The following is a 57671-nucleotide window of genomic DNA, read 5'->3' as shown; positions in this document are numbered from 1 at the left end:
GTAATCAATTCCGGGTGCTGCGCCTCTAGTTCGCGCAGCTCGCGCATCAGACGGTCATACTCCGCATCCGGCACTTCCGGCGCGTCCATAACATGATAGAGGTATTCATGATGGCGAAGCGTGGTTCGCAGTTCAGTGAGTTGTTGTTCGATTGAGTCCATATCACACCATCAATGAGAAAAAACCCCCGACATGCGGGGGTTGAGGAGGAGTCGATGTAAACGCGATGATTACGCGTTGGCTTCCTTAACTTCGCGGATGCGGTCCTGATACTCGCGCAGTTTCTGCGGCGTCATCATACGACGCTGATCGTCGAGCACCACACCACCGACTTCGTCAGCAATGTGCTGTGCGGACTGCAGCATCAGCTTAAAGTTTTGCAGTTCATCACCGTAGGACGGCACCTGCATGAAGATCGTGACACCCGGCGTCACGAAATCACCGGTCATTTCCGGGTCAAAGGTGCCAGGGTTGACCATATTGGCCAGGCTAAACAGCGCCGGACCGCTACCGTCAGGACTCAGGTGACGATGGAAAATATTCATGTCGCCAAACTTGAAACCTGCCTGTTGAATGCTGTTAAGCAGGACATCGCCATTCAGGTGGGTGCCATGATGCGCAGCCACGTTCATGATGATGACCGCTTCTTTACGCTGCGGTTTTTCAACAACCGGTTCTGGCTCAACCACGGGCTCTGGTTCAACGAGCGGGGCCGACGCAGGCTGAGGTGCAGGCTGCACGTGAACAGGCTGCTGCGGTTGGTGTACCGGCTGTGCAGGCTGTTGTGGCGCGGGTTGCTGCACAGGCTGTTGCTGAACCGGCTGTGGCGCAGCAGGCTGCTGAAGGACAGGCTGTTGCGGCGGCTGACGCACCGGCTCTTCTCCAGGCTGCGGCGCCTGCTGGCGCGGCTGTGCAGAAGCATACGGCGGTTGATACTGGTGCTGCGGAGGCTGACGAGGGGCTTCATGCTCCCCATGAGCCGCGCCGGGCGCAGTATTGACCCGATGAACACGAACTTCACCCACGCCGTCGTCGTCGCTTCCGTCGATGTCATTTTCACTGTCATCGTCATCACGACTGGACTTCATGCGCTTCAGTGGGCGATCGCGAAACATAGAGGAACGCTCTTTACGGCTGGTCCAGAAACCATGTACCAGTAAAGCGATTATGGCGATCGCGCCAACAATGATTAATATCAGACGCAAATCCTGCATCATTATATTCTCTGTTGTTCTAACACCTTGCCACCACGGCAAACATTTACTCACTAAGAGTATTTGCCGTTTACGTCAAGTGCAAGTGTGTGCAGAGCATTCACAGCATAAAGATGAACTAAATCGTGCTTTTTGCTGTTTTTTCGAACATTTCCGAACTGGTCATTGGTCCGTAAGTGGATAATATAGGCGGGCAATTCCACTGGTTGTGAAAAAAGGAGTACAGCCTGGTTATGGTTTCAACATCATCTTCTCCCCCGCGCAGCGGCGTCTGGTATTTTTCTCAGGGCTGGAAACTGGTCTCACTGCCGGGGATTCGTCGCTACGTCATTCTGCCGTTGCTGATTAACATTATCCTGATGGGCGGCGCGTTCTGGTGGCTGTTCACCAGACTGGAGAGCTGGATCCCTTCGCTGATGAGCCATGTGCCGGACTGGCTGCAGTGGCTGAACTACCTGCTCTGGCCGGTAGCGGTTATCTCCGTGCTCCTGGTGTTCGGCTACTTCTTCTCGACGATTGCAAACTGGATAGCTGCGCCGTTTAACGGCCTGCTGGCAGAACAGCTGGAAGCACGTCTTACCGGCGCAACGCCGCCGGATACGGGTATGCTGGGGATCATGAAAGATATCCCACGCATCATGAAGCGCGAATGGCAGAAGTTTGCCTGGTATCTTCCCCGCGCCATTGTGCTGCTTATCCTTTATTTTGTCCCTGGCGTCGGTCAGACGGTGGCCCCGGTGCTGTGGTTCCTGTTCAGCGCCTGGATGCTGGCAATCCAGTACTGCGATTATCCGTTCGATAACCACAAGGTGCCGTTCAAAACGATGCGCAGCGCCCTGCGCACGCAAAAAGTCGCGAATATGCAGTTCGGGGCGCTGACCAGTCTGTTCACCATGATCCCGGTGCTCAACCTGTTCATCATGCCGGTCGCCGTTTGCGGCGCAACGGCGATGTGGGTTGACTGCTACCGTGCTAAGCACGCGTTATGGAAGTAATGCAAAAATGTGTAAAAAGGGGGTGGCTTATGCCGCCCCTTATTCCATACTGATCCCCATTATTTCCTTGCAGTATATAGATATGCGAATTCCTTACTTCCCCCTACCTGTTCAACAGGTATGCTGGGACGGTATCCCAATTTCATACAGTTAAGGACAGGCCATGAGTAAGATTTATGAAGACAACTCGCTGACTATCGGTCATACGCCCCTGGTTCGACTGAACCGTATCGGTAATGGACGCATTCTGGCGAAGGTCGAATCACGTAACCCGAGCTTCAGCGTGAAGTGCCGTATCGGTGCAAATATGATTTGGGATGCTGAAAAACGTGGCGTGCTGAAGCCAGGCGTTGAGCTGGTTGAACCGACCAGCGGTAACACCGGTATCGCACTGGCCTATGTTGCGGCGGCACGCGGTTATAAACTGACGCTGACCATGCCTGAAACCATGAGCATCGAACGTCGCAAACTGCTGAAAGCGCTGGGCGCGAACCTGGTGCTGACCGAAGGTGCCAAAGGCATGAAGGGTGCGATTCAGAAAGCAGAAGAGATTGTTGCCAGCGATCCGGCGAAATATCTGCTGCTGCAGCAGTTCAGCAACCCGGCGAACCCGGAAATTCACGAAAAGACCACCGGCCCGGAAATTTGGGAAGATACCGACGGTCAGGTTGATGTATTTATCTCCGGTGTAGGCACCGGCGGAACCCTGACTGGCGTGTCGCGCTATATAAAAGGCACAAAAGGTAAAAAAGACCTGATTACCGTTGCCGTGGAACCAACCGACTCGCCGGTGATCACCCAGGCGCTGGCGGGCGAAGAGATTAAACCCGGCCCACATAAAATTCAGGGTATCGGTGCCGGCTTCATTCCGGGCAACCTGGATCTGAAGCTTATTGATAAAGTGGTGACCATCACCAACGAAGAAGCTATCTCTACCGCACGTCGTCTGATGGACGAGGAAGGTATTCTGGCGGGCATCTCTTCCGGTGCTGCTGTTGCGGCAGCGCTCAAACTTCAGGAAGATGAGGCCTTTACCAATAAGAATATTGTGGTTATCCTGCCTTCATCGGGTGAGCGTTACTTGAGCACCGCACTGTTTGCCGATCTGTTCACTGAAAAAGAACTGCAACAGTAATGCCAGCATGTTAATAACGCGTAAAAAAGCACCTTTTTGGGTGCTTTTTTGTGGCCTGCTTCAAAGTTTTACCCCTCCTGGCATTGATTCACCCCGTTGGGTCTGGTATTTAAACCAGCAATTATTTTGATGCGTGAAATTAATCAGTGAACGAAATAGCCTTGCTGAATCGATTTTATGATTTGGTTCAAGTCTTGCTTTCGCTGCATAATGTTTAATGACGATCGAAACGTCAGCGCTAACAATACAGGCTAAAGTTAAGTCGCCAGGCTAGACTTTAGTTCCACAACACTAAACCTATAAGTTGGGGAAATACAATGTTCCAGCAAGAAGTTACCATTACCGCTCCGAACGGTCTGCACACCCGCCCTGCTGCTCAGTTTGTTAAAGAAGCGAAAGGCTTCACTTCTGAAATCACTGTGACTTCCAACGGCAAAAGCGCCAGCGCAAAAAGCCTGTTCAAACTGCAGACTCTGGGTCTGACTCAGGGTACCGTTGTCACCATCTCTGCTGAAGGTGAAGACGAGCAGAAAGCAGTTGAGCATCTGGTAAAACTGATGGCTGAGCTCGAGTAAGTTTCCGGGTTCTTTTAAATATCAGTCACAAGTAAGGTAGGGTTATGATTTCAGGCATTTTAGCATCCCCGGGTATCGCTTTCGGCAAAGCACTGCTGCTGAAAGAAGACGAGATCGTCATCGACCGGAAAAAAATTTCTGCCGACAAGGTTGATCAGGAAGTTGAACGTTTTCTGAGCGGTCGTGCCAAGGCATCTGCGCAACTGGAAGCAATCAAGACTAAAGCTGGCGAAACTTTCGGTGAAGAAAAAGAAGCCATCTTCGAAGGGCACATCATGCTGCTCGAAGATGAGGAGCTGGAGCAGGAAATCATAGCCCTGATTAAAGATAAAAGCATGACGGCAGACGCTGCTGCGCATGAAGTTATCGAAGGTCAGGCAACTGCCCTGGAAGAACTGGATGATGAATACCTGAAAGAACGTGCGGCTGACGTACGTGACATCGGTAAGCGCCTGCTGCGCAACATCCTGGGTCTGGCCATTATCGACCTGAGCGCTATTCAGGATGAAGTCATCCTGGTTGCCGCCGATCTGACCCCGTCTGAAACCGCACAGTTGAACCTGAAAAAGGTCCTCGGTTTCATCACTGACGCGGGCGGCCGTACCTCCCACACCTCTATCATGGCGCGTTCTCTGGAACTGCCTGCCATTGTGGGTACCGGTAGCGTCACCTCTCAGGTTAAAAACGACGATTATCTGATTCTGGATGCCGTAAACAACGTGGTTTACGTCAACCCAACTAACGAAGAGATCGAAAAACTGCGCGCGGTTCAGGAGCAAGTTGCGACTGAAAAAGCGGAACTCGCTAAGCTGAAAGACCTGCCAGCCATCACTCTGGACGGTCATCAGGTTGAAGTGTGCGCAAACATCGGTACCGTACGTGACGTCGATGGCGCTGAGCGCAACGGCGCGGAAGGTGTGGGTCTCTATCGTACTGAATTCCTGTTCATGGACCGTGACGCGCTGCCAACTGAAGAAGAACAGTTTGCTGCGTACAAAGCTGTGGCTGAAGCGTGTGGCTCTCAGGCGGTTATCGTCCGTACCATGGATATCGGTGGCGACAAAGAGCTGCCGTACATGAACTTCCCGAAAGAAGAGAACCCGTTCCTGGGCTGGCGTGCGATTCGTATCGCGATGGATCGTAAAGAGATCCTGCGCGATCAGGTTCGCGCTATCCTGCGTGCGTCTGCTTTCGGTAAACTGCGCATCATGTTCCCGATGATCATCTCTGTTGAAGAAGTGCGTGCACTGAAGAAAGAGATCGAAATCTACAAACAGGAACTGCGCGACGAAGGTAAAGCATTTGACGAGTCAATTGAGATCGGCGTGATGGTGGAAACACCTGCGGCGGCGACCATTGCGCGTCATTTAGCCAAAGAAGTTGATTTCTTTAGTATCGGTACCAATGATTTAACGCAGTACACCCTGGCAGTTGACCGTGGTAATGATATGATTTCACATCTCTACCAGCCAATGTCACCGTCCGTACTGAACTTGATCAAGCAAGTTATTGATGCTTCTCATGCAGAAGGTAAATGGACTGGCATGTGTGGTGAGCTTGCAGGCGACGAACGTGCTACACTTCTGTTGCTGGGTATGGGTCTGGACGAATTCTCTATGAGCGCCATTTCCATCCCGCGCATTAAGAAGATTATCCGTAACACGAACTTCGAAGATGCGAAGGTGTTAGCAGAGCAGGCTCTTGCTCAACCGACAACGGACGAGTTAATGACGCTGGTTAACAAGTTCATTGAAGAAAAAACAATCTGCTAATCCACGAGATGCGGCCCAAATTACTGCTTAGGAGAAGATCATGGGTTTGTTCGATAAACTGAAATCTCTGGTTTCTGATGATAAGAAAGACTCCGGAACTATTGAGATTGTTGCTCCGCTCTCCGGCGAGATCGTCAACATCGAAGACGTGCCGGATGTAGTGTTTGCTGAGAAAATCGTTGGTGATGGCATTGCTATCAAACCAACTGGCAACAAAATGGTTGCTCCAGTTGACGGCACCATCGGTAAAATTTTTGAAACCAACCATGCGTTCTCTATCGAATCTGATAGCGGTATCGAACTGTTCGTTCACTTCGGTATCGACACCGTTGAACTGAAAGGCGAAGGCTTCAAACGTATCGCGGAAGAAGGCCAGCGTGTTAAAGTTGGCGACCCGGTCATTGAATTCGATCTGCCACTGCTGGAAGAAAAAGCCAAGTCTACCCTGACGCCGGTTGTTATCTCCAACATGGACGAAATCAAAGAACTGATCAAACTGTCTGGCAGCGTCACCGTGGGTGAAACCCCGGTTATCCGCATCAAGAAGTAATTCTTGCCGCACAGAAAAATGGCGCCTTCGGGCGCCATTTTTGTTTATGCGGGCAGGATAAGCTCGTCGTAGCCTTTCGACTGCGTATAAATCATCACATCTGTGACGCGGTCTCCGGCCATGCGAATCGCATCGGCAACGGTTTTGCCCTCAACGATCCCGCTTACCAGCTCCGAACAGAAGAGATCGCCCGTGCCTTTCAGGTCCGTTTCAACACGCGGATGCGCACTGACGGTCACACCGTCTCGGGTAACCAGCACCACGTGAATATTCTCCGGATCGTCCGCCACCGGCGCACTGGTAATGGCCACCCATTTCAGCGTGTCGGAAAGTAACCCCTGCGCTGCCGCTATGGCACTTTCAGGCGTACGACACGGTTTACCGCTTAACACTTCCAGCTCAAAGACGTTAGGCGTGATCCCCTGCGCCAGTGGCAGCAGGTACTCCCGATACGCCTCAGGGATATCAGGTTTCACATACATCCCACTGTCAATATCGCCAATAACGGGGTCAACCAACACCAGCAGGTCAGGATGCTGCGCTTTGATCGTGGTGAGCCACTGCGCCAGGCATTTTATCTGGCTGGCGCTGCCCATGTAGCCCGTGGTAACGGCTTTAAGCTCGCGCAGGATCTCGCGCTCTTCCAGCGCCTTAAGATACCCGCTGAACCACTCATCGGGGATCACGCCACCGTAAAAGGTGTCGTAATGCGGCGTGTTGCTGAACAGCACGGTCGGCACGGCGGTGACGGTCAGCCGGTGGGTACGAATGTTCGGCACCGCAATGCTGTTCCCCACGCTGCCGTAAACCACCTGCGACTGTACCGCGACAATATCGGTTTGCTGCGCCCGGGTGTTATCCCGGAATAAAATCATCTCCATGACGCTTAAATCCCCGCCCCCTGCGTATAACTCTCTTCACCAAAGACGCCGGTAGAAAGATAGCGATCGCCGCGGTCGCAGATAATCGCCACCACGACAGCCCCGGGATGTGCCTGCGCAACACGCAATGCTCCCGCTACCGCGCCACCCGAGCTGACCCCGCAGAAGATACCTTCACGCACGGCCAGTTCACGCATCGTATTCTCCGCCTCGCGTTGATGAATATCCAGCACCTGATCCACCAGTTGGGCGTTATAAATGCCCGGCATGTATTCCGCCGGCCAGCGGCGAATACCCGGTATGCTGCTCCCCTCTTCCGGCTGCAGACCCACAATCGTTACCGCCTTTTCCTGCTCGCGCAGAAAACGGGATACGCCGGTAATGGTCCCTGTCGTGCCCATGCTGGAGACGAAGTGAGTGATGCGCCCGTTGGTCTGCTGCCAGATTTCCGGACCGGTAGTGGTGTAGTGAGCGTACGGGTTATCCGGGTTATTAAACTGATCGAGCAGTTTGCCTTCACCGCGTTCGGCCATGGCTAGCGCCAGGTCGCGCGCCCCTTCCATCCCCTCTTCTTTAGAGACCAGAATCAGTTCAGCACCATAGGCGCGCATCGCCGCACGGCGCTCCTGGCTCATGTTATCGGGCATCAGCAACGTCATGCGATAGCCTTTCAGCGCGGCAATCATTGCCAGCGCAATACCGGTGTTACCGCTGGTGGCTTCAATCAGCACGTCGCCGGGCTGAATTTCACCGCGTTTCTCGGCCTGCACAATCATGGACAATGCAGCCCGGTCCTTCACCGAACCGGCAGGGTTATTGCCTTCGAGTTTGACCCAGATTTCGCTGCCGTTGTCCGGCCCCATGCGCTGAAGTTTGACCAGAGGGGTGTTGCCGATGGTGTGTTCTAATGTGTTCAAGATCGCTGTCCAATAAAAAGCCCGGTGGCGCGCAGCGCTCCGGGCATACGGAGATCATATTCCAGACCGGCTAAGCGCAGCGCCTCCGGCCAAACTACGTGTCATTAACCTATCAGGCTGACTCCGCCAGAGCAATATCCTCGCGCGTCTCTATGCGCTCATTGCCATGATAAATACGGGCATGCTGCAGCCCAACAAACAGGCGTTCGCCCCGGTACGGCGGCTCGTCATCACGCATCACCACCGTCAGCGGCTCGGTATACCAGCCCAGCGGTTGTACCACCAATTGGGTGTAGTGCCCTTTAGGGCTAGCTTCCAGCACCTGCACCGGCAACGGTGAATCCAGACTCGTCCGGCGGCTGACGTCCACTTCCCAGGGACGCAGGAACAGATCGACCGGCCCCTGATGTGCGGAGGTGTATCCCAGCGGCCAGCGGTGTGCACCCACGTGGAATTGCCCACCGCGGATGGTGCCCTGCAGCCGGTTAACTTCGCCCATAAACTCGAGGACAAATCGGGTCGCCGGTTCACGCCAGAGCTGCTCTGGCTCATCAACCTGCTCGATGTTCCCCTGGCTCATCACTACCACGCGGTCTGCGACTTCCATCGCCTCTTCCTGATCGTGGGTGACGAAGACGCTGGTGAACTTCAGCTCTTCATGCAGCTGACGCAGCCAGCGGCGTAACTCTTTACGCACCTGCGCATCCAGCGCGCCAAACGGCTCATCCAGCAGCAGAATTTGCGGCTCAACGGCCAGGGCCCGCGCCAGCGCGACGCGCTGCTTCTGGCCGCCGGAAAGCTGCGCCGGGAAGCGGTCAGCCAGATGCGCAAGCTGTACCATCTCCAGCAGTTTGGTCACTTTCGCTTTGATGGTGGCCGCATCCGGACGCTCGCGGCGAGGCAGGACGGTCAGACCGAAAGCGATGTTATCGAACACGGTCATATGGCGGAACAGCGCGTAATGCTGGAACACAAAGCCCACTTTACGGTCGCGGGCGTGCAAACGGCTTACGTCGGTACCGTGAAAACGAATATGTCCGCTGGTCTGATGCTCAAGCCCGGCGATAATGCGCAGCAGCGTGGTTTTACCCGAGCCAGACGGCCCGAGCAGTGCCACCATTTGTCCGGAAGGGATATCCAGCGAGATATCATTCAGCACCTGGGTGCGACCAAAAGACTTCTTAATATTGGCAATCTCAATGCTCATGATTTCCCTCCTGGTGCTGACGTTTTTCCTGGTTCTCTAAACGCCACTGCACCACACTCTTCAAAAACAGGGTCAAAATCGCCATCAGCGTCAGTAACGCTGCGGCAGTAAAGGAACCGACGGTGTTGTAGTCCTGTTCCAGTAATTCAATTTGTAACGGTAACGACAGCGTTTCGCCGCGGATGGAGCCCGAGACGACCGAAACTGCACCGAACTCGCCAATGGCGCGGGCATTGGTCAGCACGACGCCGTAGAGCAGCGCCCAGCGAATATTCGGCAGCGTCACGCGGCGGAACATCTGCCAGCCGGATGCGCCCAGCAGAATTGCCGCTTCGTCTTCATTGCTGCCCTGGCTTAACATCACCGGGACCAGTTCGCGCACCACAAACGGACAGGTTACAAACACCGTGACCAGCACCATGCCCGGCCAGGCAAACATGACCTGCAGGTTATGCTCATCCAGCCAGCCGCCCAGCGGGCCGTTAGAGCCGTAGAAGAGCAGATAAACCAGACCGGCCACTACCGGCGACACGGCAAACGGGATATCCAGCAGGGTCAGCAGCAGCTGACGTCCCGGGAAGTTAAAGCGCGTTACCAGCCAGGCCAGCAGCGTACCGAACACCAGGTTGACCGGCACCGTGATAAGCGCAATCAGGACGGTCAGCCAGATGGCGTGCAGCATATCCGGGTTCGCCAGGTTTTCCAGCGCGGGCATCAACCCCTTGCTGAACGCCTGAACAAAAATATAAATCGTCGGCACGACGAGAATGAAGGCGGACACCAGCACGCCCGTACCAATCAGAAACCATTTTCCCCAGTTGATACGGGGAGCATCGTATCGCTTCAATTGAGTAACTTCCGCCATCAGTGACCTACCACGCGTCGACCAAAGCGACTTTGCAGAGTGTTAATTGAGTAGAGCAGCAGCAGCGATGCGGCAAGAATGACCGAGGCAATCGCGCTCGCCGCCGGATAATCAAACTCCTGCAAGCGGATAAAAATCATCAGCGAGGTGACTTCGGTTTTCCACGCAATGTTCCCGGCAATGAAAATAACCGCGCCGAACTCACCGAGGCTACGGGTAAACGACAGCGCGATACCGGCCAGCAGCGCCGGAGAAAGCTCAGGCAGGACGACCTTGCGGAAGCTCTGCCAGCGCGTGGCACCCAGCGTTTCCGCCGCTTCTTCGTATTCAGGACCTAACTCTTCGAGCACTGGCTGCACGGTGCGTACAACAAAAGGAATGCTGGTAAACGCCATCGCGACCGCGATACCGAGCCAGGTATAGGTCACTTTGATATCAAGCTTCGCGAGCCACTCACCGTAAAACCCGTTCACGGAAAAGAGCGAGGCGAGGGTTAACCCCGCCACCGCCGTCGGCAGCGCAAACGGCAGGTCCATTAACGCGTCGAGCAGCGTACGGCCCGGGAAACGGTAGCGGGTTAAGATCCACGCCATCAGCAGGCCAAAGGCCCCGTTAAAAATGGACGCCACAAACGCCGACAGCAGCGTCACCTTATAGGCTGCGACGACCTGCGGGTTGGTTATCACTTCCCAGTACTGCGCCCAGCTCATTTGCGCAAGCTGCATTACCAGCGCGCTGAGCGGCAACAATAAGATCAGGCAGACGAACAGCAGGCTGGTCCCGAGGCTTAAGGTAAAGCCCGGCAGCACGCGTCTGGTAGAGACTGCAAACATTACTTACGCCCCGCCGCCAGCAATTTGTCTAACTCACCGCCGCTGGCAAAATGCGTTTTCATGACATCAGGCCAGGAGCCGAAATGGTCTTCCACACGGAACAGCTCGGTCTGCGGGAATTTATCCTTCAGTTTGTTCATCACATCCGGGTTATTCACGCGGTAGTAGTAATCGGTAATGATCGTCTGCGCCTGTGGGCTGTACAGGTAGTTGAGGTAAGCTTTTGCCGCTTTCTCTGTGCCGTTGGACTGCACGTTTTTATCTACCCACGCTACCGGGAACTCGGCGAGGATATTGGTTTTCGGGATAACGACCTCGAAACCCTGCGCCTCGTACTGTTTGCGGATATTATTCACTTCCGACTCAAAGCTGATCAGCACATCGCCCAGGCCGCGCTCTGCAAAGGTCGTGGTCGCGCCGCGACCGCCGGTATCAAACACCTCGACGTTTTTCAGGAACTGGGTCATGAACTGCTCGGTTTTCGCTTTATCGTTACCGTCAGCTTTGTCCGCCGCGCCCCACGCTGCCAGATAGGTATAGCGCGCGTTACCGGAGGTTTTTGGATTCGGGAAAATCAGCTTCACGTCGGAACGCACCAGGTCATTCCAGTCGTGGATATTTTTCGGGTTGCCCTTACGCACCAGGAAACCCATGGTGGAGTAGAACGGTGAGCTGTTGTTCGGCAAACGACTCTGCCAGTCAGCGGCGATCAGCTTGCCTTTGTCGTGCAGGATCTGCACGTCAGTGACCTGGTTATAGGTCACCACATCCGCTTTCAGCCCCTGGAGAATGGCCAGCGCCTGCTTGGACGACCCTGCGTGTGACTGTTTAATGGTCAGCTTGTCGCCGTTGTTGTCTTTCGCCCACTGCTGTTCAAACGGTGGGTTAAGGGCGGCAAACAGCTCGCGGGAAACATCATACGAACTGTTCAGCAGCTCAGTAGCCTGCGCCTGTGCCACCAGCAGCAAACCTGCCAGTGCCAGCGATCCTTTTTTCAGTACAGTAACGGCCATTGCGCACCCTTATAAATGTGATGACTATCTTATAGTCATAATATTTATAACGAGGACGAAAGGAGTAACGGTTTTATATACCGTTTGGTGATTTACAAGCAGAAAAGAGAATAAGGGTGCAGCCCGTTGTGGTCCGCACCCCAGCCCTCTCCGTGCGGGAGAGGGTGGAAAGCACTTACAGCGCCAGCAGACGCTCGACGGACGGGGCGAAGTAGTAGCCGCCGGTCACCGGTTTGGTGAAGCGCAGCATGGCGTCACGCTTGCCGTCGGTATCGCCAAACATGCTCAGCAGCTGCTGTTCGATGTTATGCAGGCGCGCGCAGTACGCACAGAAGTAAAGACCGTGGGTACCGCTTGCTGTGCCGTATGGCAGGCTCTGGCGAACAATCTTCAGACCTTTCCCGTCTTCCTTGAGGTCAACGCGGCTCAGGTGAGAGGTGATAGGACGGGCATCGCCGTCGATCTCTTCGTTGGCCTCTTTCGTACGGCCAATCATCATCTCCTGGTCATGCACGCTCATACGGTTCAGCTGCTTGAGGTTGTGCTCCCAGCGCTGGACGAACACATAGCTGCCGCCCGCGTCGACGCCGTCTTTGATCACTGCCACTTCACGACGCGTCTCTTCACCCGCCGGGTTTTCAGTTCCGTCAACGAAGCCGCTCAGGTCGCGTTCTTCCACCCAACGGAAACCGTGGATCTCTTCCTGAACGTCAATGCTGTCACCAAAAGCCGCAACCGCCGCCTGGGCAACGGAGAAGTTCACATCATGACGCAGCGAGAGAATGTGGATCAGCACGTCGAACTGCGTTGCGGGTGCCAGGCCTTTACCGTAAGGGATAAAATCCTTCAGCTCTTCGGCACCTTCGCCACCGCTCAGTTGACGCCAGACGTTATGACCAAAGGCAACGACCGCGCCCAGATGGGCGTCCGGGAATTTGGCCTGGAAGGTGGCCAGCTTATCAACGAACGCTTTACTGGCCGCACGCAGGGCATCCACATCCCCTTTAACATTGGCTTCAATCCAAATCGCCGCGCGGCAATGTTCTGGCAAAATGCCACTCTGAACCTGAGACATCGCTCCTCCTGAAATAAAGATGCCACGTCAGCGTGGCATTGATGGCGGCTATTATACCCGCATTTCAGCGAGACGGTTTGTCCAGGCGCAAATTACTGCTTCCAGATAATTTTGCTCACTTTCCAGCTTTTCAGCGTGTCGTCAGACGGCATTAAACCTTCCGGACCACTCCAGGTACCGGTGAAGAGATAGCTGATGTGCTGGCTGCCCTGCGCTTTACATTCCACCGCCACGCCGTCGTCAGACGGGGCGCTGGTGCAGTTGCCGAAGGCCTGCTTATAGAGTTCGCTAAACGGGGTTCCCACTTTCACACCGCTTTCGGTTGGGATGTCGTCGTCCATCACAGCAATGCGGTTTACCGTGCCTTTATCACCGTTAATCACCAGCGCCAGCGTGTCACCCTTCAGCGCTTCGAAATAACGCACGATATTGCCGTTTTCTGTTTTCATGCCGCTGCGCAGGCGATAACCGCCACCCAGTGCATCCTGAAGAGCGTCCTGATCCAGCGCCGTCGCGGCGGTAATTTTCCCCACGCCCTGCTCGGTCACTTCCGTTGAAGAGCCAAACCAGTTCCACGGATAGGCCGCAGACCAGTTAATTGATGAGAGCGTTGAACAGCCGGTTAACGCCAGCGGGAGAGCGCATAAAAGTAAACGCAGCGATTTCATTGAAACGTCCTTACGAGTTAAATCAACGCTTGTTGGAGTGCGGTATCGGCAAAAAGTGCCAGGTTAATCTTCCTGATGCGTAAAACAGGCGCGAAGGCGGGGATTCGTCAGCAGCCACAGCAGCGCCACGATATCCGCTACGAGCAGCGCAATACCGATCCCCGTAAGCGGTTCACCGCCCCACCAGAGCACCGGTTGCCAGACGAGCAGCGCAAGCTGAGCGAGGATCAGCAGCCAGCGAAGCGCACCCCACAGGCGCGGGATCGTATGCCGTCGCCCGCTGCATAAAAACGCCACCACCGCCGGCACGCCCGGCAGCAAGCCGAGCCAGAAGGCATCGTGATCGGGATAAAAGAGCGTCAGAAGCGTATCGCCCTGCCCGCGCGACGCGGCGGCCATCACAAACAGCACCCAGGTACGGGCCTGCAGCAGCAAAACGCACCAGAACAAAAAGGGCAGCCTGACACGCCCTTGCGCATCATAATCTGCCGGATGGATCTCAGTACTCTTCATCTTCTATCAGGCGCTTACCTAAGCTCAGTACGTCCGCGTGTTCATAACCCAGGCGTTCATACATGCCCAGCACCACGTCGTTATCTTCCCGCACCATGATCTGAATCTTCGGGCAGCCGCGGGCAATGAGTTTCTTTTCCAGTCGATTGAGCAGCGCATTGGCGATGCCGCGCGCACGAAATTCCGGGTGCACGCCCAGATAATAGGCCGAGCCGCGATGGCCGTCGTACCCGCCCATCACTGTTCCCACCACCTCGCCGTTGACTTCTGCCACCAGAAACAGACTGACGTCGTGATTCAGCTTACGTTCAATATCCATTTCTGGATCGTTCCACGGACGCAGCAGATCGCAGCGCTCCCAAAGGGTGATCACCTCTTCGAAATCTTCCTGGCGAAAAACGCGTATCTCCATGGTATTAACCGCCTTTTCGGGTTTAAAAACAGTGATTATGGCGTGAACATCGCGTTTAGCCAATAACCGGGGAAAAACTCGCCAAAATTTGGCATAATGTCACTTTGTCACGTATTGAAATGAAAAGTAAAACAATTCTCAATAAGGACTGTCGTAACGCTAATCACGATACGATATAACACCAGGACCCCAATTTTTACAATTCAGGCCGCATGAGCACATTCAAACCATTAAAAGCACTCACATCGCGTCGTCAGGTTCTCAAAGCGGGGCTGGCGGCCTTAACGTTAACGGGCATCGCACAGCAGGCTCAGGCTAAAGAAGAGAGCACGCTCAAAACCAGTAACGGACACAGTAAACCGAAATCGAAAAAACCGGGCGCGAAGCGTCTGGTCATGCTGGACCCCGGTCACGGCGGAATTGATACCGGCGCTATTGGTAAAAACGGTGCGAAAGAAAAGCATGTCGTGTTAGCGATTGCAAAAAATGTGCGCGCAATTTTACGCAGCAATGGCATTGACGCCCGCCTGACGCGTTCTGGCGACACGTTTATTCCGCTGTACGACCGCGTAGAGATCGCCCACCAGCACGGTGCCGATCTGTTTATGTCGATTCACGCGGACGGTTTTACCAACCCGTCGGCGGCGGGGGCTTCGGTGTTCGCCCTCTCCAACCGTGGGGCGAGTAGCGCCATGGCGAAATATCTCTCCGATCGTGAAAACCGGGCGGATGAGGTTGCGGGGAAAAAAGCCACCGACAAAGACCATCTGTTACAGCAGGTGCTGTTTGACCTCGTTCAGACGGACACCATCAAAAACAGCCTGACGCTCGGCTCGCATATTCTGAAGAAGATTAAACCGGTGCATCGCCTGCACAGCAGGAGCACCGAACAGGCGGCGTTCGTGGTGCTTAAGTCGCCGTCAATTCCGTCCGTGCTGGTGGAGACGTCGTTCATCACCAACCCGGAGGAAGAGCGCCTGCTCGGCACCACCGCGTTTCGCCAGAAGATCGCCAACGCCATCGCCTCAGGCATAATCAGTTACTTCAACTGGTTCGATAACCAGAAAGCGCACTCCAGGAAACGTTGATGAAACCCAATGCACAGCTGGTAAAAACATTCCTGCTGCAGCTGCAGGATGAGATTTGCCAGAAACTGGCCGCCGCAGATGGCGGTGAATTTCAGGAAGATAGCTGGCAACGCGAAGCCGGTGGCGGCGGACGCAGCCGCGTGTTGCGTAACGGCGGCATCTTTGAGCAGGCTGGCGTCAATTTTTCCCACGTCCACGGAGACGCGATGCCCGCTTCCGCCACGGCCCATCGACCAGAACTGGCAGGCCGCAGCTTCGAAGCAATGGGCGTATCGCTGGTGGTTCATCCGCACAACCCGTATGTGCCGACCAGCCATGCCAACGTGCGCTTTTTCATTGCTGAAAAACCCGGGGCCGATCCGGTCTGGTGGTTTGGCGGCGGTTTTGACTTAACGCCCTACTACGGGTTTGAAGAAGATGCCGTGCACTGGCACACCACCGCACGCGATCTCTGTCAGCCGTTTGGGGACGACATCTACCCGAAATTTAAAAAATGGTGCGATGACTATTTTTATCTGAAGCACCGCGATGAGCAGCGCGGCATTGGCGGGCTGTTCTTTGACGATCTCAACACGCCAGATTTTGATACCGCGTTCAGCTTTATGCGGGCGGTAGGTGAAGGGTATACCGGGGCCTATCTGCCGATCGTGGCGCGACGTAAAGATACCGACTACGGCGTGCGCGAGCGCGAGTTCCAGCTTTACCGCCGTGGGCGCTACGTAGAGTTCAACCTGGTATGGGATCGCGGTACGCTGTTTGGCCTGCAGACCGGCGGGCGCACGGAGTCCATTTTGATGTCGATGCCGCCGCTGGTTCGCTGGGAGTACAGCTACGAGCCAAAAGAAGGCAGCCCGGAGGCTGCCCTGAAAGACTTTATTACGATTCGGGACTGGGTGTAATGCCGGCAGGCGCAGCGCTTACAGCGGCTGCGTCTGCGCTTCAACCACCGCCAGTGCCACCATATTCACGATACGACGCACCGAAGCAATCGGCGTCAACACGTGCACTGGCTTCGCCACGCCCATCAGCACCGGTCCTACGGTAACCCCTTCAGAGCTGGAAACACGCAGCAGGTTGTAACTGATACGGGCCGCTTCCACGTTCGGCATAATCAGCACGTTTGCAGAACCTTTCAGCGGGCTGTCCGGCATGCGTTCGTTACGAATGCTCTCCACCAGCGCAGCATCACCGTGCATCTCGCCGTCAATCATCAGTTCCGGCGCACGCTGGCGAACCAGCTCCAGCGTCTGGCGCATTTTGCACGCCGCCGCTGATTTCGACGAACCGAAGTTGGAGTGCGACAGCAGCGCTACCTTCGGTTCAATCCCAAAGCGACGCACGGTTTCTGCCGCCATCACGGTGATCTCCGCCAGCTCTTCCGGGCTCGGATCGTCGTTAACGTAGGTGTCGGCAATAAAGGTGTTGCCGCTTGGCAGCAGCAGCGCGTTCATCGCCCCGGCGGTGTGGACCCCTTCGCGATAGCCGAAGATCTCCTGCACCACGCTGAAGTGCTCGTGATAATCACCGATCGTGCCGCAGATCAACGCATCCGCTTCACCGCGGTGGACCATTATCGCCCCGATCACCGTGGTGTTGCTGATCACGGCCTTTTGCGCCTGCTCCTGGGTGATCCCGCGACGTTTCATGATCGCGTAGTATTCGTTCCAGTACTCTTTAAAGCGCGGATCGGATTCGTTATTAACGATCTCAAAATCCACACCCGCTTTGATCTGCAGCCCCAGCTTCTGAATACGCATCTCGATAACGCTCGGACGACCGATCAGGATTGGCTTCGCCAGACCTAAGGTGATCAGCTCCTGCGTGGCATGCAGAACGCGCGCCTCTTCCCCTTCCGCCAGCACCACGCGTTTCGCGTCGGCACGCGCCTGGGAGAAAATGGGCTTCATAAACAGGTTGGTTTTGTAGACAAACTCGGTGAGCTTATCGACGTAAGCATCGAAATCTTTGATGGGGCGCGTCGCCACGCCGGAGTCCATTGCCGCCTTAGCAACCGCCGGGGCGATTTTGACAATCAGACGTGGGTCGAATGGTTTTGGAATGATGTAGTCCGGGCCAAAGCTCAGATCCTGGTCACCATACGCCGAGGCGACCACTTCGCTCTGCTCGGCGTGCGCCAGTTCCGCAATGGCATGAACGGCCGCGAGCTTCATCTCTTCGTTGATCGCCGTCGCGCCCACGTCCAGCGCCCCGCGGAAGATGAACGGGAAGCAGAGAACGTTGTTCACCTGGTTCGGGTAATCGGAACGACCGGTACAGATAATGGCATCTTCACGCACGGCTTTTGCCAGCGGCGGCAGAATTTCCGGTTCCGGGTTTGCCAGCGCCAGAATCATTGGCGCACGCGCCATTTTCTTCACCATCTCCTGGGTCAGCACTTTCGGGCCTGAACAGCCAAGGAAGATATCCGCGCCGTCAATCACGTCCTCCAGCGTGCGTTTACCGTCGTCTTCTACCGCGTAGGCCGCTTTGGTTTCCGCCATGTTCGGCTCACGGTCCTTGTAGATAACGCCTTTGGAGTCGCAGACCACAATGTTGTGCTTCTGCATGCCCAGCGCCACCAGCAGGTTCATACAGGCGATTGCCGCCGCGCCTGCGCCGGAGACCACCATACGCACGTCAGAGAGATTTTTCTCAACCACACGCAGACCGTTCAGAATGGCCGCGGTGCTGATAATCGCGGTACCGTGCTGGTCATCATGGAACACGGGAATGTTCATACGCTCGCGCAGTTTCTGCTCGATATAGAAACATTCCGGCGCTTTGATGTCTTCGAGGTTGATCCCACCGAAGGTCGGTTCCAGCGCGGCAACCACGTTGATGAATTTATCAGGATCGAGCTCATCCACTTCGATATCGAACACGTCAATACCGGCAAATTTCTTGAACAGAACGCCCTTGCCTTCCATCACGGGCTTACCGGCCAGCGCACCAATATTGCCTAATCCCAGCACCGCCGTCCCGTTAGAGATCACGGCGACCAGGTTGCCACGCGCGGTGTATTTATAGGCTGCCAGCGGATCTTTTTCGATTTCGAGGCACGGCGCCGCGACGCCGGGTGAGTAGGCCAGCGCCAGATCGCGCTGAGTCGCCAGCGGTTTTGTCGGGGAGACCTGAATTTTACCTGGGACAGGGAACTCATGGAAATCGAGAGCACTCTGTTTTAACTGATCATCCATCTTATTTTTCCTTTCACGTATCGGTCAAAAGGGTGACGTTTGCGATCCTGAAGCACACCCTGGTGTGCCGCCTAGTATCGCCGCAGGCAGCCACATAAACTTTGAAGGCTGCCAAACTCTCACCATTGCAGAATAAAAATTGTTATCAATTTATAACAGCCATGTTACCCGTCTCAGAAAGCAATGCCTCCCCCGTCTGCTATGCTTTTTTGTTAAGTCCATCATGATTTTCGCAGAAGTGTGAACTAACGCACTCGAGTAACTCTTTTATTTCCAAGGAGTAATTATTTATGAACCAACTAGACGGCATCAAACAATTCACTACCGTGGTCGCCGACAGCGGTGATATCGAGTCGATTCGCCACTATCAGCCCGAAGATGCGACCACTAACCCTTCGCTGCTGCTCAAAGCGGCCGGTCTTGCTCATTTTAGTCATCTGATTGATGACGCTATCGACTACGGTAAACAGCGCGGTAAAACACAGGAGCAGCAGGTCGCCGAAGCGAGCGACAAGCTGGCCGTTAATTTCGGTGCGGAAATTCTGAAAAGTATCCCGGGACGCGTCTCTACCGAAGTGGACGCCCGTCTCTCCTTCGACCAGGAGAAGAGCATCACGAAAGCCCGCCGCCTGGTTGAGCTCTACCAGGAGCAGGGCATCGATAAATCGCGCATTCTGATTAAGCTGGCCTCAACCTGGGAAGGGATCCGCGCGGCGGAAGTTCTGGAAAAAGAGGGGATCCATTGCAACCTGACGCTGCTGTTCTCCTTTGCGCAGGCGCGCGCCTGTGCCGAAGCCGGCGTCTTCCTGGTGTCTCCGTTCGTCGGGCGAATCTATGACTGGTATCAGGCTAAACAGCCGATGGATCCGTACGTGGTGGATGAGGACCCGGGCGTGAAATCGGTGCGTAATATCTACGACTATTACAAACAGCACCGCTACGAAACCATCGTGATGGGTGCCAGCTTCCGCCGTACCGAGCAGATCCTCGCCCTGGCAGGCTGTGACCGCCTGACCATCTCCCCTAACCTGCTTAAAGAGCTGCAGGACAAAGAGGAGACGGTTATCCGCAAACTGGTGCCCACATCAACCGTCCTCCCCAAACCTAAAGCCATGACCGAAGCGGAATTCCGCTGGGAGCACAATCAGGACGCAATGGCCGTCGAAAAACTGGCGGAAGGCATCCGCCTGTTCGCCGTCGACCAGCGCAAACTTGAAGATCTTCTTGCCGCCAAACTTTAACCTTGCCACGGAGTGAATTATGTCCCGTAAAGAGCTAGCCAATGCCATTCGCGCCCTCAGCATGGATGCCGTGCAGAAGGCCAATTCCGGCCACCCTGGCGCCCCCATGGGCATGGCTGACATTGCCGAAGTGCTGTGGAATGATTTCCTCAAGCACAACCCGAACGACCCCAGCTGGTACGATCGCGACCGTTTTATTCTCTCTAACGGCCACGCCTCCATGCTGCTCTACAGCCTGCTGCACCTTTCCGGCTACGACCTGCCGCTATCCGAGTTAAAAAACTTCCGCCAGCTGCACTCAAAAACGCCGGGCCACCCGGAGATAGGCTATACGCCGGGTGTGGAGACCACCACCGGGCCGCTCGGCCAGGGGTTAGCCAACGCGGTCGGGCTGGCGATTGCCGAACGCACGCTGGCGGCGCAGTTTAACCAGCCAGACCACGAGATTGTCGATCACTACACTTATGTGTTTATGGGCGACGGCTGTCTGATGGAGGGGATTTCTCACGAAGTCTGTTCGCTGGCTGGCACGCTGGGGCTGGGCAAGCTGATCGGATTTTACGATCACAACGGTATCTCCATCGACGGGGAGACCAAAGGCTGGTTTACCGACGACACGGCAAAACGGTTTGAGGCCTACCACTGGCACGTAGTGCATGAAATTGACGGCCACGACCCAGAAGCGGTGAAAAAAGCGATTCAGGAAGCGCAAAGCGTGAAGGACAAACCGTCCCTGATCATCTGTCGCACCACCATCGGTTTCGGCTCACCGAACAAAGCGGGTAAAGAGGAAGCCCACGGCGCGGCGCTGGGTGAAGAAGAAGTGGCGCTGACCCGGCAGAAACTGGGCTGGAAATACCCGCCGTTTGAGATCCCGAAAGAGATCTACCGCGAGTGGGACGCCCGCGAAGAGGGTGAAAAAGCCCAGCACGCGTGGAATGAAAAATTTGCCGCCTATCAAAAAGCCCACCCGGAACTGGCCGCTGAATTCTCGCGCCGCATGAGCGGTGGCCTGCCGGAGGACTGGGAAGCGAAAACCCAGGCGCTGATTGAAAATCTGCAGTCTAACCCGGCGAAAATTGCCACCCGTAAGGCCTCGCAAAACACGCTGAACGCCATCGGCCCCCTCCTGCCCGAACTGCTGGGCGGCTCCGCAGATCTGGCTCCAAGTAACCTGACCATCTGGTCTGGCTCAAAATCGCTTAAAGAGGATATTGCCGGGAACTATATCCACTACGGGGTACGTGAGTTCGGGATGACCGCCATTGCCAATGGCATCGCCCATCACGGCGGGTTTGTGCCCTACACTGCTACCTTCCTGATGTTCGTTGAGTACGCCCGTAACGCGGCGCGTATGGCGGCATTAATGAAAGCGCGGCAGATCATGGTCTACACCCACGATTCGATTGGTCTGGGTGAAGACGGTCCCACGCACCAGGCCGTTGAGCAGCTGGCGAGCCTGCGTTTGACGCCAAACTTCAGCACCTGGCGTCCTTGCGATCAGGTCGAAGCGGCGGTTGGCTGGAAGCTGGCGGTTGAGCGCCACACGGGGCCAACGGCATTAATTCTGTCGCGGCAAAACCTGGCCCAGATTGAGCGCACGCCGGAGCAGGTAAAAAATATCGCCCGCGGCGGGTACATCCTCAAAGACAGCGGCGGCAAACCGGATGTCATCCTGATTGCTACCGGTTCTGAGGTGGAAATTACCGTGAAGGCCGCGGAAAAACTGACCGCCGAAGGTCATGCGGTACGCGTGGTCTCCCTGCCGTCCACCGACATTTTTGATGCTCAGGATGAGGCCTACCGTGAATCGGTCCTGCCCTCTAACGTCGCAGCCCGTGTGGCCGTCGAGGCGGGTATCGCCGACTACTGGTACAAATATGTCGGGCTGAAAGGTGCTATCGTCGGGATGCGTGGGTACGGCGAGTCGGCGCCTGCCGACAAGCTGTTCCCGTATTTTGGCTTTACCGTTGAGAATGTGGTTGAGAAGGCGCTGAGCGTAATTTAGCGCGTGATCCACAACGTGGGCCAGGCATCTGGCCCATTCCAGTTATCGCAGCTGGGCTCTTCTGCATAACGCACCAGGCGGAAACGCTGGCCGTCAAAACGCCAGCGCGTCTGGACCCCACAATCGCCAATACCGCGCCCCAGCGCGAGCGTAGTCAGCTCGCGCGTTTTCTCATCAAAGCGGGCATTCATCAATTCGATTTCACTGCTATCGTCCGCAGGAGTGAAAGGCAGACGCAGCCTTACGCTGTGGGAAGAAAACGGCTTTTTGCGCGATACCAGCCAGGCCAGATCGACCGTGTTATACGCCCCCGCCTCACAGCTAATAATCAGCAATGCTTTTTCATCGGTTAACGCTGTGACGCGCACTTCACGGCGGTTAGGATCGAGCGAGCACTGGCTGTTGTTCATCCGCCAGGTGCCATAATCCAGCAGGTCGTTCAATTCGGCGTGGGAGAGCGGCGTCGGCGTCGGATTGACTACCGCCACCTTTTTTAAGGCGGGTGCAGGCGGCACGCTTAACGGCGGATCGTCACCTTTTTTGATCCAGGCCGTTTCACTCCCGACACGTTTCTGCTGCGCGTCAATAAACAACAGCGCGGCTTTCAGACCGTTCAGGGAGATAACCTGGTCACCGCCGCGCAAGGTCAGGGCTTTTCCTTCCTGGATATTTTTCAGAAACGCCGTGATGGTGGCGGCATCATCACTTTTCAGATGCCAGGGGGTTAACTGCCAGTGCTGCCGATCCAGCTTGAGAGGAACCTTATCCAGCAACAACCGTGGCGCAATATCCGCTTCTTTCACGGCAGGGTCAGCAAGGCCGCCGAGATCGATACGCAGCGTAGCGTCGGTTTTCGCGCCGGCACTGCGGCTGAGCGTCATGACCAGCCCCCGGTGTTCACCGGTATTGCGTGCGAGGCAAAAATTCTGGTTATTGCAGGTCACCTGCCAGTCAGAAAACAATTGCTGCGCAGGCGCAGCCCACACCTGCGAGGAGGTGAGCACGCAAAACAGGCAGAGAAGAGAGACGCAATAGCGCATGAATGGCACAATCCCGGAACGAAAACGCTTAACTGGGCTGTATCTTCGTGTTCCCGCCCGGGTTGCTCAATCGGATTTATCGGATAGATTTATCCGAAATACAATCTATCACCGTTCGAAAGAGGCGTTCATCAGCCCGGTCGTTTGAAGATACTGTAGTAATATCACAGCTTTACCATCCCTGATTTCCCCGGCATGCATCATCTCCAGCGCCCGGGAAAACGGCAATTCCAGCACTTCAATATCTTCATCTTCCACGCCACCGCCGCGGTGAGTACGCTGCGCATCGCTGTATTCCGCGATGAAGAAGTGGACGATTTCCGTCACGCCGCCAGGAGACATAAACAGCTCGAAGACCTTTTTGACCTCTCCCACTTCAAAGCCAGTCTCTTCGACGGCCTCTTTGCGGATGCACACTTCCGGCTCGTCGTCATCAAGCAGGCCCGCACAGGTTTCAATCAACCTTCCGTCAGGGTTGCCATTGACCCATGTTGCTACCCTGAACTGACGGATCAGCACCACACTCTGCTTTTCACGGTTATAGAGCAAAATGGTGGCGCCATTGCCGCGGTCATAGACCTCGCGTTTATGGCGGATCACTTCACCGTTATTACGGGTTAAATCGTAAGTGATGTTACGCAGGACAAAGTAGTTTTCAGAAAGGATTTTGTCTTTGATAACGTCAATTTTCAGGGTCATACGGGCTCCACGACACAATGAGTCTTCCTATAGTACGCCGTGAAACCCGCTTTGTCGCCCGCCTGGTTTAGTGCATTTTCGGCACACTGACCTCAAGCCAGTCGAGGATCCCCCGCGCCGCATGACGCCCTTCCGCCATCGCCGTCACCACCAGATCAGCGCCGCGCACCGCATCACCGCCGGCGAAAATTTGCGGGTTAGACGTCTGGTAACGATAGCGGCTTTCCACCGAGGCAATGATTCGCCCCCAGCCATCGGTGTTGACGTCCTGACTCTCCAGCCAGGGCATGGCATGTGGGTTAAAGCCAAAAGCCATAATCACCGCATCGGCCGGCATGACAAACTCGCTGCCCTCCACCGGGACGGGTCGACGACGCCCCTGCGCATCCGGCTCTCCCATCCGGGTGCGCAGCATCCGGATGCCGTTAACCTTGCCGTCAGCAGCAAGGGTCAATTCAACGGGCTGGACGTTAAATTCAAATGCGGCTCCCTCTTCTTTCGCATTCTTCACCTCTTTTTTCGAGCCCGGCATATTGGCTTCATCCCGGCGATAGGCGCAGGTGACTTTTGCCGCGCCGTGACGTAACGCGGTGCGCACGCAGTCCATTGCGGTATCGCCCCCGCCCAGCACCACCACATTGAGTCCACGGGTGTCGATAAACGGTTCGTTGGCCGTCGCGTCCAGCCCCATGACGTGGCGCGTGTTCCCCACCAGGAACGGCAACGCATCGTAGACGCCCGGCGCATCTTCATGGGGGATGCCCGCTTTCATCGAACGATAGGTTCCCACGCCAATAAACAGGGCGTCGTAATCTGTTTGCAACTGAGACAACGACACATCGCTGCCCACGTCGCAGTTCAGCTCGAAGTGAACCCCCATCGCAGTAAAAATCTCTCTGCGTCGTGCGAGCAGGGATTTATCCAGCTTAAAGGCCGGAATGCCGAAGGTCAGCAAGCCGCCGATTTCGGGATGCCTGTCATAGACCGTCACGCTCACCCCGCTGCGCACCAGCACATCCGCGCATGCCAGTCCGGCAGGCCCCGCGCCGATAATCGCGACGCGTTTTCCCACCGAAGAAACGCCAGACATATCCGGTCGCCAGCCCAGCGCCAGCGCCTGGTCAGAGATGTAGCGCTCGAGGTTGCCAATGGTCACCGACCCTGACGCATCGCGCACGGTGCAGGCACCTTCACATAACCTGTCCTGCGGGCAGACCCGGCCGGTAATTTCAGGTAAACAGTTGGTCTGATGAGAAAGTTCGACCGCCCCGAGGATGTCACCGGCGTTAATCCGTTCAATCCACTGCGGAATGTGGTTGTGCAGCGGGCAGGTCCATTCACATATGCTGTGTTCCCCGCATTTCAGGCAGCGCGATGCCTCGCGTCTGGCCTGTTCGGTCCGAAACGGCAGGTATATTTCATTGAAATGGCCAACCCGCTCTTCGGCAGCCAGTTTGTCGGGCTCGCCGCGTGGTGGCGTGTTGTGCATCTGCTGCAGTTTGGTGGGTGCCGTCTCCTCGCTGACTGCCTCACTGTGCCAGGGCTGCGCCTCCAGCCTGGCGGTGCGCTGACGGCGCGATTTTGCCAGGTTATCCAGCACGTCTGGCGTCGCCAGCGTCAGCACATCTGCCGGGCAATTTTCGATACAGGCCGGGCCCAGCGGGCGGGTCAGGCAGAGATCGCATTTATACGCCGAGGCTTTTGCACTGCCGTTGTCGAGTGGCGTAACGATAATCTCCATTGTGCCGAAGGGACAGGCAACCACGCAGGCTTTACAACCGATGCATTTTTGTTGATTCACCTGTACGCTGTCATCGCGTTTGCTGATGGCGCCGTTCGGGCAACTGAGTGCACACGGGGCATTTTCACAGTGGTGACAGGTGACGGGGCTGTTCTGCGCGCCAGAGTTAAGGACCGTAATACGGGGATGGAAATGGCGCTCGCTCAGGACATGTTGCTCATCATTATGCGCCATTACGCAGGCAACTTCGCAGGCATGGCACCCAATACATTGCTGGCTGTTAGCCATAATAAAACGATTCATAACAACACCTGTTTTTGGTTCAATAACCTTATTCTTTGTATGAATATGGTATTTACTCATCACAGCGTCGTCAGGCAATGTTCAATTGCCCGGAATGCCAAACTATTTCCAGTGAACCTGTGGCAGATCAATTTTATTCAGGAAGCCGTTCTGTGACCGTTAAACGCCCTGTTTCCGCAAGCCTGGCCTGGGCTTTCTTTTCGATGATTGTGTTATCCGTTCTGACCAGCACCGTCGCGCTGCTGACGCTTGCCAGTAGCCAGCGTGACGCCGAAGCCATCAATATTGCGGGTTCACTGCGTATGCAGAGTTACCGGCTGGGCTATGAGATGCAGCGCAATAGCCCTTCCCTGACACAGCATCGCCAACACTGGCAACACACCCTGAGCGCACCTGCACTACAAAAGCTGAACCGCTGGTACGTGCCGGACGATGTCAAACAGCGCTACCAGCAGCTGCATCTGGCCTGGCAGGAGATGGATACGCACATCGCCCGCGGCGATCTCGCGTGGTATCAAACCCATATCGAAGATTTTGTTGGCCGTATTGATGCCTTTGTGCTCGCCCTTCAGCACTATACCGAACATAAAATTCAGACGGTGACCCTGCTCTCGCTGGCTGGCGCGCTGGGGATCCTGCTGCTGACGGTGTTTACCCTGCGACGCATCCGTCGTCAGGTGGTCTTGCCACTCAACAATCTGGTCGCCGCAAGCGAACGCGTTGAACGGGGACAATTTGATACCCCGGCACCGGATACCGCTTTGCCGAATGAACTCGGTCAGCTGTCCCGGGCCTTTAACCATATGTCGGCGGAGTTACACACCCTCTATCGCTCGCTTGAAGATTCAGTTGCGGAAAAGACCCGGCACCTGAACGAGGCGCACCAGCAGCTCGAAATGCTGTTCAAATGTTCGCAGGCGCTCAACACCGGACAGATAGACAGCCACTGTTTCCGGCATATATTGCAAATCGTCCATGAATACACCCGGATGAATTATCTGGAGTTACGGACCAGCGACGACTGGCGTCTGTGTGAAGGGAGTGAGGCAGCCGACATGCCGCTGCAAAACCTGCCGGTGCTGATGCAGGACACGCTCTACGGCGAGCTACGCTGGCAGAGCGAGACGGACAGCGTCCCGCTTCCGCTGATGAGAAGCGTGGCGACAATGCTCGGGCGCGGGCTTTACTTCAACCAGGCACAAAAGCATTACCAGCAGTTGCTGCTGATGGAAGAGCGCGCGACGATTGCCCGCGAACTGCATGATTCCCTCGCGCAGGTGTTGTCGTATCTGCGGATCCAGCTTGCGCTGCTTAAGCGTGCCGTACCGCAAGAGAATACCCCGGCGCAGACCATCATCACCGACTTCTCCCGCGAGCTTAACCATGCCTGGCATCAGCTTCGCGAGCTGCTCACCACCTTCCGCCTGACGCTCAACCACGCTAACCTGCCGGCGGCCCTTCAGGAGTCACTCGACGGCCTGCAGAGCCAGACGCAGGCAAAGCTGCATCTTGACTGTCGCCTCTCCTCGCTGGCCCTTGACGCACAAAAGCAGGTGCATCTGCTGCAGATCGTGCGTGAAGCGGTGTTGAACGCAATCAAGCACGCGCAGGCCAGCGAGATCACCGTAAGCTGTATCACCGCCGTGGACGGCACGCACAGCGTGAGCATTCGCGACAATGGCATCGGGATTGGCGAAGCCAGCGAGCCGCCGGGACATTACGGGCTGAATATTATGCGTGAACGCGCGGAACGGCTCGGCGGTACCCTGCACTTTTCGCAGCCACAAAATGGGGGAACGCAGGTGAGCGTGACATTCCCTTCGTCGCTGGCGTTAACAGGTAAATAACCGTAAAGGGGGCAGCGCAGAGAAACGCGCATGATAATTTACATTATCTCCTTTATTTCTCCACGTTTGGTCTTCGTCTTGCCGCTAAAGTGGTGCGGGCAATAAACAATAATGACGTGCAGCAAAACGAGGTCAATTTTTCATGGCGAATTTTTTCATCGATCGCCCCATTTTTGCCTGGGTACTTGCCATTCTGTTGTGTCTGACAGGTGTCCTGGCCATTACTTCACTTCCCGTTGAGCAATACCCCGATCTGGCACCCCCTAACGTGCGTGTCACAGCAAACTATCCCGGCGCCTCGGCACAGACGCTGGAAAATACCGTGACGCAGGTTATCGAGCAGAACATGACGGGTCTGGATAACCTGATGTACATGTCCTCACAAAGCAGCGCCACGGGCCAGGCGACGGTGACCCTGAGCTTTACGGCCGGGACTGACCCGGACGAAGCGGTGCAGCAGGTACAAAACCAGCTGCAGTCAGCCATGCGAAAACTGCCGCAGGCAGTGCAAAATCAGGGTGTTACCGTACGTAAAACGGGGGATACCAATATTTTGACCATCGCGTTTGTCTCCACCGATGGTTCCATGGATAAGCAGGATATTGCGGACTACGTTGCCAGTAACATTCAGGACCCGCTCAGCCGTATTAACGGCGTAGGGGATATCGACGCCTACGGGTCACAATATTCAATGCGCATCTGGCTCGATCCTGACAAGCTGAACAGCTTCCAGATGACGGCGACTGACGTGACGGACGCCATTAAATCGCAGAACGCCCAGATTGCCGTAGGGCAGTTGGGAGGAACGCCTTCCGTCGAAAAACAAGCCCTGAATGCCACCATTAACTCGCAATCGCTGCTTCAGACTCCGGAGCAGTTCCGCAACATCACCCTGCGCGTGAATCAGGACGGTTCAGAAGTGCGGCTGGGCGATGTCGCCACGGTGGAAATGGGCGCGGAAAAGTACGACTACCTGAGCCGCTTTAACGGTAATCCCGCCTCCGGCCTGGGGATTAAACTGGCCTCCGGCGCAAATGAAATGGCGACGGCGAAACTGGTGTTAGACCGCCTGGACGAGCTGTCGAACTATTTCCCTCACGGCCTTGAATACAAAGTCGCCTACGAAACCACCTCCTTCGTTAAAGCGTCGATTGAGGATGTGGTGAAGACCCTGCTGGAAGCCATCGCGCTGGTCTTCCTGGTCATGTACCTGTTCCTGCAAAACTTCCGGGCGACGCTGATCCCGACCATAGCCGTCCCCGTGGTCCTGCTGGGCACCTTCGCGGTGCTTTACGCGTTTGGTTACAGCATCAACACGCTGACGATGTTTGCAATGGTGCTGGCAATTGGCCTTCTGGTGGATGACGCCATCGTGGTGGTTGAAAACGTCGAGCGCATCATGAGCGAGGAAGGCCTTTCCCCGCGCCAGGCCACGCGTAAATCGATGGGGCAAATACAGGGCGCGTTAGTCGGCATCGCCATGGTGCTTTCGGCGGTCTTTATCCCGATGGCCTTCTTTGGCGGCACAACCGGCGCCATTTACCGCCAGTTCTCGATAACCATCGTCTCGGCAATGGTGCTTTCGGTACTGGTGGCGCTGATCCTGACCCCTGCGCTCTGCTCTACCCTTCTTAAGCCTTTGCACAAAGGCGAGCAGCATGGTCAGAAAGGGTTCTTCGGCTGGTTTAACCGCATGTTTAACCGCAATGCCGCGCGTTATGAATCCGCCGTCGGTAAAGTGCTGCACCGCAGCCTGCGCTGGATGCTGATTTACGTAGTGCTGCTGGGCGGAATGGTCTGGCTGTTCCTGCATCTGCCTACCTCGTTCCTGCCAATGGAGGACCGGGGAATGTTCACCACCTCCGTGCAACTTCCGAGCGGCGCGACGCAGCAGCAGACGCTGAAAGTGGTCGAAAAAGTCGAACAGTACTTCTTCACCCAGGAGAAAGATAATGTAGTGTCGGTCTTCTCCACCGTGGGCTCTGGCCCGGGCGGTAACGGGCAGAACGTTGCCCGTATGTTTGTACGCCTGAAGGACTGGGACGAGCGCGACACAAAAACGGGGACCGCGTCGGCCATCATTGAACGCGCCACCCACGCGTTTACGAAGATCAACGAAGCGCGCGTCTTTGCCAGCAGCCCACCGGCCATTAGCGGGCTGGGCAGTTCTGCCGGGTTTGACATGGAACTGCAGGATCACGCCGGTGCAGGCCACACGGCGCTGATGGCGGCGCGCGATAAGCTGTTAGCGCTGGCGGGCAAAGACGCTGACCTGACCCGCGTTCGTCATAACGGCCTGGATGACAGCCCGCAGCTGCAGGTGGATATTGATCAGCGTAAGGCGCAGGCTCTGGGTGTTTCCATCGACGACATTAACGACACCCTGCAGACGGCCTGGGGCTCAAGCTATGTGAATGACTTTATGGATCGTGGGCGTGTGAAAAAAGTGTATGTCCAGTCCGCCGCGCCGTTCCGTATGTTGCCGAATGATATTAACCGCTGGTTTGTTCGTAATAACGCAGGCGGGATGGTGCCGTTCTCGGCGTTCGCCTCGTCGCACTGGGAGAGTGGTTCGCCGCGTCTGGAACGCTATAACGGCTATTCGGCGGTAGAAATCGTCGGTGAAGCCGCGCCGGGCGTCAGTACCGGTACCGCCATGGACACCATGGAGAAACTGGTGCAACAGCTGCCTGCCGGATTTGGGCTGGAGTGGACGGCGATGTCTTATCAGGAGCGGCTCTCCGGGGCACAGGCGCCTGCGCTTTATGCGCTTTCCCTGCTGGTGGTCTTCCTCTGTCTTGCCGCGCTGTATGAAAGCTGGTCCGTTCCGTTCTCGGTCATGCTGGTGGTGCCGCTTGGCGTCATCGGTGCGCTGCTGGCGACCTGGATGCGCGGTCTGGAGAATGATGTGTACTTCCAGGTAGGGCTGCTCACCGTGATCGGCCTGTCGGCGAAAAACGCGATCCTGATTGTTGAGTTTGCCAACGAGATGAATGCCAAAGGCCACGAGCTGATGGCGGCCACACTGCACGCCTGCCGTCAGCGCTTGCGTCCGATCCTGATGACGTCGCTGGCATTTGTCTTTGGGGTATTACCGATGGCAACCAGCACCGGTGCGGGCTCCAGCAGCCAGCATGCGGTAGGTACAGGGGTGATGGGAGGCATGATTTCGGCAACCGTCCTGGCCATTTATTTTGTGCCGCTGTTCTTTGTGCTTGTGCGTCGCCGCTTCCCGCTGAAGGAACGTCCTGAATAACAGTACGTAATAAAAAAGGCGGCTCTCAGGGCCGCCTTTTAGGGTGTGTGATTAATTCACACTATGGTTATTTTACTTATTTAAGTGCTCTTGCAATTCTTACTGAATGTCATTTACGAAGCATGCCTTCGATAAAATCTTTCCAGTTCCCCAGTTCACGTTCAATCATAACTACCTCTCTTATTATTATGCGCATTCTACGAAAACGTATCATCATTGTGAAGACCGTCTAACCTATCGCTGTGATTGTACCCCGCTACTGTCAGGGATTTATGATAAATATGAACGCAGGGCCTTAAATTTTGTGTGACGCTCAGCAATATTTTGAAATAACCATACAGGCAGGTGAGATTTAAATTACCGCCTGAGTTCATTAGCATTTTCGGTCTTATGGACATCTATGCTTAAATGATGAAAGAATATTCAGCGTACAGTTGTGAGTTGAATTAAGAAGAAGTGTAAATCAAGACAATTCCTGAATGTGTTATATTCCACTTAAGGATATATCTTCGAAATTACTGAACATTTAATCATCATAAGAACAAAAGGATTCACCATGGTTGTGATGTACGGCATTAAAAATTGCGACACCATCAAAAAAGCACGCCGCTGGCTGGAAGCAAACAACGTGGAGTACCGTTTCCATGACTATCGCGTTGACGGGCTTGATGCAGAATTTCTGCATACCGCTATCAAGGAACTGGGTTGGGAGGCGCTGCTGAATACCCGTGGTACCACCTGGCGTAAACTGGATGAAGCCGTCCGGGCTGGCATCACCGACGCCGACAGTGCCGCCAAACTGATGCTCAAAATGCCGGCAATCATCAAACGCCCATTGCTCTGCGCGCCCGGGCAGCCTATGCTGCTGGGTTTCAGTGAAACCCTTTATTCCGACTTTTTTCGTTGAGGTGTAGTTTATGTCATGCCCGGTCATTGAGCTGACTCAGCAGCTTATTCGCCGTCCCTCCCTTAGCCCGGACGACGCAGGTTGTCAGGCATTAATGATTGAGCGCCTGCGTGCCATCGGTTTCACCGTTGAACGCATGGACGTTGGCGACACCCAGAACTTCTGGGCATGGCGCGGTCAGGGCGAAACGCTGGCCTTTGCCGGACATACCGACGTCGTTCCTGCAGGTGATGCGGATCGCTGGATCAACCCGCCGTTTGAACCGACCATCCGCGATGGCATGTTGTTCGGGCGCGGTGCGGCAGACATGAAAGGCTCGCTGGCGGCGATGGTCGTGGCGGCAGAGCGCTTCGTTGCCCAACATCCGAACCACAGAAACCGCCTCGCGTTTCTGATCACCTCTGATGAAGAAGCCAGCGCCCATAACGGCACCGTGAAGGTCGTTGAGGCGCTGATGGCCCGTAATGAGCGTCTCGACTACTGCCTGGTCGGCGAGCCGTCCAGTACGGAAGTGGTGGGAGACGTCGTCAAAAATGGTCGCCGTGGTTCGCTGACCTGCAATTTGACCCTTCATGGCGTTCAGGGGCACGTTGCCTATCCACACCTGGCCGATAACCCGGTCCATCGCGCGGCACCGATGCTGAACGAACTGGTGACCATCGAGTGGGATAAAGGCAATGAGTTCTTCCCGCCGACCAGCATGCAGATTGCAAACCTGAAGGCCGGTACCGGCAGCAACAACGTGATCCCGGGTGATTTCTTTGTCCAGTTTAACTTCCGCTTCAGCACTGAACTGACCGATGAGATGATCAAAGCGCGCGTTATCGCGCTGCTGGAAAATTATAATCTGCGTTACACCGTGGACTGGTGGCTTTCCGGCCAGCCGTTCCTGACCCAGCGTGGCAAACTGGTGGATGCGGTAGTGAACGCCATCGAGCACTATAATGAAATTAAGCCACAACTGCTGACGACAGGTGGCACCTCAGACGGACGTTTTATTGCCCGGATGGGGGCCCAGGTTGTCGAACTGGGGCCGGTGAACGCAACCATTCATAAAATCAATGAATGTGTGAATGCTGCTGATTTGCAGCTGCTGGCCCGTATGTATCAACGAATTATGGAGCAACTCGTCGCCTGACGAACGCTCTGAGAGGAATAGCGAATGGACTGGCTTTCAAAGTACTGGTGGATTCTGGTGTTAGTGTTTCTGGTCGGCGTGTTACTTAACGTCATTAAAGATCTTAAGCGCGTTGATCACAAAAAGTTTCTCGCCAACAAACCGGATCTTCCACCGCATCGTGATTTTAACGATAAGTGGGACGATGATGACGACTGGCCGAAGAAAGACCAGAAAAAGTGATTCTCTGTCCCCTCTCCTGTGGGAGAGGGGACTACATCACATAAACTCGACGATATCATCGTCATTTGGCTTGCCGCCGCTGAGCGCTTCATCAAAGTAGTGCTTCGGTACGGTATAACGCAGATGATCGAGCGCAAACTGCATGCTGCGGTCATCAATCGCGTGCCCCAGATCGTCTACAATATCCAGCGTCACATCCCCGCCTTCGCGGATCAGCGCTTCCTGCGCGGCAACCGCATGCGAAAGTTCAATCACGCGGTCTTCACCACCGTGGATCAGATGGATCGTGGTCTGCGTCGTCGCGCGTTGCGGTAACGTCGCAAAGCGACCGTTAAAAGCAATCACACGCGACACCAGGCCTGGCTGCGCTTTTACGCTCTCCAGGGACATGATAGACCCCTGCGAAAAGCCAATCAGCGCGGTCGCATCGGCACCAACGCCGCTCTGCTGCTGCCAGTAACGCACGGTGTCGATAAAGACAGGCATGACGGCGTCAATACGTGCCTGACGGTTCTCTTCCGTAACGCCCTGAACGGAGAACCACTGCCGTCCGTTCGGACCACACGGCTCCACCCCGCCAATACTGACAATCAGCGCCTGCGGAAATACCGGGGCAAACCAGCTGCCAATCTGGCCCATATTGACGGCATTATCGCCAACACCATGAAACAGAAGCAGTAACTGTTTAGCCGGTTTATCAGGGCTTTGAACAACAAAATGATCGTGTTTCATGGCGGTCTCCTTATTTGATGGCCTGGATTCTACGCCTCTCAGGAGGAATGACCATGCCACTTTACTGAAGAAGTCATTGAAAAAATTGCCATTGCAAAATGTCGTCTTTCAGCTGCTGACAGCGTGCAGGTTCAAGGCTTTCAAGCGCTTGCGCCGTTTCACTGCGAAGCCTGGCCAGTAACGCTTTTCGCCCCGAAAGAAGCAGTTCAGCGCTGAGCCGGGCGTCATCACTTCTCGCCTCCACTTTCCCGCGCAGGGCGGGCAGCGGCATGTCCACGCTTAGCAGCAACCGCGTTAACGCCGCGACGGAGGTAGAAAATGCGCGATGGGCAAAGGCAAACCCCGCCAGCTCCAGCCAGTCGTCACTATTAAGGGTAGCCTCCCAGCCATCGTCCACCGGGATCTTTTCACCGTTCAGGGCCGATAACACGCGCGCATCGCGGCGCAGTCGCTGATGCGCCTGCTCACACAGCTGTCGCCCCGCGTCGCTGAGCGGCAGCAAGGCCATTGCGGTATAACAGCCGCTGCTGGCTTCGCGATGGCTGCCCATGCGCACCAGCACAAAGCCGCATCGCTGCCAGAAACGCCACAGTTCATCGGTATAGCCAAAGCTCACCGACAGGTAATCCTCGCCGCTTGCGTTGCGGATCAGTGCCTGTCCGATGCCTTCCCGTTGACGACGAGGATGTACCGCTATTCGGGTCACCCGTCGGCCTTTGAGCGTTGCCGCCAGCGGGGAGCCGCCATGCGCGGCAAGGGACTGCGCCACCAGGTTCCCGCGAGGGCGGCGGAACCCCGCCCAGACGGCACGGCTGAGCTGCGCTGTTAATCCCCCCTCTTCCACCAGCCAGAGCGCCCCGGCAATGACAGAGTCCGTTTGGGCGACGGCGAAGTGCTGGCCGGGCGCGTCCATCATGCGGCGTAAATCAAGCGGTGAGGTGCGGTAATGTGCCGCACAAAGCAGCTCATACACACTCGCCGCCAGCGCCGGGTTGCTCGTCCAGGCTTCCGGGGCCAGAGAGGTCAACTGTATGGCGCCTGTTGGGCTGAGATCGATAAGCGTATCGTCAAACAGCAGTGCGCTGGCGACGACCCGCTCAAGAGGACATCCTGCAGCCCAGCGTACCGGGGTTGATAAGGTATACCGCTGCAACCCGCTGAACCGGCTACAGAACTTAAGCAGAAAGCCTCTTCCAGTTCCTTCGTAACCCTGCACCGTTGTGGTCAGCAGGACGCGCGGGAAACGGTCAACCAGCTTTTCAAGCAGCGGTCCGGGGATGGCGGCGGCTTCGTCGACAATCAGCCAGTCGGCCTGCTCCTCAGAGGCCAGCAGCGCGTCCGGGGCCATAAAGTGAAAACGTTCGCCGGCAAAACGGGCGATAACCTCCGTCGCCCCCTTTGATGGCGCGGTGACAATGGCACTGCCCTGCGTGCGGCTCAACAGCATGCCCGCCAGCGCAGACTTTCCGCGTCCGCGCGGGGCCGTAACGGCCACAACGCCGCGTTTCATGGCCAGGAGTGCTGCCAGGATCTCAGCCTGCTCGCGCTGCGGCGCACCGCTGGCGGGCTGCCAGTCAGGGGCGTCGGATCGTGCGGGAAGCGATAAAGGCTGATGCTGAAGCCAGACTATCGCCTCAGGATCCCCGGCAATCGTCCGGCAAAAGTGGTGAATAAAATTTGGTGTGGCGATGGGTTCGGCGCTGTCACTCCAGCGCAGGGAATCGCTGTCAGGTTGTTCCGCCCACACGTCAGGGGACGGTACCAGCAGCACCAGAAGGCTACCGGCACGCAGCGTCCCGCTCAGGGCCGCAAAGGCTGAGACGTCAAACCCGGCGCGGGCATCAAAAATTGCGTGCCGGAACTCGCGTCCCAGCAGCCCGCTGATGGCTCTGGACGCGTTATCCGCCAGCCACAGCCAGTCTCCGGGCAAGGCATCACGCAGGGCTGATGCCTGCGTGAATGTCCATTGCTCATCGCCGCTGAGCACCACCAGCTGACGATGACCTTTGTGCTCAAGCTCGCGAATCAGATGTTCAAACGCCACCATTACATGGCTTTGCCAAAGGTATTACACTGCGCCGGGTCACCACTGTCGAAACCGCGTTTGAACCAGCTGTATCGTTGTTGTGACGTGCCGTGAGTAAAGCTGTCCGGCACGACGCGGCCCTGGCTCTGCTGCTGAAGACGATCGTCACCGATAGCCTGCGCGGCATTGAGCGCCTCTTCCAGGTCACCGGATTCCAGCACGCCCTGCTGCTGCATGTTGTGCCCCCAGACGCCCGCAAAGCAGTCCGCCTGCAGTTCCATGCGTACGGAAAGACGGTTTACCTCAGCCTGAGAGGCGTTTTGCTGAAGCTGGCGTACTTTGGGTTCTATCCCAAGCAGTTTTTGCACATGGTGCCCGACTTCATGCGCAATGACGTAGCCCTGGGCAAAATCGCCGTCAGCGCCAAGCTTGCGTTTCATGTCATCATAGAAAGAGAGATCGATATAGACGGTGCTGTCTGCCGGACAGTAGAACGGCCCCATCACCGACTGTCCGGTGCCGCATCCGGTACGGGTTGCGCCACGGTACATCACCAGTTTGGGTTGCTGATAGGTACGCCCCATTTTCTCGAACAGCTGACCCCAGGTTTCTTCTGTGGTGGCGAGAATAACGGAGGTAAATTTGGCCGCTTCATCCTCGTTCGGGCTGATTGAGCGCTCAGAATGCTGCTGTTGCTGCAGAGGCTGGCCGGTCATTAAACCGGTCAGATCGACACCGTAGTACCCCGCGACCAGCACCACAATCAGCAGAATAATACCGCCCTTTCCGCTGGGTAACCGGAAACCAGGCCCACCCATTGAAGGACCGCCGCCGCTATCGCTGCGCCTGTCTTCTACATTGTCACTTTCACGACGCCCTTGCCAGCGCATAACCACCTCGAACTATTCCATTAATAATAGCTATGATCGTAGGCGGTTAACGGCAAGATTACCATAGGAAACAAGGGTAAGACGCCAAAGGATATACATATCCTTTGGCGATGAGGGAGTTAGTCGAGCTTAACGCCTAAACGGTGAGCAACCGCTTCGTACGCTTCAATCAGGCCACCCAGGCTCTGACGGAAACGGTCTTTGTCCATTTTATCCAGCGTTTCTTTATCCCACAGACGGCTGCCGTCCGGAGAGAACTCATCACCCAGAACCACTTCGCCTTTGAACAGGCCGAACTCCAGTTTGAAGTCGACGAGGATCAGACCCGCGTCATCAAACAGTTTTTTCAGCACGTCGTTGGCTTTGTAGGTCAGTTCTTTCATGCGCGCCAGGTTCTCTTTATTCACCCAGCCGAAGGTTTCGCAGTAAGAGTCATTGACCATCGGATCGTGCATGGCATCGTTTTTCAGGAACAGGTCAAAAAGCGGTGGATTCAGCTCAATACCTTCTTCAATACCAAGACGCTTCACCAGGGAGCCTGCTGCGCGGTTACGAATGACGCACTCAACCGGAACCATATCCAGTTTTTTCACCAGACATTCCGTATCGGACAACAGCGCTTCCATTTGGGTCGGGATACCCGCTTCGGCCAGTTTGGTCATAATGAAGTGGTTGAACTTGTTGTTCACCATGCCTTTACGATCGAACTGCTCAATGCGTGCGCCATCCCCTGCTGACGTATCATTGCGGAACTCGAGCACCAACAGATCCGGGTTTTCCGTGCTGTATACGGTCTTCGCTTTGCCACGATACAACTCAGCTTGCTTCTGCATCTTCATTACTCCTGGTGTGATGATTGGTGTTCAAAACTGGGGATATTATGCCACGCACACGTTTGCGTAGCACGAAAATAAAAAGGGCTGGATTAACCAGCCCTCGTATTTATTTGCTGAATGCAGCCTGGAACACGGCCACCAGCGCATCGTTCTGCGACTGGGTCAGCGTGTGGCCTTTCGGATCGATAAATTGCAGACTGCTGCGGTTATCGAGGTCACCTACCTGAATCTTGTAGTCGCCGGAAGCCAGCTGTGGATCGGTGGCGCCCAGTTCCTGCCATGCACTGTCAGACAGCGGCTTATAGGTTGCCGTCATGCTACCGGTTGAACGGGTGCTGTCGGTCACTTTCATGCCCACTTTTTCCAGCGTCGCTGGCAGGCGCTGCCAGGTCTGGTTAAACGGTGCACGCACAACCAGCATTGGCAGACCGGTGTCATCCGCACCGCTCTGAACGTCAAACGTCGCGCCGTTGCGGCTCTGCGCTGCGTTAGCGGCGTCGCTGGCGTTCTTATCCAGACCCGCGGCAATCACGTTCAGCATTTCAGTGCTGTAACGCTGCATTGATGCGGCATCCGCAACCGGTTTACCCGCCTGCTCCAGGTTCAACAGCTTAACGGTAACCGCCTGCTGATAACCCTGAGGTTTAACGGAGACTTGATAACGCCCACGGTACTGCTGATCTTCGTCCAGACGGTTCCACTCGATCCAGTCGGTGGTTAAGGTCTGGCTGGCATCATCGCGTTTATCGATGGTGTAGTTCTTCGCCTGAATGACGCTCACAACCTGCGGCCACAGGGTGGTACCGCGGGCGCTTTCAACCAGCAGCGACGCCGTATCACCGGTGAACTGGGTACGCGCCCCGCTCACCAGCGCCAGAGGCTGTGCTGGCGGACGAATATCGAGCGCTTTACCGACCAGGCCGCTGCCGTTGGTCACGGGAATATTGTAATCGCCGTTCTGAATCGGCAGGATCATACCAGCCGGTGCGTGAAGTTCAGCAAGCGGGGTCGCATCCAGATAGGATTCATCACCGCTCACCTGGCGCTTGTAGCGCGAGTCTGAACTACAGGCAGCGAGCAGCATAACAAGCGAAACACTCGCAACCTTCGCCAGGCGCGACTTCTGTACTGAATAAGCCATCAAATCTCCCTAAACTCTACAGCAAACCGGCATGCTTCAGCGCTGCTGTGACAATATCACGACCGTGGTCGGTAATCGGTGTCATTGGCAGACGCAGCGTATCGGTTGCTACAAGTCCCAACTCCTTACACGCCCATTTCACGGGGATAGGATTGGGTTCGACAAATAATTTATTATGCAAAGGCATCAGACGCTGATTAATCACGCGAGCTTCATCAAAGTGACCGGCAGCCGCCAGTTTGCACATTTCAGCCATATCGCGGGCCGCAACGTTCGCCGTTACGGAGATCACGCCATGGCCACCGAGCTGCATAAAGTCCAGTGCGGTCGCATCATCGCCGCTCAACAGGATAAAGTCGTCTGAAACCAGCTCTTTGATCTGATGAACGCGGCTTAAGTTCCCTGTCGCCTCTTTAATCCCGATAATATTTTTTACTTTCGAGAGACGACCAACGGTTTCCGGCAGCATATCGCAGCCAGTACGGGACGGCACATTATACAGAATTTGTGGCAAGTCAGTATGTTCTGCGATGGCTTTGAAATGCTGGAACAGACCTTCCTGAGTAGGACGGTTGTAATAAGGGGTCACCGTCAGACAGCCCACGATGCCGCTGTCGTTAAAACGTTTGGTCAAACTGATAGCTTCTGCCGTGGCGTTAGCGCCTGTCCCTGCGATGACCGGGATACGCCCGTCAGCCAGTTCCAGGGTCAGCATCACCACATCGCCGTGCTCTTCGTGGCTTAGCGTTGCAGATTCACCGGTAGTCCCTACCGAAACGATCGCCGAGGTTCCATTGGCGACATGGTAATCAATCAGCTTCTTCATGCTTGACCGGCAGACATTACCTTTTTCATCCATCGGTGTAACAAGCGCGACAATACTTCCCGTGAACATGAGCCATCCTCTGTGCGAACAAGAGCCTCAATGGTACGTTTGGAACTGTAATAAAAGCAAGCGACCTGAGGCCCTCAGGCGGTTGTATGCATGTTTTTTTTATGCTTTCCTTAGGAAGACTTAACCATGCAAAGGAAGAACAGGTTTGACAACCTCATCACAACATTACCTGGTTATCACTGCGCTGGGTGCTGACAGGCCGGGTATTGTGAACACCATCACCCGCCATGTGAGCAGCTGCGGCTGTAATATCGAGGACAGTCGTCTGGCTATGCTGGGCGAAGAGTTCACGTTTATTATGCTGCTGTCCGGGACATGGAATGCCATTACCCTTATCGAATCGACCCTGCCGCTCAAAGGTGCGGAGCTGGATTTGCTGATCGTGATGAAACGCACCACTGCTCGCCCACGTCCGGCCCTGCCCGCGACCGTCTGGGTGCAGGTTGAAGTCCCCGATTCACCCCATCTGATTGAGCGCTTCACCGCGTTATTTGACAGCCATCAGATGAATATTGCCGAACTCGTTTCCCGAACGCAGCCGGGTGACGGCAGCGCCATTCCCACCCTTTTTATTCAGATTACCGCGCACAGCCCTGCCTCGCAGGATGCGTCAAATATCGAGCAAGCGTTCAAAGCCCTCTGTACAGAATTAAACGCGCAAGGCAGTATAAGCGTCGTCAATTATTCGCAGCATGAACAGGATGGAGTTGAGTAATGAACCCACTGAAAGCCGGTGACATCGCACCGAAATTTAGCTTACCTGACCAGGATGGTGAGCAAGTAAATTTGACCGACTTCCAGGGACAGCGTGTTCTGGTCTATTTTTACCCGAAAGCCATGACCCCGGGCTGCACCGTACAGGCCTGCGGCTTACGCGACAACATGGACGAGTTGAAAAAAGTCGGCGTGGAAGTGCTGGGTATCAGCACCGATAAGCCAGAAAAGCTGTCACGATTTGCTGAAAAGGAGCTGCTTAACTTTACGCTGCTTTCTGACGAAGACCACCAGGTATGCGAGCAGTTTGGCGTCTGGGGCGAGAAGACCTTTATGGGCAAAACCTACGACGGCATTCACCGTATCAGCTTCCTGATTGACGCTGACGGTAAAGTTGAACATGTGTTTGATGACTTCAAAACCAGCAACCACCACGACGTGGTGCTGAACTGGCTCAAACAAAGCGCCTGATCGTTGGGCCGCGGCTTCGCCTGACCCGACCTACGCGGTAAATGCAATACGGTAACGCAGGTTACCGTTTTTGATATTTGCCCCTCTCCCCACGGGAGAGGGTATCAGGCCGCACAACTATCTACTTATCCTCAACCGCAGGCACATCCGGCCACGCGTGAACCACTGCTTTGATCAGCGTTGCCAGCGGAATGGCAAAGAACACACCCCAGAATCCCCACAGCCCGCCGAAAATCACCACGGATAAGATAATCACCAGCGGATGCAGGTTCACCGCTTCTGAGAACAGCACCGGCACCAGCAGGTTGCCATCCAGTCCCTGAATGATCAGGTACACCGCGAAGCAGCTCCAGAACTCGGTCCCCAGACCAAACTGGAACAGCGCAACGCCGACAACCGGAATGGTCACCACAAAGGCACCGATGTAGGGAATGAGCACCGACAGCCCCACCAGCACCGCCAGCAGCAGCGAGTAGTTAAGCCCGAAAATTAAAAAACCAATCCAGGTAGCCACACCCACCACAATCATCTCCAGCACTTTGCCGCGAATGTAGTTGGTGATCTGCTGGTTCATCTCTTCCCACACCTGCCCGGCCAGCCCGCGATTACGCGGCAGAATGCGCCGCACCGCGTTCAGCATCTGCTCTTTATCTTTGACGAGGAAGAAAACCATTAACGGAACGAGGACAAGGTAGACGGCCAGCGTGAGCAACCCTACCAGCGACGCCAGGGAATATTTCACCACGGAATCGCCCATTGTCATGATGCGGGCGCGCATGTTTTCGGCCATCGCATCAATGATCCCGGCATCCATCAGGGCGGGATATCGGCGCGGCAGCGTGGCGGCAAAATCAGAAAGCTTATTCAGCATGCCGGGCATATCGCGGATAAGGTAAATCCCCTGTTGCCAGGCCACAGGCATAACGACAAACGACATTAACAGCAGAATGCCGACAAACAGCACCAGGACGATACTGGTCGCCCAGCGACGGGAACAGCCTATATTTTCCAGACGCGCCGTTGGCCACTCCAGCAGGTACGCCAGCACAATCGCGACCAGCAGGGGGGCGAGAAGACCGCTGAAGAAGAACAGAATGCCGAACCCGGCGACGAGAATAACCAACAAAGCAATGGCTTCCGGGTCGCTAAACCGACGGCGGTACCACTGCATTAACATTTCGAGCATACAACCCTTCCCTGAATCGGATGGCGGGAGTGAGAACGTGAATTGTATCTAACTGTCACAAAAAAGACTTTCGCTTTTTGTCTCCCTGCCACGATCCGCAAAACCATGATGAATGGGATTTTCTTCATGCCTCAACACGGCTACACTCGCAGGGCAGTGGAGATGAACGATATGCCGGTTCATCGGTCAAATTAGCACATCCCAAATACAGGACAGTGGTTATGTTCAGGCAGTTGAGAAAAACACTGGTTGCGACACTGATTGCCGCACTGACGGTCGGTCAGGTGTTGCCAGCTTTCGCTGACTCGTCCGATTCATTGCCGGACATGGGCACTACAGCAGGAAGCACGCTCTCCATTGGGCAGGAAATGCAGATGGGGGATTATTACGTTCGTCAGCTGCGTGGCAGCGCGCCGCTGATTAACGACCCGTTGCTGGTTCAGTACATCAACGGGCTGGGCATGCGCCTGGTCGCGCACGCCAACTCGGTAAAAACCCCCTTCCACTTCTATTTAATCAATAATGACGAAATCAACGCCTTCGCCTTCTTTGGCGGCAACGTGGTGCTGCATTCGGCGTTATTCCGCTACTCTGATAACGAAAGTCAGCTGGCCTCGGTCATGGCGCACGAAATCTCTCACGTCACCCAGCGCCACCTTGCCCGTGCAATGGAAGACCAGAAGCGTAACGCTCCGCTGACCTGGGTTGGCGCATTGGGTTCCATCCTGCTGGCAATGGCCAGCCCACAGGCCGGGATGGCGGCGTTAACCGGTACGCTGGCGGGGACACGTCAGGGGATGATCAGTTTCACCCAGCAAAACGAACAGGAAGCGGATCGTATTGGCATTCAGGTGCTGCAACGTTCGGGCTTTGACCCGCAGGCCATGCCGAGCTTCCTCGAAAAACTGCTCGACCAGGCGCGCTACTCCTCCCGTCCGCCGGAAATTTTGCTGACGCACCCCTTACCAGAAAGCCGTCTGTCGGATGCGCGTAACCGTGCCAACCAGATGCGCCCGGTCGTGGTTCAGTCGTCGCAGGATTTCTACATGGCAAAAGTGCGAACGCTTGGCATGTACAATTCCGGGCGTAACCAACTGACCAGCGACCTACTGGATGCGCTGGCGAAAGGCAACGTGCGTGAGAAAAACGCGGCTCAGTATGGCCAGGCGTTACAGGCGATGGAAGCCAGCAAATATGACGAAGCGCGTAAAACGCTGCAGCCACTTCTCGCCGCCGATCCGAATAACCCGTGGTATCTCGATCTCGCCACGGATATCGATCTGGGGCAGAAAAAAGCCACCGATGCGATTAATCGCCTGAAAGGGGCAAAAGAGGTGCGGACTAACCCGGTGCTTCAGCTTAACCTGGCGAATGCTTACTTACAGGGTGGTCAGCCTGCTGAAGCGGCGAACATTCTGAACCGCTACACCTTTAACAATAAAGACGATCAGAACGGCTGGGATCTGCTTGCCCAGGCAGAAGCGCAGCTGGGCAACCGCGATCAGGAGCTTGCGGCACGCGCCGAAGGCTTTGCCCTGGCGGGACGTCTTGATCAGGCGATTTCCCTCCTGAGCAGTGCCAGTTCACAGGTTAAGCTCGGCAGTCTGCAGCAGGCCCGTTACGATGCGCGTATCGATCAGCTTCGCGGTCTGCAGCAGCGCTTTAAGCCGTACGAGAAGATGTAATAAAGGAGAATTCAGGTCATGACAGACGCGGTAAAAATCTACCACAACCCACGCTGCTCGAAGAGCCGCGACACCCTTAGCCTGCTGAAGTCGAACGGCATTGACCCGGAAGTGGTGCTGTATCTGGAGACACCGCCCGATGCACAGACGCTTCGTCAGCTGCTGCACATGCTGGGAATGGGCAGTGCCAGAGAGCTAATGCGCCAGAAAGAGGAGCTGTATACGTCGCTCAATCTGAATGACAATCGTCTAACCGAGGCTGAGCTGATTCAGGCGATGGTTGAAAATCCGAAACTGATTGAGCGCCCCATTGTGGTCGCAAACGGTCAGGCGCGTATTGGACGCCCGCCGGAAGAGGTGCTCGAGATTCTCTAATCCTTACGCCGCAGCGCTTCCAGAAAGGCCTGCGGCGTGCTCTCTCCCAGCTTTTTCTGCGCTTTACCCCGATTGTAAAACTCGCACATCTCGATCAACACCTGCCCTAACGGAACAGCATTCACTCGTGGAATGATGTCGCCGAGCGGTACCGCAACCTGCACGGCCTTGTGCCTGGTCGACTGTACTTTTACGACAGGTTCCCCCACGGGTAAGTCGGGTTCAAAACCGAAAGTCTCAACAGATTGGATATCAGCCGGACAGGCGTTCAGCAACTCACGCATCCAGTTGTTCAGCAGCTGTGATGAAATTCCCGCATAGAGCCGGGCATAACACCAGCCGCTCACCGGTTCGCGCCCCCACAGCAGATGCTGCTCCCCGCCATCATCCATATGCAGCGATAAAGGCTGGTGATGCACCAGTAGTTTTGTGGGTAAAACGCCTGCCTTTAGCGCTTTTTTCCCCTGAAGTTCAACGCCTTTGCGTTTCGCAGGAGCGGGACGGAGATAACGGTTCAGCGTCGCCCGCGAAACGGAAATCCCCAGCACCGCGTTAACCAGCAGCAGCAGTTCATCCAGCGGTGCACCCGTGATATCACGCAGCGCATTGACGAGGTCAACCTGCTCTTGTCTCATCGCTTTGTGTATCATTTTTGGGATCGTATGGTTGTCAGAAACCCGATCGCGATTGCGCCATCGCCGCACGGTCGTCACGGAAATACCCAGCTCCGTAGCCAGTTCTCTGTCGCTTTTATCGGATTGTTGCAGATAGCGACGGATCCGCGGCGTGGTGGTGGCATTGGCGTGCAATTTGATTTCCATCGCTGTAACTCCATAACCAATCTCATGAGATTTATAATATCTTAGCGAGTGCTTTGTGACTTGTTTCACCTTTCAGCCACCGCGCTTCACTGATAATCCACAGACATAACATAACAACACCCCTCAATCTTGTACGGAGTTCACAATGAACAATGTTCTGGGATTTCTTGAAGCAAAACTGATGCCGCTGGCGGCCAAAACCGCGCAACAGCGGCATCTGGGCGCCATACGCGGGGCCTATGTTTCCTTCATGCCGTTTATCATCGTCGGCTCGATTCTGCTGGTCATCTCCTCTTTTCCGAACCAAACCTATCAGCAGTTTATGTCTCAGGCATTTGGTGAAAGCTGGAGTGCCATCATTGAAATTCCGTTTAACGCGGTGTTCTCAACCATGTCGCTGTTTATCAGCTTCCTGGTGGCGTTTCGCCTGGCTGAACACTACGGCGAAGATCGCATTTCCTGCGGCATTCTGGCTCTGGTCGCCTTTTTAATCCTGACACCTTTTATCAAAGTGGCCGAAAACGGCGGTATCACGGTCATGCCGGTGGAGTGGATTGGCAGCAAAGGGCTGTTCGTGGCGATGATTGGCTCTCTGCTGTGGACGGAGCTGTTCTGCTGGCTGAAGCGCAAAAAGCTGGTCATCAGAATGCCTGATGGCGTGCCGCCGGCGGTGCAGGAGTCGTTCGCCGCGCTGATCCCGGCCCTGCTGGTAATGATTCTGGTGCTTATTATCCGCATCATTTTCGAAAATACCCACTACAACACCATTCACCAGTTTATTTACGAAGTGGTCGCCACGCCGGTTCGCCACTACGGGACCTCTTATTTCGGCGCGCTGATGACGGTGTTCAGCATCACCATTCTGTGGTCTGTGGGCATTAACTCCGGCTCAATGATCAACGGCATCATTCGCCCGCTGTGGATGGAGAACCAGACCGATAACATCGCCGCCATTCAGGCGGGTACGACGCCGCCGCACATTATCACCGAACAGTTTTTTGACATGATCTGGATGGGTGGCGCAGGGGCAACGCTCTCGCTGGTGATTGCGATGCTGATTTTTGCCCGCAGCAAAAACATGCGCGAGGTGGCGCGTCTCGGCGCGGGGGCCTCGGTGTTTAACATCAACGAGCCGATTCTGTTTGGCCTGCCGGTTATCATGAACCCCATCATGCTGATCCCGTTCAATCTGGTGCCGCTGGTCCTGGTTACCGTGCAATATGCTGCGATGAAAATGGGTGCCGTCGCTGTGACCACCGGGGTGTTTATCCCCTGGACGTTACCGCCGGTGATCAGCGGGTTTATCGTCACGGGGCATCTCAGCGGCAGTGTGATGCAGCTTATCAACCTGCTGATTGGCGCCATGCTGTATCTGCCTTTCATGCGTATCGTGGATAAACAATACCGCGCCGCGGAGATTGCCACCGTGACGCAAACCGACCCAACCCTTGCAAAACAGGAGTAAAGCATGTGGGGAATTATCGCAACCTGGCGAATGGCGCTTGAAGGGATCACGGAGTCTGCGTCCGCGCTGGCTGCGGGGAAACCGGTAGCAGAAGCGGTGGTCGATGCCGTTGCTGCCGTCGAGGACTTCCCGTTGTATAAATCCGTCGGCTACGGCGGGCTGCCAACCGAAAATGGCGAAGTCGAACTGGACGCGGCGTATATGGATGGCGATACGCTTGCGTTTGGGGCCGTGGGAGATCTGGTTGATATTGCGAACCCGGTACGTGTCGCCCATGCGCTAAGCCGCCAGCGCTATAACAGCCTGCTGGTCGGCCAGGGCGCGCGCGAATGGGCGCTGAGTCAGGGGTTTGCCGACAAAACCATGCTTACCGACCGCGCGATGCAGCATTACCGTAAGCGCTGCCGGGAGACGCTGGACAAAGGCTTAAGCCCGTACGATGGGCATGACACCGTCGGGATTATTGGCCTCGACAAAATGGGGTCGATGAGCGTGGCGACCTCCACCAGCGGTCTGTTTATGAAAAAGCGCGGCCGTATTGGCGACTCGCCGATTATCGGGTCCGGCTTTTACTGCGACAGTGAAACCGGTGCCGCCACCGCCACCGGCGTGGGGGAAGACCTGATGAAAGGCTGCACCAGCTACGAGATTGTTCGCCGCATGGCACAGGGCATGTCACCGCAGCAGGCGGCGGACTCGGTGGTCTTCGAACTGGAAGACAAACTGATGTCGCGCTTTGGCCGCGCGGGCGATCTCTCGGTGGTGTGCATGAATAATAAAGGCGAATTCGGCGCCGCAACCAACATCAAAACCTTCTCATTTGTGGTGGCAACGGCCCGCCAGCCTCTCACCGTATTTCGCGCCGAGCGCCTGCGGGAAAAAACGCACTATCAGCCCGTGGATGAGGAATGGATGCAGGCCTATGCCGCGCGGATCCGCGCGCCAGTTGAGGAGTCACAATGATTACCTTTAAGCTTATCACCGACCTTGCAGACGCAAAGCCCCAGAGTCATCTTATTGCCCGGGCCGCCTGCGCGTTACTGCCGGACACCGCACTCATCGCTGAAATGCATGAACAAAACGCCGTCGCAGATACCCGCTTTGGCTGTGCTCCGTTTGCCAGAATCACGCTGCTGCCGGATGCGCTCTGGCAGGACAGTCTGACAGAAGGGTTACTCGCCGCCCTCCGTCCACTACTGGCAGCGCCGGTCAGCGCCGATGTGGTACTGGATGTCACGGATATTGACGAGGTGGTGCTGACGCAGGTTCTGCGTTTTCTCTTTAACCAGGCGTATGACCTTCGCGATCTGCAGCTTAAGAAAACCGATGGCAAAAGCGTTCGCCTTCGCCATGTCACCGCCCTGTGTCATCCGCAACAGCGTGAAAGGCTGGACGCTCTCTTCCAGCAACAGCAGGCCATTGCCCGAGGAATGGTCGCCGCGCGACGTCTGGCGGATATGCCGTCCGATCGCTGTACGCCGCAGTATGTCGTCGACGAAGCGCAAAAGCTGTGCGCCGCCTTCCCCGCCCTGCGGTGTGAAGTGCTTGATGAAAAGCAAATTATTGAACAGGGTCTGGGGCTTCTGCATGCCGTCGGTAAAGGCGCGACCTGTCCACCGCGGCTGCTGGCCATTCACTATAACGGCATCGCTGATGGCCCGGTACGCTGTTACGTGGGCAAAGGCATAACGTTTGATACCGGTGGCCTGTGGCTGAAGGAAGGCGCGGGCATGTACACCATGAAATATGACATGTGCGGGGCAGCGAACGTGCTCGGGTTGATGCTGAGCGTGGCAGAACTCGGCCTGCCGGTTCGTATTATGGGCGTACTGGCGCTGGCGGAAAACGCCATAGGACCGGATGCGATGCAGCCGGGCACGGTGGCCAGCGCCTGTAACGGTATCACGATTGAAATCAACAATACCGATGCCGAAGGCCGGTTGGTACTGGCGGATGCGATCGCCTGGGCCAGCCAGCGTCATCCGCAGGCTCGCTATATTATTGATATGGCGACCTTAACCGGTGCCGTCGTGAAAGCGCTGGGGTACGAGCTGAGTGGGTTAATGACGCAGGACGAAGCGCTGCGTCAGGCGCTCACCCGCGCGGGGAAACGGAGCGGTGATGAGGTGTGGTCCCTGCCGCTGGATGCACGGTTAAAAAAACAGACCGACAGCGCCATTGCCGACCTGTGCAATACCCCACCCAATAATGCGGCGATCAGCGCATCGGCGGCCTGGCTGTTACACCATTTTTGCCCGCCGACCATTCCATGGGCCCATCTGGATATTAGCGGCACGGCGCTGTGGCGTGAGAACGGAAAAAGCGTGGCCTCGGGCAGACCCATTCCACTTCTGGTTGAGCATTTGCTGGAAGACAGGTGAGTTTTAGCCAGTGGCGCTGGTTCTCCCTCTGCGCCAGGCAGAGGGAGAAAAGCGCATCACAGCTTCAGAATATCTTTTACAAAAGGAATGGTCAGCTTGCGCTGCGCGGTAATCGAAGCGCGATCGAGCTGATCGAGCGTATCAAAGAGCGTGCGCATTTCCCGGTCCAGGCGCTTGAGCAGGAAACGCCCCACGTCTTCCGGGAGTTCAAAGCCGCGCAATCTTGCGCGCAGCTGTAACGCCTGAAGTTTGTCTTCATCCGACAGCGGCTGCAGCTTGTAGATTTGCCCCCAGTCCAGACGGGAAGCCAGATCCGGCAGCCCCAGATTCAGCTGGCGCGGCGGACGATCGCCGGTGATCAGCAGCCGGGTTTTCCCCGACTCCAGAATGCGGTTATAGAGGTTAAAGATCGCCATTTCCCACGGCTCATCCCCCGCCACACATTCGATATTATCGATGCAGACCAGTGAGAGATGTTCCATTCCCTCCATGACTTCAGGCACAAACCATGTACGTTTATCCAGCGGCACATAGCCTACCGCATCACCCCGCGCGGAAAGCTCCGCACAGGCGGCATGCAACAGGTGGCTGCGCCCCGCGCCTTCGCGTGACCAGATATAGATGTATCCGCTGTGTTCCTGACGCAGCACGTTTTGCAGTGCAGCCAGTAAAGAGGGGTTATCACCCGGCCAGAAACTCGCAAAAGTTTCGTCGTCAGGGAGATAAAGTGGCAGAGAGAGCTGTGCCGGTCCGTTCAGAAGTACCTCAACCAGATCTTACATAAAATCGGCGGTGAGTTTAGCACGGAACGTGCAAGGAGAGAACCGGGCGGATCGTCCGCCCGGTTTTACGATCAATGTGACGCTTTTTCGCTGTCTTCGGCATCCAGCACCACTTCTTCCGGGCGCAGGACGGAGATCAGTTTGAAGATCAGGCTCAGGCCCACACCCACGATGGTCGCGAGCGCCATGCCTTTCAGTTCAGCCGCACCGATGTGCACCTTCGCGCCGCTCACGCCGATGATCAGGATCACGGAGGTGAGGATCAGGTTTTGCGCTTTGCTGTAGTCCACTTTCGATTCAATCAGCACGCGAATACCGGACGCGCCGATCACACCGTACAGCAGCAGAGAGACGCCTCCCATTACCGGTACCGGAATGATCTGGATAGCCGCCGCCAGTTTGCCCACGCAGGAGAGCAGGATGGCGATGATTGCCGCGCCGCCAATAACCCAGGTACTGTAGACACGGGTAATCGCCATCACGCCGATGTTCTCACCGTAGGTGGTGTTAGGCGTAGAACCAAAGAAACCGGAGATAATGGTAGAGAGGCCATTAGCAAACATCGAGCGGTGCAGACCCGGGTCGCGGATCAGGTCACGTTTAACGATGTTTGCCGTCACCACCAGGTGACCTACGTGCTCAGCAATAACCACCAGCGCCGCGGGCAGGATCGTGAAAATGGCAAACCATTCAAAGCGTGGCGTATAGAAGGTTGGCAGTGCGAACCAGTGCGCTTCAGCAATGGGCGTGGTATCAACAACACCCATCACGAAGGAGAGCGCATACCCCGCCAGCACACCGATCAGGATCGGGATAATTGCCATAAAACCGCGGAACAGCACGGAACCAAATACCGTTACGCCCAGTGTCACCATCGAGATAATGATGGTTTTGGAATCCGGTGACTGCCCGTCAGCAGGCAGCAGGCCAGCCATATTGGCCGCCACGCCCGCCAGCTCCAGACCGATGACGGCGACAATGGCCCCCATTGCGGCTGGCGGGAACATAACGTCCAGCCAGCCGGTACCGGCCTTCTTCACAATGAAAGAGACCAGGCAGAAGAGGACGCCACACATAATGAAGCCGCCCAGCGCCACTTCATACCCCAGCGGCAGCAACAGCAGAACCGGTGAAATAAAGGCGAAGCTTGAGCCGAGATAGGCAGGGATTTTGCCTTTACAGATAAAGAGGTAAAGCAGCGTACCCACACCGTTGAACAACAGCACGGTAGCCGGGTTAATGTGAAACAGGATTGGCACCAGCACGGTTGCGCCAAACATGGCGAACAGGTGCTGCAGACTAAGCGGGATTGTCTGTAAAAGCGGCGGTCTTTCACTCACCCCGATAGCACGGCGCGTCATAGTGTTTTCCTCTGAGTAGTATTGTTGTTGGCGTTTTATTCAAAAAAAAGCCGACTATCAAAGTCGGCTTCATTATCGTTATTCGATTATTTAGTACCAAAAATCTTATCGCCGGCATCGCCAAGCCCCGGGATGATGTACCCGTGCTCATTCAGCCCCTGGTCGATAGACGCGGTATAGAGTTCGATGTCCGGGTGCGCTTTTTCCAGCGCCGCGATACCTTCTGGTGCAGCAACCAGCACCAGCACTTTGATGCTGCTGCAACCGGCTTTTTTCAGCAGGTCGATGGTGGCAATCATTGAACCGCCGGTCGCCAGCATCGGGTCAACCACCAGGGCCATACGCTCGTCGATGTTAGACACCAGCTTCTGGAAGTACGGTACCGGCTCCAGGGTCTCTTCGTCGCGGTAGACCCCGACCACGCTGATGCGCGCGCTTGGCACGTGCTCCAGCACGCCTTCCATCATGCCGAGGCCGGCACGCAGGATGGGCACAACGGTAATTTTCTTACCTTTGATCTGCTCAACCTGAACCGGGCCGTTCCAGCCCTCGATGGTCACTTTTTCCGTTTCCAGGTCAGAGGTCGCTTCATAGGTCAGCAGGCTGCCGACTTCAGAAGCCAGTTCGCGAAAACGCTTCGTGCTGATGTCATGCTCACGCATCAGGCCCAGCTTGTGTTTAACGAGTGGGTGCTTCACTTCCACAATCTTCATTCTCTTTCTCCTCTGAGGGGGCAACCGCAAAAAAATCGCGGGATTATACCGCTTTTTTCGGATTGCACCATACCCAACTTGCTTGACGTACATCAAGCAAAGTGTTTTAGAGGCAAAAAAGCCGGAGGGCAAGCTCCGGCTTTTTGCGTTTTTACTCTGCTGGAATTAAAGAGTGTCGCCGTTGCTGGCTATCACCTGCTTATACCAGTCAAACGACTTCTTCTTACTGCGGTTCAGGGTGCCGTTACCTTCATTGTCTTTGTCGACAAAGATAAAGCCGTAGCGTTTTTTCATTTCACCCGTTCCGGCAGACACCAGGTCGATACAGCCCCACGGGGTATACCCCATCAGATCAACACCATCTTCGACCACCGCTTTTTTCATTTCGCGGATGTGCGCGGCAAGGTAATCAATACGGTACTGGTCATTTACCGAACCGTCGCTCTCCTGCACGTCGATGGCGCCAAAGCCGTTCTCCACGATGAACAGGGGCAGCTGATAGTGATCCCAGAACCAGTTCAGGGAGTAACGCAGGCCCACCGGATCAATCTGCCAGCCCCAGTCAGATTTCTGCACGTACGGGTTGGAGACCAGGCTCTTGCTTTCGTCGTAATCCAGCTCCGGGTTATCCGCCGTCGCTTTGGTGGCGAAAGACATGTAATAGCTAAAGCCAATGTAATCGACACACCCCTGCGTCAGCGCCGCGTTATCTTCTTCTGTGATATCCAGCGTGAAACCGCGACGAGCAAAGTAGTTAAGCAGATGCTGTGGATACTTGCCGCGCACGTGGACATCGGTGAACCAGTAGCGACGGTGCATGGCATTCATCGCCATCATCATATCGTCCGGGGCACAGGTTAGCGGATAGATTGGACACATGGCAATCATGCAGCCGATCCGCAGCGACGGGTTAATGTCGCGCCCGGCCTTCACCGCCAGGGCGCTGGCCACCAGCTCATAGTGTGCCGCCTGGAACATTACCGGTTCGCGGTCTTCGCCCGGCTCGTACTTCAGACCGGAGTTGGTAAACGGTGCAAAGTCTTCGTGGAAGTTGGCCTGGTTATTGATCTCGTTAAAGGTCATCCAGTACTTCACTTTATGCTGGTAACGTCTGAACACAACCTCCGCAAAGCGAACAAAGAAGTCGATCAGCTTACGGTTACGCCAGCCACCGTATTCGGTGACAAGGTGGAACGGCATCTCGAAATGGGAAAGGGTAATAACCGGCTCGATGCCATACTTCAGGCACTCGTCAAACAGGTCGTCATAGAATTTCAGGCCAGCTTCGTTAGGCTCCAGCTCGTCCCCTTTCGGGAAGATACGCGTCCAGGCGATGGAGGTACGGAAGCATTTGAAGCCCATCTCGGCAAAGAGTTTGATGTCCTCTTTATAGCGATGGTAGAAATCGATGGCTTCATGGTTAGGGTAATTTTTCCCTGGCAGCACGCCGTTGGTGATTTCACGCGGCACGCCGTGCGCGCCGGCGGTCATCACATCGGCAACGCTGATCCCCTTACCGCCCTCGTTCCAGCCCCCTTCCAGCTGATGCGCTGCGACCGCACCACCCCACAGAAAATCTGCTTTGAATCCAGACATACACTTTCCCTCATTCTGCGTTATTTTCTGCAAAAACAATTACAGAAACCGGTTTCATCCTGATGATGTGCAAAGGGGCTTTCTGTTGCAAGGAGAAAACCGAAACCGGTTTCATTTTCGTGAACAGACTCAACTTTAGGCGCATTCGCAGGGCCTGCTGAAAAAAAAATCCTCTCGCCGAGAATAGGCTCGCAAACGTTTGCCTGGACTGTTAGAATTGCGCCGATTTTTCTTACTAGCTATGCAATCGCGTGGGGACTTGAGCCGTGACCAACAAAACTTCTCTCAGCTACAAAGATGCCGGTGTTGATATTGACGCAGGTAATGCGCTGGTTGACCGAATCAAAGGTGTGGTGAAAAAAACCCGCCGCCCGGAAGTGATGGGTGGTCTGGGTGGATTCGGCGCACTGTGCGCGCTGCCGCAAAAATATCGTGAACCTGTTCTGGTCTCGGGTACTGATGGTGTAGGGACGAAACTGCGCCTGGCGATGGATTTAAAACGTCACGACACGATCGGTATCGATCTGGTCGCGATGTGTGTTAACGACCTGGTGGTTCAGGGCGCAGAGCCGCTGTTCTTCCTGGATTACTACGCGACCGGAAAACTGGACGTGGATACCGCAGCAAGCGTCATTAACGGCATTGCCGAAGGGTGTCTGCAGTCTGGCTGTGCGCTGGTCGGTGGTGAAACCGCCGAAATGCCCGGTATGTATCACGGCGAAGATTATGACGTCGCAGGCTTCTGCGTTGGCGTAGTAGAAAAATCAGAAATTATCGACGGCAGTAAAGTGGCTGATGGTGATGTGCTGATCGCGTTGGCCTCCAGCGGCCCGCACTCGAACGGCTACTCTCTGGTGCGTAAAATCCTCGACGTGAGCGGCAGCGATCCACTGACCACCGAGCTTGATGGCAAGCCACTGGCTGACCATTTGCTGGCGCCGACCCGCATCTACGTGAAAAACGTGCTGGAGCTGATTGAGAAGGTTGACGTTCACGCTATTGCCCACCTGACCGGTGGCGGCTTCTGGGAAAACATTCCGCGCGTCCTGCCGGACAACACCCAGGCGGTGATTGACGAATCGTCCTGGCAGTGGCCGTCCGTCTTTAACTGGCTGCAGACTGCGGGCAACGTGAGTTCACACGAGATGTACCGCACCTTTAACTGTGGCGTGGGCATGGTTATCGCGCTGCCAGCAAGCGAAGCGGATAAGGCGATTACGCTGCTGACCGACAAAGGTGAAAACGCGTGGAAAATCGGTATTATCAAAGCATCCGATTCCGAACAGCGTGTGGTCATTGAATGAAAAACATTGTGGTGCTCATTTCCGGTAACGGAAGCAATTTGCAGGCGATAATTGACGCCTGCAAACAGAAGAAAATCAACGGCACCATTCGGGCAGTATTCAGCAATAAGGCCGACGCGTTCGGCCTTGAACGTGCCCGGGAAGAGAACATTCCCGCGCACGCGCTGGAAGCCAGCCAGTACTCCGGACGTGAAGCGTTTGACCGGGAACTGGTTCAGGAGATTGATGCCTACGCGCCTGACGTTGTCGTGCTGGCGGGGTATATGCGTATCCTGAGCCCGGCCTTTGTCGGGCACTACGCTGGACGTCTGCTGAATATCCACCCTTCCCTCCTGCCGAAGTATCCCGGCCTGCACACCCATCGTCAGGTTCTGGAAAACGGCGATGAAGAGCACGGTACCTCCGTGCATTTCGTTACCGACGAGCTGGACGGCGGGCCGGTGATCCTGCAGGCAAAAGTGCCGGTCTTTGAAGGTGACAGCGAAGACGATGTTACCGAACGCGTGCAGACGCAGGAACACGCCATTTATCCTCTGGTGGTAAGCTGGTTTGTTGACGGGCGTCTTCAGATGCGCGACGGTGCCGCCTGGCTGGACGGCGTCAGGCTCCCTGCACAGGGTTATGCCGCTGACGAGTAGTTTGTTTGATGTGCCCGGCGGCGCGACGCCTGCACGGGCCTGTGGTCTTCACTGTCGGGTGAGCACCGCGCTTCCCGACATGCCCTTCCCCCAACCCTCTAAAATCCCCCAGAAAAAAAATAACTGTCATACTTTTCTGGCACTGTTGGACATATCGTGGAAATGCTCGCCATAATAAGGACGAGACGGATTTACCACGTCCTGTGATTGAACTGGAGTGTGAGCTGTAATGGGTCAGGAAAAGTTATATATCGAGAAAGAGCTAAGCTGGTTAGCATTCAACGAACGTGTACTCCAGGAAGCGGCAGACAAAAGTAACCCGCTTATCGAGCGTATGCGTTTTCTGGGGATTTATTCCAACAACCTGGATGAGTTCTACAAGGTTCGCTTTGCCGAACTGAAACGGCGAATCATCATCAGCGAAGAACAGGGCTTAAACTCTCACTCGCGCCATCTGCTGGGCAAAATTCAGTCGCGCGTATTGAAAGCCGATCAGGAGTTTGACGGCCTGTATAACGAACTGCTGCTGGAAATGGCACGCAATCAAATCTTCCTGATTAACGAACGTCAGCTTTCTGTTAACCAACAAACCTGGCTGCGTCACTATTTCAAACATTACCTGCGCCAGCACATTACCCCTATTCTGATCAACCGCGAAACCGATCTGGTGCAGTTCCTGAAAGATGACTACACCTACCTCGCGGTGGAAATTATTCGTGGCGACACGATTCGTTACGCATTGCTTGAGATCCCGTCCGATAAGGTGCCGCGCTTTGTGAACCTGCCGCCGGAAACCCCGCGCAGACGCAAGCCAATGATCCTGCTCGATAACATCCTGCGTTACTGCCTGGACGACATCTTCAAGGGCTTCTTCGATTACGACGCGTTAAACGCCTACTCCATGAAGATGACCCGTGACGCCGAATACGATCTGGTGCACGAGATGGAAGCCAGCCTGATGGAGCTGATGTCATCCAGCCTGAAACAGCGCCTGACGGCGGAGCCGGTGCGCTTTGTTTATCAGCGTGATATGCCAGATGCCATGGTGGAAATGCTGCGCGACAAGCTGACCATTTCTCGCTATGACTCCATCGTGCCGGGCGGTCGTTACCATAACTTTAAAGACTTTATTGGCTTCCCGAACGTCGGCAAGGCCAATCTGGTGAACAAACCGCTGCCGCGTCTGCGCCATCTCTGGTTCGATAAATTCCGCAACGGTTTCGACGCCATTCGCGAGCGCGATGTCCTGCTCTACTATCCGTATCATACGTTTGAACACGTGCTGGAACTGCTGCGTCAGGCTTCGTTCGACCCGAACGTACTGGCGATCAAAATCAACATCTACCGTGTGGCAAAAGATTCCCGCATCATCGATGCGATGATCCATGCGGCGCACAACGGCAAAAAAGTGACCGTGGTGGTTGAGCTGCAGGCACGCTTCGACGAAGAGGCAAACATTCACTGGGCGCGCCGTCTGACGGAAGCCGGTGTCCACGTTATCTTCTCAGCACCTGGGCTGAAAATTCACGCCAAGCTGTTCCTCATCTCCCGTAAAGAGGGGGAGGACGTGGTGCGTTATGCCCACATCGGTACCGGGAACTTTAACGAAAAAACCGCGCGAATTTATACCGACTACTCGCTGCTGACTGCCGATGCACGCATCACTAACGAGGTTCGCCGGGTGTTCAACTTTATTGAGAACCCGTACCGCCCGGTCAGCTTCGATTATCTGCTGGTCTCGCCGCAGAACTCACGCCGCCTGCTGTACGACATGATCGATAAAGAGATCGCCAATGCCCAGAAAGGGCTGTCGTCGGGCATTACGCTGAAACTCAACAACCTGGTCGACAAAGGACTGGTGGATCGTCTGTATGCGGCGTCCAGCTCCGGCGTTCCGGTCAATCTGTTGATACGCGGTATGTGCTCACTGATCCCTGAACTCGAAGGCATTAGCGACAATATTCGCGTGATCAGCATTGTTGACCGCTACCTGGAACACGATCGGGTCTATATTTTCGATAATGCGGGTGATAAACAGGTCTATCTCTCTTCTGCAGACTGGATGACGCGCAATATTGACTACCGAATTGAAGTCGCGACACCGCTCCTGGATCCGCGGCTGAAACAGCAGATCCTCGATATCATCGAGATTCTGTTCAGCGATACGGTGAAAGCACGCTATATCGACAAAGAACTCAGTAACCGCTATGTACCGCGCGGCAATCGCCGTAAAGTGCGGTCGCAACTGGCGATTTACGACTATATCAAATCACTCGAGCAACCCGATTAACCTATGCCGATAAATGATAAGACCCCACGCCCGCAGGAATTCGCCGCGGTCGATCTT

54 protein-coding genes (2 of these 54 cut by a window edge) are annotated in these 57671 nt (G+C 55.5%); 25 read left to right on the top strand and 29 right to left on the bottom strand.

Translation table 11 applies throughout. From position 1 onward, the window contains the following. Together ligA and zipA are read right to left on the bottom strand one after the other, a co-directional pair. Window positions 1-161: the 5' portion of an NAD-dependent DNA ligase LigA gene (ligA, locus tag L466_RS14700; RefSeq protein ID WP_025203500.1), read on the bottom strand. The gene continues 1855 nt to the left of window position 1, outside the view; 161 of the gene's 2016 nt are visible here — the first part of the coding sequence; it begins with the start codon at window positions 159-161; the stop codon falls past the left edge of the window. 69 nt (window positions 162-230) lie between these two features. After that, window positions 231-1217, bottom strand: coding sequence for a cell division protein ZipA (zipA, locus tag L466_RS14705; RefSeq protein WP_032680527.1), 987 nt, complete (start codon window positions 1215-1217; stop codon window positions 231-233). Between the two features lie 230 nt (window positions 1218-1447). On the opposite strand from zipA, the gene cysZ reads away from it, so the two are divergent. From cysZ to crr, 5 genes are all read left to right on the top strand, one after another. Then, window positions 1448-2209 carry a sulfate transporter CysZ gene (cysZ, locus tag L466_RS14710; protein WP_014171085.1) on the top strand — a complete coding sequence of 254 codons (762 nt, stop codon included), beginning with the start codon at window positions 1448-1450 and terminating at the stop codon, window positions 2207-2209. Window positions 2210-2372: 163 nt separating this feature from the next. Further along, window positions 2373-3344: a cysteine synthase A gene (cysK, locus tag L466_RS14715; protein ID WP_020883087.1), complete on the top strand. Its 972-nt coding sequence runs from the start codon at window positions 2373-2375 to the stop codon at window positions 3342-3344. A gap of 317 nt (window positions 3345-3661) precedes the next feature. After that, the gene (gene ptsH, locus L466_RS14720) at window positions 3662-3919 is read left to right on the top strand and encodes a phosphocarrier protein Hpr (RefSeq protein WP_000487600.1); all 258 of its coding nucleotides are present in this window, start codon (window positions 3662-3664) and stop codon (window positions 3917-3919) included. A 44-nt stretch (window positions 3920-3963) separates the two neighbouring features. Continuing rightward, window positions 3964-5691 (top strand): phosphoenolpyruvate-protein phosphotransferase PtsI, encoded by a 1728-nt coding sequence (gene ptsI / locus L466_RS14725; RefSeq protein WP_014171087.1) that lies wholly within the window; start codon window positions 3964-3966, stop codon window positions 5689-5691. A 40-nt stretch (window positions 5692-5731) separates the two neighbouring features. Further along, window positions 5732-6241, top strand: coding sequence for a PTS glucose transporter subunit IIA (crr, locus tag L466_RS14730; RefSeq protein ID WP_003861316.1), 510 nt, complete (start codon window positions 5732-5734; stop codon window positions 6239-6241). A 44-nt stretch (window positions 6242-6285) separates the two neighbouring features. Here crr and pdxK read toward each other — a convergent pair whose 3' ends face one another. The 10 genes from pdxK to L466_RS14780 form a co-directional block, all read right to left on the bottom strand. Continuing rightward, entirely contained in the window at window positions 6286-7122 is an 837-nt protein-coding gene (gene pdxK / locus L466_RS14735; RefSeq protein ID WP_025203495.1) for a pyridoxine/pyridoxal/pyridoxamine kinase, read from the bottom strand. 5 nt (window positions 7123-7127) lie between these two features. After that, window positions 7128-8039, bottom strand: coding sequence for a cysteine synthase CysM (gene cysM / locus L466_RS14740; protein ID WP_014171089.1), 912 nt, complete (start codon window positions 8037-8039; stop codon window positions 7128-7130). 112 nt (window positions 8040-8151) lie between these two features. After that, window positions 8152-9246, bottom strand: coding sequence for a sulfate/thiosulfate ABC transporter ATP-binding protein CysA (gene cysA, locus L466_RS14745; protein WP_014171090.1), 1095 nt, complete (start codon window positions 9244-9246; stop codon window positions 8152-8154). Next, entirely contained in the window at window positions 9236-10111 is an 876-nt protein-coding gene (gene cysW / locus L466_RS14750) for a sulfate/thiosulfate ABC transporter permease CysW (protein ID WP_020883085.1), read from the bottom strand. The genes cysA and cysW overlap by 11 nt, the downstream gene beginning before the upstream one ends. Further along, on the bottom strand, window positions 10111-10944 hold the full coding sequence (gene cysT / locus L466_RS14755) for a sulfate/thiosulfate ABC transporter permease CysT (protein ID WP_020883084.1): 834 nt from the start codon (window positions 10942-10944) through the stop codon (window positions 10111-10113). Before cysT ends, cysW begins: the two co-directional genes overlap by 1 nt. Beyond that, entirely contained in the window at window positions 10944-11957 is a 1014-nt protein-coding gene (cysP, locus tag L466_RS14760) for a thiosulfate/sulfate ABC transporter substrate-binding protein CysP (protein ID WP_014171093.1), read from the bottom strand. Before cysP ends, cysT begins: the two co-directional genes overlap by 1 nt. A 175-nt stretch (window positions 11958-12132) precedes the next feature. Next, a complete protein-coding gene (locus L466_RS14765; protein ID WP_032680526.1) occupies window positions 12133-13032 on the bottom strand; it encodes a Dyp-type peroxidase in 900 nt (299 codons plus the stop codon). A 92-nt stretch (window positions 13033-13124) separates the two neighbouring features. Then, a complete protein-coding gene (locus L466_RS14770) occupies window positions 13125-13700 on the bottom strand; it encodes an RpoE-regulated lipoprotein (protein WP_020883081.1) in 576 nt (191 codons plus the stop codon). A gap of 63 nt (window positions 13701-13763) precedes the next feature. Next, on the bottom strand, window positions 13764-14213 hold the full coding sequence (locus L466_RS14775; protein ID WP_032680524.1) for a DUF2919 domain-containing protein: 450 nt from the start codon (window positions 14211-14213) through the stop codon (window positions 13764-13766). Beyond that, window positions 14200-14625, bottom strand: coding sequence for a GNAT family acetyltransferase (locus L466_RS14780; protein ID WP_020883079.1), 426 nt, complete (start codon window positions 14623-14625; stop codon window positions 14200-14202). The genes L466_RS14775 and L466_RS14780 overlap by 14 nt, the downstream gene beginning before the upstream one ends. Window positions 14626-14837: 212 nt before the next feature. Between L466_RS14780 and amiA the strand changes: the two genes are divergently transcribed. Together amiA and hemF are read left to right on the top strand one after the other, a co-directional pair. Next, the gene (gene amiA, locus L466_RS14785) at window positions 14838-15713 is read left to right on the top strand and encodes an N-acetylmuramoyl-L-alanine amidase AmiA (protein ID WP_014171098.1); all 876 of its coding nucleotides are present in this window, start codon (window positions 14838-14840) and stop codon (window positions 15711-15713) included. Next, entirely contained in the window at window positions 15713-16612 is a 900-nt protein-coding gene (hemF, locus tag L466_RS14790; RefSeq protein ID WP_025203494.1) for an oxygen-dependent coproporphyrinogen oxidase, read from the top strand. The genes amiA and hemF overlap by 1 nt, the downstream gene beginning before the upstream one ends. 18 nt (window positions 16613-16630) lie before the next feature. Here the strand turns inward: hemF and maeB are convergent, their stop codons facing one another. Then, window positions 16631-18910, bottom strand: coding sequence for an NADP-dependent oxaloacetate-decarboxylating malate dehydrogenase (maeB, locus tag L466_RS14795; RefSeq protein ID WP_014171100.1), 2280 nt, complete (start codon window positions 18908-18910; stop codon window positions 16631-16633). Window positions 18911-19200: 290 nt separating this feature from the next. Here maeB and tal point away from each other — a divergent pair, with 290 nt between their 5' ends. Both tal and tkt read left to right on the top strand, forming a co-directional pair. Beyond that, entirely contained in the window at window positions 19201-20151 is a 951-nt protein-coding gene (gene tal / locus L466_RS14800; protein WP_014171101.1) for a transaldolase, read from the top strand. 19 nt (window positions 20152-20170) lie between these two features. Further along, entirely contained in the window at window positions 20171-22159 is a 1989-nt protein-coding gene (tkt, locus tag L466_RS14805) for a transketolase (RefSeq protein ID WP_020883077.1), read from the top strand. On the opposite strand, the gene L466_RS14810 is transcribed toward tkt, so the two are convergent. The 3 genes from L466_RS14810 to aegA all read right to left on the bottom strand — a co-directional run bounded on the left by L466_RS14810 (window position 22156) and on the right by aegA (window position 25942). Then, complete coding sequence (locus L466_RS14810; RefSeq protein WP_032680523.1) at window positions 22156-23199, bottom strand: DUF1176 domain-containing protein; 1044 nt, start codon at window positions 23197-23199, stop codon at window positions 22156-22158. The genes tkt and L466_RS14810 overlap by 4 nt on opposite strands. 108 nt (window positions 23200-23307) lie before the next feature. Further along, window positions 23308-23898, bottom strand: coding sequence for a GDP-mannose pyrophosphatase NudK (nudK, locus tag L466_RS14815; RefSeq protein WP_020883075.1), 591 nt, complete (start codon window positions 23896-23898; stop codon window positions 23308-23310). Between the two features lie 67 nt (window positions 23899-23965). Next, window positions 23966-25942, bottom strand: a complete 1977-nt coding sequence (gene aegA / locus L466_RS14820) for a formate-dependent uric acid utilization protein AegA (RefSeq protein ID WP_032680522.1) — start codon at window positions 25940-25942, stop codon at window positions 23966-23968. A 152-nt stretch (window positions 25943-26094) separates the two neighbouring features. Between aegA and narQ the strand changes: the two genes are divergently transcribed. Continuing rightward, entirely contained in the window at window positions 26095-27789 is a 1695-nt protein-coding gene (narQ, locus tag L466_RS14825; RefSeq protein ID WP_032680521.1) for a nitrate/nitrite two-component system sensor histidine kinase NarQ, read from the top strand. A gap of 142 nt (window positions 27790-27931) precedes the next feature. Then, entirely contained in the window at window positions 27932-31045 is a 3114-nt protein-coding gene (gene acrD, locus L466_RS14830) for a multidrug efflux RND transporter permease AcrD (RefSeq protein ID WP_014171108.1), read from the top strand. A gap of 109 nt (window positions 31046-31154) precedes the next feature. Here acrD and ypfM read toward each other — a convergent pair whose 3' ends face one another. Next, window positions 31155-31214 carry a protein YpfM gene (ypfM, locus tag L466_RS23610; protein ID WP_015572204.1) on the bottom strand — a complete coding sequence of 20 codons (60 nt, stop codon included), beginning with the start codon at window positions 31212-31214 and terminating at the stop codon, window positions 31155-31157. Between the two features lie 387 nt (window positions 31215-31601). Between ypfM and L466_RS14835 the strand changes: the two genes are divergently transcribed. Genes L466_RS14835 through L466_RS14845 form a run of 3 tightly spaced genes read left to right on the top strand, consistent with a single transcriptional unit; the run spans window position 31602 to window position 33312 of the window. Further along, window positions 31602-31952 (top strand): ArsC family reductase, encoded by a 351-nt coding sequence (locus L466_RS14835; protein ID WP_032680519.1) that lies wholly within the window; start codon window positions 31602-31604, stop codon window positions 31950-31952. A gap of 10 nt (window positions 31953-31962) precedes the next feature. After that, window positions 31963-33090: a succinyl-diaminopimelate desuccinylase gene (gene dapE / locus L466_RS14840; protein ID WP_032680518.1), complete on the top strand. Its 1128-nt coding sequence runs from the start codon at window positions 31963-31965 to the stop codon at window positions 33088-33090. 24 nt (window positions 33091-33114) lie between these two features. Further along, window positions 33115-33312 carry a YpfN family protein gene (locus L466_RS14845; protein ID WP_014171111.1) on the top strand — a complete coding sequence of 66 codons (198 nt, stop codon included), beginning with the start codon at window positions 33115-33117 and terminating at the stop codon, window positions 33310-33312. A gap of 36 nt (window positions 33313-33348) precedes the next feature. On the opposite strand, the gene ypfH is transcribed toward L466_RS14845, so the two are convergent. The 6 genes from ypfH to dapA all read right to left on the bottom strand — a co-directional run bounded on the left by ypfH (window position 33349) and on the right by dapA (window position 39832). Further along, a complete protein-coding gene (ypfH, locus tag L466_RS14850; protein ID WP_032680517.1) occupies window positions 33349-34044 on the bottom strand; it encodes an esterase in 696 nt (231 codons plus the stop codon). 73 nt (window positions 34045-34117) lie between these two features. Then, the gene (locus L466_RS14855; RefSeq protein ID WP_032680516.1) at window positions 34118-36091 is read right to left on the bottom strand and encodes a tRNA(Met) cytidine acetyltransferase TmcA; all 1974 of its coding nucleotides are present in this window, start codon (window positions 36089-36091) and stop codon (window positions 34118-34120) included. Beyond that, window positions 36091-36960 (bottom strand): KPN_02809 family neutral zinc metallopeptidase, encoded by an 870-nt coding sequence (locus tag L466_RS14860; RefSeq protein ID WP_020883068.1) that lies wholly within the window; start codon window positions 36958-36960, stop codon window positions 36091-36093. Before L466_RS14860 ends, L466_RS14855 begins: the two co-directional genes overlap by 1 nt. Before the next feature lie 119 nt (window positions 36961-37079). Continuing rightward, entirely contained in the window at window positions 37080-37793 is a 714-nt protein-coding gene (gene purC, locus L466_RS14865; protein WP_008501631.1) for a phosphoribosylaminoimidazolesuccinocarboxamide synthase, read from the bottom strand. A 109-nt stretch (window positions 37794-37902) separates the two neighbouring features. Beyond that, window positions 37903-38937, bottom strand: coding sequence for an outer membrane protein assembly factor BamC (gene bamC, locus L466_RS14870; RefSeq protein WP_020883067.1), 1035 nt, complete (start codon window positions 38935-38937; stop codon window positions 37903-37905). Between the two features lie 16 nt (window positions 38938-38953). Beyond that, complete coding sequence (gene dapA, locus L466_RS14875) at window positions 38954-39832, bottom strand: 4-hydroxy-tetrahydrodipicolinate synthase (RefSeq protein WP_032680514.1); 879 nt, start codon at window positions 39830-39832, stop codon at window positions 38954-38956. Window positions 39833-39977: 145 nt separating this feature from the next. Between dapA and L466_RS14880 the strand changes: the two genes are divergently transcribed. Continuing rightward, window positions 39978-40547 carry a glycine cleavage system transcriptional repressor gene (locus L466_RS14880; protein ID WP_014171118.1) on the top strand — a complete coding sequence of 190 codons (570 nt, stop codon included), beginning with the start codon at window positions 39978-39980 and terminating at the stop codon, window positions 40545-40547. Beyond that, window positions 40547-41017 carry a thioredoxin-dependent thiol peroxidase gene (gene bcp, locus L466_RS14885; protein WP_014171119.1) on the top strand — a complete coding sequence of 157 codons (471 nt, stop codon included), beginning with the start codon at window positions 40547-40549 and terminating at the stop codon, window positions 41015-41017. The genes L466_RS14880 and bcp overlap by 1 nt, the downstream gene beginning before the upstream one ends. Before the next feature lie 121 nt (window positions 41018-41138). Here the strand turns inward: bcp and L466_RS14890 are convergent, their stop codons facing one another. Next, window positions 41139-42203 (bottom strand): AI-2E family transporter, encoded by a 1065-nt coding sequence (locus L466_RS14890; protein ID WP_014171120.1) that lies wholly within the window; start codon window positions 42201-42203, stop codon window positions 41139-41141. 221 nt (window positions 42204-42424) lie between these two features. Here L466_RS14890 and bepA point away from each other — a divergent pair, with 221 nt between their 5' ends. Both bepA and arsC read left to right on the top strand, forming a co-directional pair. Further along, window positions 42425-43888, top strand: coding sequence for a beta-barrel assembly-enhancing protease (gene bepA, locus L466_RS14895; protein WP_032680513.1), 1464 nt, complete (start codon window positions 42425-42427; stop codon window positions 43886-43888). A gap of 18 nt (window positions 43889-43906) precedes the next feature. After that, window positions 43907-44263 carry an arsenate reductase (glutaredoxin) gene (arsC, locus tag L466_RS14900; RefSeq protein ID WP_032680512.1) on the top strand — a complete coding sequence of 119 codons (357 nt, stop codon included), beginning with the start codon at window positions 43907-43909 and terminating at the stop codon, window positions 44261-44263. On the opposite strand, the gene L466_RS14905 is transcribed toward arsC, so the two are convergent. Next, window positions 44260-45084 carry a helix-turn-helix domain-containing protein gene (locus tag L466_RS14905; RefSeq protein WP_032680510.1) on the bottom strand — a complete coding sequence of 275 codons (825 nt, stop codon included), beginning with the start codon at window positions 45082-45084 and terminating at the stop codon, window positions 44260-44262. The genes arsC and L466_RS14905 overlap by 4 nt on opposite strands. 145 nt (window positions 45085-45229) lie before the next feature. Here L466_RS14905 and celB point away from each other — a divergent pair, with 145 nt between their 5' ends. From celB to L466_RS14920, 3 genes are read left to right on the top strand one after another with little or no spacing between them, the layout of a single operon-like run. Next, window positions 45230-46549 (top strand): PTS cellobiose transporter subunit IIC, encoded by a 1320-nt coding sequence (gene celB, locus L466_RS14910; RefSeq protein WP_014171124.1) that lies wholly within the window; start codon window positions 45230-45232, stop codon window positions 46547-46549. A gap of 3 nt (window positions 46550-46552) precedes the next feature. Next, a complete protein-coding gene (locus L466_RS14915; RefSeq protein WP_032680507.1) occupies window positions 46553-47512 on the top strand; it encodes a N(4)-(beta-N-acetylglucosaminyl)-L-asparaginase in 960 nt (319 codons plus the stop codon). After that, a complete protein-coding gene (locus L466_RS14920) occupies window positions 47509-48930 on the top strand; it encodes a leucyl aminopeptidase family protein (protein ID WP_032680506.1) in 1422 nt (473 codons plus the stop codon). Before L466_RS14915 ends, L466_RS14920 begins: the two co-directional genes overlap by 4 nt. A 56-nt stretch (window positions 48931-48986) precedes the next feature. On the opposite strand, the gene L466_RS14925 is transcribed toward L466_RS14920, so the two are convergent. The 4 genes from L466_RS14925 to L466_RS14940 form a co-directional block, all read right to left on the bottom strand. Continuing rightward, on the bottom strand, window positions 48987-49688 hold the full coding sequence (locus tag L466_RS14925; protein WP_212479862.1) for a DnaA inactivator Hda: 702 nt from the start codon (window positions 49686-49688) through the stop codon (window positions 48987-48989). Between the two features lie 95 nt (window positions 49689-49783). Beyond that, window positions 49784-51073 (bottom strand): uracil permease, encoded by a 1290-nt coding sequence (uraA, locus tag L466_RS14930; protein WP_014171128.1) that lies wholly within the window; start codon window positions 51071-51073, stop codon window positions 49784-49786. A gap of 86 nt (window positions 51074-51159) precedes the next feature. Further along, entirely contained in the window at window positions 51160-51786 is a 627-nt protein-coding gene (upp, locus tag L466_RS14935) for a uracil phosphoribosyltransferase (RefSeq protein WP_020883061.1), read from the bottom strand. A gap of 165 nt (window positions 51787-51951) precedes the next feature. After that, the gene (locus L466_RS14940) at window positions 51952-53382 is read right to left on the bottom strand and encodes a 6-phospho-beta-glucosidase (RefSeq protein ID WP_020883060.1); all 1431 of its coding nucleotides are present in this window, start codon (window positions 53380-53382) and stop codon (window positions 51952-51954) included. Window positions 53383-53648: 266 nt separating this feature from the next. Here L466_RS14940 and purM point away from each other — a divergent pair, with 266 nt between their 5' ends. From purM to ppx, 4 genes are all read left to right on the top strand, one after another. Next, window positions 53649-54686 carry a phosphoribosylformylglycinamidine cyclo-ligase gene (purM, locus tag L466_RS14945; protein WP_014171131.1) on the top strand — a complete coding sequence of 346 codons (1038 nt, stop codon included), beginning with the start codon at window positions 53649-53651 and terminating at the stop codon, window positions 54684-54686. Further along, window positions 54683-55324, top strand: coding sequence for a phosphoribosylglycinamide formyltransferase (purN, locus tag L466_RS14950; protein ID WP_032680505.1), 642 nt, complete (start codon window positions 54683-54685; stop codon window positions 55322-55324). Before purM ends, purN begins: the two co-directional genes overlap by 4 nt. 229 nt (window positions 55325-55553) lie before the next feature. Beyond that, complete coding sequence (gene ppk1 / locus L466_RS14955) at window positions 55554-57614, top strand: polyphosphate kinase 1 (RefSeq protein WP_014171133.1); 2061 nt, start codon at window positions 55554-55556, stop codon at window positions 57612-57614. Between the two features lie 3 nt (window positions 57615-57617). Next, window positions 57618-57671: the 5' portion of an exopolyphosphatase gene (gene ppx / locus L466_RS14960; protein ID WP_032680504.1), read on the top strand. The gene runs 1485 nt beyond the window's last position; the window shows 54 of its 1539 coding nt (coding positions 1-54); its start codon is at window positions 57618-57620; the stop codon falls past the right edge of the window.

The organism is Enterobacter sp. BIDMC 30 (assembly GCF_000534355.1).
GTDB lineage: Bacteria > Pseudomonadota > Gammaproteobacteria > Enterobacterales > Enterobacteriaceae > Enterobacter > Enterobacter ludwigii.
This window is presented reverse-complemented; position numbering and strand designations above follow the sequence as displayed.

Coding starts and splice junctions, on each gene's coding strand:
- zipA (WP_032680527.1), bottom strand. CDS start 1,217: ATGATGCAGGATTTGCGTCTGATATTAATCATTGTTGGCGCGATCGCC.
- cysZ (WP_014171085.1), top strand. CDS start 1,448: ATGGTTTCAACATCATCTTCTCCCCCGCGCAGCGGCGTCTGGTATTTT.
- cysK (WP_020883087.1), top strand. CDS start 2,373: ATGAGTAAGATTTATGAAGACAACTCGCTGACTATCGGTCATACGCCC.
- ptsH (WP_000487600.1), top strand. CDS start 3,662: ATGTTCCAGCAAGAAGTTACCATTACCGCTCCGAACGGTCTGCACACC.
- ptsI (WP_014171087.1), top strand. CDS start 3,964: ATGATTTCAGGCATTTTAGCATCCCCGGGTATCGCTTTCGGCAAAGCA.
- crr (WP_003861316.1), top strand. CDS start 5,732: ATGGGTTTGTTCGATAAACTGAAATCTCTGGTTTCTGATGATAAGAAA.
- pdxK (WP_025203495.1), bottom strand. CDS start 7,122: ATGGAGATGATTTTATTCCGGGATAACACCCGGGCGCAGCAAACCGAT.
- cysA (WP_014171090.1), bottom strand. CDS start 9,246: ATGAGCATTGAGATTGCCAATATTAAGAAGTCTTTTGGTCGCACCCAG.
- cysW (WP_020883085.1), bottom strand. CDS start 10,111: ATGGCGGAAGTTACTCAATTGAAGCGATACGATGCTCCCCGTATCAAC.
- cysT (WP_020883084.1), bottom strand. CDS start 10,944: ATGTTTGCAGTCTCTACCAGACGCGTGCTGCCGGGCTTTACCTTAAGC.
- cysP (WP_014171093.1), bottom strand. CDS start 11,957: ATGGCCGTTACTGTACTGAAAAAAGGATCGCTGGCACTGGCAGGTTTG.
- L466_RS14765 (WP_032680526.1), bottom strand. CDS start 13,032: ATGTCTCAGGTTCAGAGTGGCATTTTGCCAGAACATTGCCGCGCGGCG.
- L466_RS14770 (WP_020883081.1), bottom strand. CDS start 13,700: ATGAAATCGCTGCGTTTACTTTTATGCGCTCTCCCGCTGGCGTTAACC.
- L466_RS14775 (WP_032680524.1), bottom strand. CDS start 14,213: ATGAAGAGTACTGAGATCCATCCGGCAGATTATGATGCGCAAGGGCGT.
- L466_RS14780 (WP_020883079.1), bottom strand. CDS start 14,625: ATGGAGATACGCGTTTTTCGCCAGGAAGATTTCGAAGAGGTGATCACC.
- amiA (WP_014171098.1), top strand. CDS start 14,838: ATGAGCACATTCAAACCATTAAAAGCACTCACATCGCGTCGTCAGGTT.
- hemF (WP_025203494.1), top strand. CDS start 15,713: ATGAAACCCAATGCACAGCTGGTAAAAACATTCCTGCTGCAGCTGCAG.
- maeB (WP_014171100.1), bottom strand. CDS start 18,910: ATGGATGATCAGTTAAAACAGAGTGCTCTCGATTTCCATGAGTTCCCT.
- tal (WP_014171101.1), top strand. CDS start 19,201: ATGAACCAACTAGACGGCATCAAACAATTCACTACCGTGGTCGCCGAC.
- tkt (WP_020883077.1), top strand. CDS start 20,171: ATGTCCCGTAAAGAGCTAGCCAATGCCATTCGCGCCCTCAGCATGGAT.
- L466_RS14810 (WP_032680523.1), bottom strand. CDS start 23,199: ATGCGCTATTGCGTCTCTCTTCTCTGCCTGTTTTGCGTGCTCACCTCC.
- nudK (WP_020883075.1), bottom strand. CDS start 23,898: ATGACCCTGAAAATTGACGTTATCAAAGACAAAATCCTTTCTGAAAAC.
- aegA (WP_032680522.1), bottom strand. CDS start 25,942: ATGAATCGTTTTATTATGGCTAACAGCCAGCAATGTATTGGGTGCCAT.
- acrD (WP_014171108.1), top strand. CDS start 27,932: ATGGCGAATTTTTTCATCGATCGCCCCATTTTTGCCTGGGTACTTGCC.
- L466_RS14835 (WP_032680519.1), top strand. CDS start 31,602: ATGGTTGTGATGTACGGCATTAAAAATTGCGACACCATCAAAAAAGCA.
- dapE (WP_032680518.1), top strand. CDS start 31,963: ATGTCATGCCCGGTCATTGAGCTGACTCAGCAGCTTATTCGCCGTCCC.
- L466_RS14845 (WP_014171111.1), top strand. CDS start 33,115: ATGGACTGGCTTTCAAAGTACTGGTGGATTCTGGTGTTAGTGTTTCTG.
- ypfH (WP_032680517.1), bottom strand. CDS start 34,044: ATGAAACACGATCATTTTGTTGTTCAAAGCCCTGATAAACCGGCTAAA.
- L466_RS14855 (WP_032680516.1), bottom strand. CDS start 36,091: ATGGTGGCGTTTGAACATCTGATTCGCGAGCTTGAGCACAAAGGTCAT.
- L466_RS14860 (WP_020883068.1), bottom strand. CDS start 36,960: ATGCGCTGGCAAGGGCGTCGTGAAAGTGACAATGTAGAAGACAGGCGC.
- purC (WP_008501631.1), bottom strand. CDS start 37,793: ATGCAGAAGCAAGCTGAGTTGTATCGTGGCAAAGCGAAGACCGTATAC.
- bamC (WP_020883067.1), bottom strand. CDS start 38,937: ATGGCTTATTCAGTACAGAAGTCGCGCCTGGCGAAGGTTGCGAGTGTT.
- dapA (WP_032680514.1), bottom strand. CDS start 39,832: ATGTTCACGGGAAGTATTGTCGCGCTTGTTACACCGATGGATGAAAAA.
- bcp (WP_014171119.1), top strand. CDS start 40,547: ATGAACCCACTGAAAGCCGGTGACATCGCACCGAAATTTAGCTTACCT.
- L466_RS14890 (WP_014171120.1), bottom strand. CDS start 42,203: ATGCTCGAAATGTTAATGCAGTGGTACCGCCGTCGGTTTAGCGACCCG.
- bepA (WP_032680513.1), top strand. CDS start 42,425: ATGTTCAGGCAGTTGAGAAAAACACTGGTTGCGACACTGATTGCCGCA.
- arsC (WP_032680512.1), top strand. CDS start 43,907: ATGACAGACGCGGTAAAAATCTACCACAACCCACGCTGCTCGAAGAGC.
- L466_RS14905 (WP_032680510.1), bottom strand. CDS start 45,084: ATGGAAATCAAATTGCACGCCAATGCCACCACCACGCCGCGGATCCGT.
- celB (WP_014171124.1), top strand. CDS start 45,230: ATGAACAATGTTCTGGGATTTCTTGAAGCAAAACTGATGCCGCTGGCG.
- L466_RS14915 (WP_032680507.1), top strand. CDS start 46,553: ATGTGGGGAATTATCGCAACCTGGCGAATGGCGCTTGAAGGGATCACG.
- L466_RS14920 (WP_032680506.1), top strand. CDS start 47,509: ATGATTACCTTTAAGCTTATCACCGACCTTGCAGACGCAAAGCCCCAG.
- uraA (WP_014171128.1), bottom strand. CDS start 51,073: ATGACGCGCCGTGCTATCGGGGTGAGTGAAAGACCGCCGCTTTTACAG.
- upp (WP_020883061.1), bottom strand. CDS start 51,786: ATGAAGATTGTGGAAGTGAAGCACCCACTCGTTAAACACAAGCTGGGC.
- L466_RS14940 (WP_020883060.1), bottom strand. CDS start 53,382: ATGTCTGGATTCAAAGCAGATTTTCTGTGGGGTGGTGCGGTCGCAGCG.
- purN (WP_032680505.1), top strand. CDS start 54,683: ATGAAAAACATTGTGGTGCTCATTTCCGGTAACGGAAGCAATTTGCAG.
- ppk1 (WP_014171133.1), top strand. CDS start 55,554: ATGGGTCAGGAAAAGTTATATATCGAGAAAGAGCTAAGCTGGTTAGCA.